At 58.7% G+C, this 57,671-nt stretch carries 45 protein-coding genes, 2 tRNA genes and 2 other RNA genes (2 of these 49 running past the window's edge); 17 read left to right on the plus strand and 32 right to left on the minus strand.

What is annotated here, in order from left to right; genetic code table 11:
• The 19 genes from trpE to rnpB all read right to left on the minus strand — a co-directional run.
• Positions 1–1,287, minus strand: the 5' portion of a protein-coding gene (gene trpE, locus J3U87_RS10790) for an anthranilate synthase component I (protein ID WP_237383048.1). Its footprint begins 186 nt before the window's first position; the window shows 1,287 of its 1,473 coding nt (coding positions 1–1,287); the start codon lies at positions 1,285–1,287; its stop codon lies off the left edge, out of view.
• 544 nt (positions 1,288–1,831) lie between these two features.
• Positions 1,832–2,464: a hypothetical protein gene (locus tag J3U87_RS10795; RefSeq protein WP_237383049.1), complete on the minus strand. Its 633-nt coding sequence runs from the start codon at positions 2,462–2,464 to the stop codon at positions 1,832–1,834.
• 60 nt (positions 2,465–2,524) lie between these two features.
• Positions 2,525–3,115: an exosortase/archaeosortase family protein gene (locus J3U87_RS10800; RefSeq protein WP_237383050.1), complete on the minus strand. Its 591-nt coding sequence runs from the start codon at positions 3,113–3,115 to the stop codon at positions 2,525–2,527.
• 43 nt (positions 3,116–3,158) lie between these two features.
• Positions 3,159–4,898, minus strand: a complete 1,740-nt coding sequence (gene sppA, locus J3U87_RS10805) for a signal peptide peptidase SppA (RefSeq protein ID WP_237383051.1) — start codon at positions 4,896–4,898, stop codon at positions 3,159–3,161.
• Positions 4,899–5,073: 175 nt separating this feature from the next.
• Positions 5,074–6,435 carry a methylenetetrahydrofolate--tRNA-(uracil(54)-C(5))-methyltransferase (FADH(2)-oxidizing) TrmFO gene (gene trmFO, locus J3U87_RS10810; RefSeq protein WP_237383052.1) on the minus strand — a complete coding sequence of 454 codons (1,362 nt, stop codon included), beginning with the start codon at positions 6,433–6,435 and terminating at the stop codon, positions 5,074–5,076.
• Positions 6,436–6,536: 101 nt separating this feature from the next.
• On the minus strand, positions 6,537–6,731 hold the full coding sequence (locus J3U87_RS10815; RefSeq protein ID WP_237383053.1) for a hypothetical protein: 195 nt from the start codon (positions 6,729–6,731) through the stop codon (positions 6,537–6,539).
• On the minus strand, positions 6,728–7,138 hold the full coding sequence (locus J3U87_RS10820) for a DUF6677 family protein (protein WP_237383054.1): 411 nt from the start codon (positions 7,136–7,138) through the stop codon (positions 6,728–6,730). The genes J3U87_RS10815 and J3U87_RS10820 overlap by 4 nt, the downstream gene beginning before the upstream one ends.
• A 100-nt stretch (positions 7,139–7,238) precedes the next feature.
• Complete coding sequence (gene rpsR, locus J3U87_RS35260) at positions 7,239–7,619, minus strand: 30S ribosomal protein S18 (protein WP_420038263.1); 381 nt, start codon at positions 7,617–7,619, stop codon at positions 7,239–7,241.
• 11 nt (positions 7,620–7,630) lie between these two features.
• On the minus strand, positions 7,631–8,011 hold the full coding sequence (gene rpsF, locus J3U87_RS10830) for a 30S ribosomal protein S6 (RefSeq protein WP_237383055.1): 381 nt from the start codon (positions 8,009–8,011) through the stop codon (positions 7,631–7,633).
• Positions 8,012–8,119: 108 nt separating this feature from the next.
• Positions 8,120–10,276, minus strand: a complete 2,157-nt coding sequence (locus J3U87_RS10835; RefSeq protein WP_420038264.1) for a sodium-translocating pyrophosphatase — start codon at positions 10,274–10,276, stop codon at positions 8,120–8,122.
• Positions 10,242–10,874, minus strand: coding sequence for an aminoacyl-tRNA hydrolase (gene pth / locus J3U87_RS10840; protein ID WP_237383057.1), 633 nt, complete (start codon positions 10,872–10,874; stop codon positions 10,242–10,244). The genes J3U87_RS10835 and pth overlap by 35 nt, the downstream gene beginning before the upstream one ends.
• 27 nt (positions 10,875–10,901) lie before the next feature.
• Positions 10,902–11,510, minus strand: a complete 609-nt coding sequence (locus J3U87_RS10845) for a 50S ribosomal protein L25 (protein ID WP_237383058.1) — start codon at positions 11,508–11,510, stop codon at positions 10,902–10,904.
• 109 nt (positions 11,511–11,619) lie between these two features.
• Positions 11,620–12,567 carry a ribose-phosphate pyrophosphokinase gene (locus J3U87_RS10850; RefSeq protein ID WP_237383059.1) on the minus strand — a complete coding sequence of 316 codons (948 nt, stop codon included), beginning with the start codon at positions 12,565–12,567 and terminating at the stop codon, positions 11,620–11,622.
• 119 nt (positions 12,568–12,686) lie between these two features.
• Positions 12,687–12,761: transfer RNA gene (locus J3U87_RS10855), tRNA-Gln, on the minus strand.
• A gap of 179 nt (positions 12,762–12,940) precedes the next feature.
• Positions 12,941–13,798 carry a 4-(cytidine 5'-diphospho)-2-C-methyl-D-erythritol kinase gene (gene ispE, locus J3U87_RS10860; RefSeq protein WP_237383060.1) on the minus strand — a complete coding sequence of 286 codons (858 nt, stop codon included), beginning with the start codon at positions 13,796–13,798 and terminating at the stop codon, positions 12,941–12,943.
• A 33-nt stretch (positions 13,799–13,831) separates the two neighbouring features.
• Complete coding sequence (locus J3U87_RS10865) at positions 13,832–14,368, minus strand: hypothetical protein (RefSeq protein ID WP_237383061.1); 537 nt, start codon at positions 14,366–14,368, stop codon at positions 13,832–13,834.
• Between the two features lie 246 nt (positions 14,369–14,614).
• Complete coding sequence (locus J3U87_RS10870) at positions 14,615–16,453, minus strand: tetratricopeptide repeat protein (RefSeq protein ID WP_237383062.1); 1,839 nt, start codon at positions 16,451–16,453, stop codon at positions 14,615–14,617.
• A 49-nt stretch (positions 16,454–16,502) separates the two neighbouring features.
• Complete coding sequence (locus J3U87_RS10875; RefSeq protein WP_237383063.1) at positions 16,503–17,576, minus strand: 3-dehydroquinate synthase; 1,074 nt, start codon at positions 17,574–17,576, stop codon at positions 16,503–16,505.
• Between the two features lie 204 nt (positions 17,577–17,780).
• Positions 17,781–18,173: RNase P RNA component class A (gene rnpB / locus J3U87_RS10880), an RNA gene on the minus strand.
• Between the two features lie 630 nt (positions 18,174–18,803).
• Between rnpB and J3U87_RS10885 the strand changes: the two genes are divergently transcribed.
• Entirely contained in the window at positions 18,804–21,743 is a 2,940-nt protein-coding gene (locus J3U87_RS10885) for a response regulator (protein WP_237383064.1), read from the plus strand.
• A 49-nt stretch (positions 21,744–21,792) separates the two neighbouring features.
• Here J3U87_RS10885 and J3U87_RS10890 read toward each other — a convergent pair whose 3' ends face one another.
• Positions 21,793–22,824 (minus strand): aldo/keto reductase, encoded by a 1,032-nt coding sequence (locus J3U87_RS10890; protein ID WP_237383065.1) that lies wholly within the window; start codon positions 22,822–22,824, stop codon positions 21,793–21,795.
• A gap of 308 nt (positions 22,825–23,132) precedes the next feature.
• On the opposite strand from J3U87_RS10890, the gene J3U87_RS10895 reads away from it, so the two are divergent.
• Genes J3U87_RS10895 through J3U87_RS10905 form a run of 3 tightly spaced genes read left to right on the plus strand, consistent with a single transcriptional unit; the run spans position 23,133 to position 27,449 of the window.
• Positions 23,133–23,858 carry an ABC transporter ATP-binding protein gene (locus tag J3U87_RS10895; RefSeq protein WP_237383066.1) on the plus strand — a complete coding sequence of 242 codons (726 nt, stop codon included), beginning with the start codon at positions 23,133–23,135 and terminating at the stop codon, positions 23,856–23,858.
• A gap of 8 nt (positions 23,859–23,866) precedes the next feature.
• Positions 23,867–26,230, plus strand: coding sequence for an ABC transporter permease (locus tag J3U87_RS10900; protein WP_237383067.1), 2,364 nt, complete (start codon positions 23,867–23,869; stop codon positions 26,228–26,230).
• Between the two features lie 25 nt (positions 26,231–26,255).
• Positions 26,256–27,449 carry an efflux RND transporter periplasmic adaptor subunit gene (locus J3U87_RS10905; protein ID WP_237383068.1) on the plus strand — a complete coding sequence of 398 codons (1,194 nt, stop codon included), beginning with the start codon at positions 26,256–26,258 and terminating at the stop codon, positions 27,447–27,449.
• A gap of 96 nt (positions 27,450–27,545) precedes the next feature.
• Here J3U87_RS10905 and J3U87_RS10910 read toward each other — a convergent pair whose 3' ends face one another.
• Positions 27,546–29,249, minus strand: a complete 1,704-nt coding sequence (locus J3U87_RS10910) for a S8 family peptidase (protein WP_237383069.1) — start codon at positions 29,247–29,249, stop codon at positions 27,546–27,548.
• Between the two features lie 838 nt (positions 29,250–30,087).
• Between J3U87_RS10910 and J3U87_RS10915 the strand changes: the two genes are divergently transcribed.
• From J3U87_RS10915 to selB, 3 genes are all read left to right on the plus strand, one after another.
• On the plus strand, positions 30,088–32,355 hold the full coding sequence (locus tag J3U87_RS10915; protein ID WP_237383070.1) for a TonB-dependent receptor plug domain-containing protein: 2,268 nt from the start codon (positions 30,088–30,090) through the stop codon (positions 32,353–32,355).
• Between the two features lie 147 nt (positions 32,356–32,502).
• Positions 32,503–33,246 carry a hypothetical protein gene (locus tag J3U87_RS10920; RefSeq protein WP_237383071.1) on the plus strand — a complete coding sequence of 248 codons (744 nt, stop codon included), beginning with the start codon at positions 32,503–32,505 and terminating at the stop codon, positions 33,244–33,246.
• A complete protein-coding gene (selB, locus tag J3U87_RS10925; RefSeq protein WP_237383072.1) occupies positions 33,243–35,117 on the plus strand; it encodes a selenocysteine-specific translation elongation factor in 1,875 nt (624 codons plus the stop codon). Before J3U87_RS10920 ends, selB begins: the two co-directional genes overlap by 4 nt.
• Before the next feature lie 725 nt (positions 35,118–35,842).
• On the opposite strand, the gene J3U87_RS10930 is transcribed toward selB, so the two are convergent.
• From J3U87_RS10930 to J3U87_RS10945, 4 genes are all read right to left on the minus strand, one after another.
• A complete protein-coding gene (locus J3U87_RS10930; protein WP_237383073.1) occupies positions 35,843–36,235 on the minus strand; it encodes a hypothetical protein in 393 nt (130 codons plus the stop codon).
• A 139-nt stretch (positions 36,236–36,374) separates the two neighbouring features.
• Positions 36,375–38,903, minus strand: a complete 2,529-nt coding sequence (locus J3U87_RS10935) for an esterase-like activity of phytase family protein (RefSeq protein ID WP_237383074.1) — start codon at positions 38,901–38,903, stop codon at positions 36,375–36,377.
• Positions 38,904–39,573: 670 nt separating this feature from the next.
• Entirely contained in the window at positions 39,574–40,221 is a 648-nt protein-coding gene (locus J3U87_RS10940; protein ID WP_237383075.1) for a class D sortase, read from the minus strand.
• Positions 40,222–40,231: 10 nt separating this feature from the next.
• The gene (locus J3U87_RS10945) at positions 40,232–42,373 is read right to left on the minus strand and encodes a VIT domain-containing protein (protein ID WP_237383076.1); all 2,142 of its coding nucleotides are present in this window, start codon (positions 42,371–42,373) and stop codon (positions 40,232–40,234) included.
• An 816-nt stretch (positions 42,374–43,189) separates the two neighbouring features.
• Here J3U87_RS10945 and J3U87_RS10950 point away from each other — a divergent pair.
• Positions 43,190–44,608 carry an IS1182 family transposase gene (locus tag J3U87_RS10950; RefSeq protein WP_237377403.1) on the plus strand — a complete coding sequence of 473 codons (1,419 nt, stop codon included), beginning with the start codon at positions 43,190–43,192 and terminating at the stop codon, positions 44,606–44,608.
• An 806-nt stretch (positions 44,609–45,414) separates the two neighbouring features.
• Here the strand turns inward: J3U87_RS10950 and J3U87_RS10955 are convergent.
• Both J3U87_RS10955 and J3U87_RS10960 read right to left on the minus strand, forming a co-directional pair.
• Entirely contained in the window at positions 45,415–45,822 is a 408-nt protein-coding gene (locus tag J3U87_RS10955) for a DUF2752 domain-containing protein (RefSeq protein ID WP_237383077.1), read from the minus strand.
• Positions 45,823–45,840: 18 nt separating this feature from the next.
• On the minus strand, positions 45,841–46,629 hold the full coding sequence (locus tag J3U87_RS10960; protein ID WP_237383078.1) for a YIP1 family protein: 789 nt from the start codon (positions 46,627–46,629) through the stop codon (positions 45,841–45,843).
• A 332-nt stretch (positions 46,630–46,961) separates the two neighbouring features.
• Between J3U87_RS10960 and J3U87_RS10965 the strand changes: the two genes are divergently transcribed.
• The 8 genes from J3U87_RS10965 (at position 46,962) to J3U87_RS11000 (ending at position 52,680) form a co-directional block, all read left to right on the plus strand.
• Positions 46,962–47,051, plus strand: a tRNA-Ser gene (locus tag J3U87_RS10965).
• Between the two features lie 48 nt (positions 47,052–47,099).
• Positions 47,100–47,195, plus strand: an RNA gene (gene ffs / locus J3U87_RS10970) — signal recognition particle sRNA small type.
• Positions 47,196–47,224: 29 nt separating this feature from the next.
• The gene (gene dnaX, locus J3U87_RS10975) at positions 47,225–48,379 is read left to right on the plus strand and encodes a DNA polymerase III subunit gamma/tau (protein WP_272932481.1); all 1,155 of its coding nucleotides are present in this window, start codon (positions 47,225–47,227) and stop codon (positions 48,377–48,379) included.
• A gap of 65 nt (positions 48,380–48,444) precedes the next feature.
• Positions 48,445–48,894, plus strand: coding sequence for a hypothetical protein (locus J3U87_RS10980; protein WP_237383080.1), 450 nt, complete (start codon positions 48,445–48,447; stop codon positions 48,892–48,894).
• Between the two features lie 158 nt (positions 48,895–49,052).
• Positions 49,053–49,373, plus strand: a complete 321-nt coding sequence (locus J3U87_RS10985) for a YbaB/EbfC family nucleoid-associated protein (RefSeq protein WP_237383081.1) — start codon at positions 49,053–49,055, stop codon at positions 49,371–49,373.
• 43 nt (positions 49,374–49,416) lie between these two features.
• Positions 49,417–50,016, plus strand: a complete 600-nt coding sequence (gene recR / locus J3U87_RS10990) for a recombination mediator RecR (protein WP_237383082.1) — start codon at positions 49,417–49,419, stop codon at positions 50,014–50,016.
• Between the two features lie 267 nt (positions 50,017–50,283).
• Positions 50,284–51,324 carry a 3'-5' exonuclease gene (locus J3U87_RS10995; protein WP_237383083.1) on the plus strand — a complete coding sequence of 347 codons (1,041 nt, stop codon included), beginning with the start codon at positions 50,284–50,286 and terminating at the stop codon, positions 51,322–51,324.
• 72 nt (positions 51,325–51,396) lie between these two features.
• Positions 51,397–52,680, plus strand: a complete 1,284-nt coding sequence (locus J3U87_RS11000) for an SMP-30/gluconolactonase/LRE family protein (protein WP_237383084.1) — start codon at positions 51,397–51,399, stop codon at positions 52,678–52,680.
• A 111-nt stretch (positions 52,681–52,791) separates the two neighbouring features.
• Here J3U87_RS11000 and J3U87_RS11005 read toward each other — a convergent pair whose 3' ends face one another.
• From J3U87_RS11005 to J3U87_RS11025, 5 genes are all read right to left on the minus strand, one after another.
• Entirely contained in the window at positions 52,792–52,974 is a 183-nt protein-coding gene (locus J3U87_RS11005) for a DUF1272 domain-containing protein (protein WP_237383085.1), read from the minus strand.
• 143 nt (positions 52,975–53,117) lie between these two features.
• Entirely contained in the window at positions 53,118–54,065 is a 948-nt protein-coding gene (locus J3U87_RS11010; protein WP_237383086.1) for a DUF4340 domain-containing protein, read from the minus strand.
• Positions 54,062–55,660, minus strand: coding sequence for a GldG family protein (locus tag J3U87_RS11015; protein WP_237383087.1), 1,599 nt, complete (start codon positions 55,658–55,660; stop codon positions 54,062–54,064). Before J3U87_RS11015 ends, J3U87_RS11010 begins: the two co-directional genes overlap by 4 nt.
• Before the next feature lie 34 nt (positions 55,661–55,694).
• The gene (locus J3U87_RS11020; protein ID WP_237383088.1) at positions 55,695–56,378 is read right to left on the minus strand and encodes an ABC transporter permease; all 684 of its coding nucleotides are present in this window, start codon (positions 56,376–56,378) and stop codon (positions 55,695–55,697) included.
• Complete coding sequence (locus tag J3U87_RS11025; RefSeq protein ID WP_237383089.1) at positions 56,360–57,352, minus strand: ABC transporter ATP-binding protein; 993 nt, start codon at positions 57,350–57,352, stop codon at positions 56,360–56,362. The genes J3U87_RS11020 and J3U87_RS11025 overlap by 19 nt, the downstream gene beginning before the upstream one ends.
• Before the next feature lie 229 nt (positions 57,353–57,581).
• Here J3U87_RS11025 and J3U87_RS11030 point away from each other — a divergent pair, with 229 nt between their 5' ends.
• Positions 57,582–57,671 carry the start of a sterol desaturase family protein gene (locus J3U87_RS11030; RefSeq protein ID WP_237383090.1) on the plus strand. It continues 684 nt past the right edge of the window, so the window shows 90 of its 774 coding nt (coding positions 1–90); its start codon is at positions 57,582–57,584; its stop codon lies off the right edge, out of view.

Here is a 57,671-nt window from a genome sequence, read left to right on the forward strand (position 1 = left end):
GCCGTTGAAATCCAGGAATCCGATCGCCCCGCCGTAGATGCCACGGGATTCGGGTTCCATTTCATTGATGATTTGCATGGCGCGAATTTTCGGCGCACCGGAAAGCGTACCGGCGGGGAAGACGGACATCATGGCGTCCACGGCGTGAAGTCCCGCCTTGAGGCGGGCCTGTACGATGGAAACGATGTGCATGACATGGGAGTAGCGTTCGATCTGCATGAACCGCGGTACCGAAACGCTGCCGGACTCGCTGATACGCCCCAGGTCGTTTCGTCCGAGATCGACGAGCATCACGTGTTCGGCGATCTCCTTCTGGTCGGCGAGCAGGTCTTTCTCCAAGGCCAAGTCGGATTCCAGATCGGAGCCGCGCGGCCTGGTACCCGCGATCGGTTTGGTGGTGAGCAATCCTTGATCGAGAGTCACCAGCGACTCCGGTGATCCACCGACGATGACCCGGCCTTCCTGTTTAAGGTAGAACATGTAGGGGCTGGGATTGATTTGCCGCAGCACGCGGTAGATGGCGAAGGGATCGGCCGGGAAGTCCCGTCGAATGGCACGCGACAACACCACCTGAAAGATGTCGCCCTCGAGGATGTAGCCCTTGGCGGTTTGGACCATGGCCCGGAAGGCCTCATCGGTGATGTTGGACTGCCACTTGGACCAATCGACACCTTCGGTGGTGACCGGCATGGCGTCGTTGGCCACGCTGAACACCTTGATTTTGGTCAGGGCCTCCTGAAGCTGGACGTGGGCCAGATTCCGGGCAGCTCTTTCGTCACCTGCCACGACCTGATGGCAGATGAGCGTCACCACGTGATTGAGATGATCGAAAATCAGCAGGAACTTGGGCATCATCAAGTAGATCCACGGCGCCGCATCCGGTTTGCGTGGACCGATATCCTCGATCAGCCGAATCGACTCGTAGCCGAAATGACCCACCAGGCCGCCGCGCGCATTGGGAATGTCCTGTTCGTCCACCATGACGATGCGCTCCATCAGGGTCTTGATCGCTGCCAGAGGCTCGTCGGTATCGGTGGCCACATCCACGATGCCGCACACTTTGAAGTGGGGTGCGGCGTAGGAAATCTTCAGCAAGGGATCCCAACCGATGAAACTGTAGCGACCACTGTGTTGGCCGTGTTCCACGCTTTCGAGAATGAATCCATCGGATTTTTCGTAGGCCAGTTTGAGGTAGAGGGAAACGGGCGTTTCGCAATCCATGCGGAACTTGGCGGAAACGCTCACCATCCGGCAATCGGCAGGCAATTGAACTTGTGTTTGACTCATGTTTGGGTAGCCCTATCCTGAAAATGAAAATTGTCGAGCAGGCGATCACAACAAGCGCAAAAGAAATTGGGGCCCATTCTAGCCAGTGCCCCTCGAGAAATGCAAACATTGCCCCCTCGCACGCCGGGTCTTCTGGCTCGGCGAACTCGCGGACCTCACCATGCCGGCTCGTTCAAACCACCTCGATACAGTCATTTACTTGTTCACAAGCAGATCGCGGGTGAGATCGGTAAAACACCGAACGTGAACCGCCCCGGGTATCGGGCCACCTAAGACACCGCCGGCGGGACCACACCGTCGTGAACATCCGCTGGCCGATACGACGAGCGAGGGATCGTCCGCATATCGGTCGAGGTTGCGGGCGCGCTCTCGAGAATCACACGGAACCCTCACGGAAATCTCGAAACAACCCGGGCCGCCCGCGCCTGCCTGTCCAGGAAAGCGCGCGACACCGAAGCCGTGTCATCGGCCTTCACTCGGCCGATCGGAGCCGCGAGCCGTCGCACGAGAAACGAAAGTACGGCACCGTTTCGGGACGCGAATGCTATTTGGCGGCTTGTCGCTTACCGCTCTTTTTGGGAGCCGGTTTGGGCTGGCGGGTGGACACCAAATGATCGACCAGGAGGGCCAAACCGAAAATGGGGAACCCGGCCCAATAGCGGAGAATGAAGGTATCGAACGCCGCGACGTTCTCCACGATGGTGTACCAGGTGGTCGGTTCCCAGAACATGCCCACCTGACCGGCCAGATCGGGTCCGATTTTCATTTGGTAGAGCTGGAGCGAGGCGTGAAAGCAGTGGTACATCCAAGTGAAGAGAAAACACCAGGCGGCCAGCCGAAAAAACGATTTCCAATTCTCGCGAGGGAGTAGGGCCAGCAGGGTGATGACCTCGACGACGCTCATGTTGAGAAGGTTGATGGGGAATTTGAGCTGGGCGGAACCGCCATGTTCGAGAACCACGTCCATCAACAATGCCGCGGACTCGGTGCTACCGGACTGAAATTGGATATCACCCAGAAACCAGGCCATCTTCAACGGCACGGAAACGAAGGGGCCCCAGAGATTGAGGCCACCGAAATACCAAAACGACAAAAATAGGGTCGACGCAAGCAATCCCCATGTGAACAAGCGCTTTATCAAAAGGGGAAGGTGTTGGTACAGTTGATCTCTATTCATGTTTTGACCCTAAGAAAAGGAAAATCCAGTTATTCAATCACATCCATGGGGCACGCACAATCACTTGGCCGGCAGTCCATCCGGTTCGGTTTCCACCAGCGGCGACTTGCTCACCTGATGCGCACAAAAGATAAAAATGCCGAGGGTCATGATGACGAGCGCGTAGTTCCAAAAGGTCTCGTGGAAAAACACGAAGGTCTCGCTGGAGTAGTTGGACCCGATGATGAAGAGGCTCACCAAACGCATTTGGTTGACCGTGTGGAACAGGGTCAAGCCGACGAGCATCCAGCCCATCTTGCGCCACCAGGGGATTTGAATGGCGATGAAGGCCATCAGAAACACGATCGACTCGTAGATGCCGTTGCAGTTGTTGCGGACTTCCATTCGAAAATACTTGGTGGCGGGATCCTTGGAACTGATGAGGTTCCCCTTCTGCTCGTTGGGAAACCCGATCACCCCGAGTACTTTGGCCGCCACATAGGTTTCGGCGACCGTAATCGGCAGGATCACGTGCTCGGCGACCTTCTCGTTGTAGACAAGTTTGAAAGAGACGATCAAACCGATGGTGAATATCAGAACAAATTTGATTTCCTGGCGATAATCCTTGAGAAACGCTTGAAATTTGCTCTGTTTTTCTTGCTGACTGATCATACAACCACACCTGGTGTTTTCATGTTTTTACTGATTTAACGATTTACTGAATATCCACTTGAAACGGCATGAGCGCGAGGGTCTGCCACTGCCCATCGGTCTTGCCGGCGAACAGGTCCCAAACGAGACGGACTTCCCGGGGCAGTATATCGCGAAATACTTGGGCGCGCGTTTGAACTCCTTGCCCCTGGAGAAAGCTCCAATAATCATCCTGCAAAGGATAATTGATGACCGCGTAGGAATCCAGCCCCGCTTTGTCGGCGGCGATCTCGACCGCGCGATCCAGGCCACCCAGGTGGTCGACCAACTGGCGTTCCTGAGCGTCGCGCCCCAACCACACGCGGCCACGGGCATTGGGCTCCAAAGTGTCGAACATCTGCTTGCGCGAGTCGGCGGCCTTTTGCACGAACGATTCGTAGGCCTGGCGGGTGCGGGTGCGGAACCCTTCGATCTCCGCTTCGGTCAGCGGCCGATGAGGATCGAAGAAATCGGCACTGTCGGCCGTTTTCAGAACCTCGACGTTGACCAGGATCTTTTCGTAGAGCTGTTGGAAATCCACGCGCATGGTGACGACGCCGATGGAACCCGTGATGGTCGTGGGCTGGGCCACGATTTCATCGCAGGCCATGGCCATGTAGTAGCCGCCACTGGCCGCGACGGTCCCCATCGAAGCGATGACGGGCTTCTTGAATTCGGTCCTCGTCCGTTGGATTTCGCGCCACATGACATCGCTGGCCAGGTGTGACCCGCCCGGAGAATCGACGCGAAGGACGATCGCCTTGACGTTGTCGTTCTCCCTGGCCGCCTCGAGCTGACGAATGAAATCGGCGGAAGCCACCACGTCATCGCCGAAAAAGCCCTTGCGCTGGCTGCCGGACTGGATGCTGCCGCGGGCATAGATGACCGCGATCGAGGGCCCACCCCCAAATCCGAGGACGCCGTTGGAGAGCGCGTAACTTCCGGCCGACACGAAATGCGGTCGGGCGTCGTCGTTCAATCCCAGTTTTTCCGCGAGGCCGGCCTCCACCTCGTCCTGGTATCTCAAGCCGTCGAGAAGACCCTCGGACACCCCCGTGGTGGGGTCGAAAATCCCGGTGTTGATCATTCCGCGCAGGTCTTCGACCTCGATACCGCGCCCGTCGTGAACCGCATCCAGGAAGGTCGATTCGAGTCCTTCGAGCAGGGCGGTCATCGCCACGCGGTTGGCCTCGCTCATCTCGGTGCGGCGATAGGCATCCGCGAAGGACTTGTACTCACCGAACGCTTCCACGTGCACTCGCACGCCGAACTTCTCGAGAAGTTCCGCATAGAAACTGGTGCGCGACATGAAGCCGTCCAGCAGCAGGACGCCTTCGGGAACCATGTAAATCTCGTCCGCGGCACTGGCCAGATAGTATTCGCGCTCCTGCCAGAGCTCGCCGAAAGCGACGATCCACTTGCCCTTTGCGCGAAACGCGGCGAGCACATCGCGCATTTCCTCGGCCTGGGCCCATCCCAAATTGGAAGGGCCGAGCTGGAGAAGAATGCCCTCTACTTTCGGATCCGAAGCGGCGCGCTCGATGCCGCGCACGAGCGCGTGAAAATGAACCGGCTGCTTTTCCATGAAAGCCTGAAAGGGCGACGGTGGCTCGTACTCGGGAATCAGGCCACCCACGTTCAAGCGAAGGACCGTATTGGCCTTGACCTTGACCGGCTTCTTGCCCGGAAAGGTAAGCAGCAGGATGCTGGCGCCACCGATCACCATCAGCAGAATCAAAAAGGTTCCGGCCAATAACAAGGGCATTATCGATTTGCTTTTCCTCGGCCGTGGCGCTGGGCGCGGCGGTCGGGGCTTGGGCGTTGCTGGCGTTTCTGGATGGCTCATCGACTCCCCCTACCTGCTGGCAATGTGGTGACGGAACGGTTCTCTCGCAGCTTGGGCCATCGGCTCCGAGGTAGGCCTTCCTCACCAAAAACGATCATCCGGCTTGCTTCACCGTTTCGTAATCCGGCATCTCGAACGGCTGTTGCTCCATTTCGGCGGCAAAAGTGTTCATATCTCGAACGGCGCGGCGGACGTATTCCAGTCTTCTTTCCTTCTTCTTCATACGACGATTATGAACCAAAGGCGCCATAATGCCGAAGTTGATATTCACCGGGTTCAGTTTGTCATGGCCTTCGAAGGAAACGTAGTGGGCCAGCGCACCCATGGCGGTAGTCGCCGGAAAAGGCACCATGGGCTTGCGCGCGAGGAAGCGACTCATCTGGATGGCGGCCATCAGTCCGGAGGCGGCCGATTCCACGTAACCCTCCACCCCGCTGATCTGGCCGGCCAGGAACAAATCGTGGCGCTTCCGAAACTGCAGGGTGGGTTTGAGGTGCTTGGAACTGTCCACGTAGGTATTGCGGTGGATCATGCCGTAACGAACGAATCGGGCCTTTTCCATGCCGGGCAGGGCGGATAGAATGCGCTTCTGCTCGCCCCATTTCAACTGGGTCTGAAAACCGACGAGGTTCCAATGTGAGCGGGCAAAATTGTCCTGGCGTAACTGAATGACGGCGTATGGTTGCCGACCCGTACGAGGATCGACAAGTCCCACTGGCTTCATCGGGCCAAATCGCAAGGTATCGACACCGCGATCGGCCATCACTTCAATCGGCAAACAGCCCTCGAAAAAGATCATTTTCTCGTGCTTTTTAGGCACTACGCGTTCGCCGGTGACGACACTCCGATGAAATTCGAGATATGCTTCTTCATCGAGAGGAATGTTCAGGTAATCCGCGCCACCGCCTTTGTTATAGCGAGACTGAAAAAAAACGACGTCCAAGTTGAGGGAGTCGTATTCGACGACGGGTGCGATGGCATCGTAGAAGTAAAGGGCGTCGTCGCCCACGAACCGGTAGAGATCCTTGGACAGGGCATCGGAACACAGGGGACCGGCGGCCAGGATGGTCGGTCCGTCGGGTATGGCCGCGACTTCTTCGCGCACGATTTCGATGAGCGGGTTTTCGTTCATCGCCTCGGTGATGACCTGGCTGAAGCGCTCGCGGTCCACGGCCAAGGCGCTCCCCGCAGGTACCGAACTCGCCCGCGCGGCGCGAATGACGAGCGAATCCCATCCGGCCATTTCCCGCTTGATGAGGCCGACCGGATGAAAGGGATCGTCCGATCGCAGGGAGTTGCTGCATACCAACTCGGCGAAGTCGGAGGTCTTGTGAACATCGGTGTCCACGTTCGGGCGCATCTCGAAAAGGCGAACGGCAATGCCACGGCGCGCCAATTGATGGGCCGCTTCCGTTCCAGCCAGCCCCGCTCCGATGATGGTTACTGGTTGAGACAACGTCAACTCCTGCTTCGGCGCCCGAAGCGGGCGACCGAAAGGGTCAAATGATCAGGGTCCGAGACTCGATACCAGTCGCATCGCGCGATGGGATCGGTCGCTCAAACGTCCACCGCGACGAGCTGGTCTTCCTCGACCCATGCCTCGAAAACGGCGACGCCACCCTCGAGGTCCTTGAAGGTGAGCCCCACTTTTTGGGCGTCGGCCGGATTGCGGCTCTGGATGCGAATGCGCTTCCCCGAGCGCTCGACGGCTTGAACCGTGACACCTTTGTAAACAACGATCTGTTGACTCATTTTCGCTTCACCGAAATGTCGAAGATATCCATGACCACCAGCCAATTGATCATGCCGGCGATCAGGAAATACGTCGTTCCGTAATCGTAGGACGCGTTGAGCGGGGATCCGCGATCCAACCCCAACTTCGCCAGGAAGTAGGGAATCCCCATGCCGGATTGGCAAATCGTGCCCAACATGCGGATCTTGCCTTCGGTCGTCAGCTCGTAGAGATCTCCACCCAGGAGAAACGCAAAAAAGTAGGCCGTATAGAGACAGACCGAAATGAGAACCGCCGATTTCTTGCGGTCGAGTAACCAATAACCAAGTCCGGGAACCAACCAGGCCAAAAAACAATTCTTCAGCGTTTGCGGGGCTAGTACCAGCGATGGATCGTAACGCGGCATCAATTCTTCACGCTCAGCCAAGAAAAGCTCCCTGAAACGTCGATAGGGGAATCAAGAAATGGCTCTCGATCCCCTAGCGCGCCGCCCGAGAACGCGGGTCACCCGCATTCCCGGCGCTGCATTAATCGGTAGTGTACGGCAAAAGGGCGATGTGACGCGCCCGCTTGATGGCGGTCGCCAACATGCGCTGGAACTTGGCGCTGGTGCCCGTTTGACGGCGAGGTGCGATCTTGCCGCGCTCCGGGGTAAAGCTGCGAAGCAATTCCACATCCTTAAAGTCGATGTAGTCGATCTTCTCGGCCTTGAACTTACAGAACTTGCGCTTCCGGTAGTAAAACTTGCGCTTGCCGCGACGGTCGGGGCGACCACCGCCGGGTCCACCGGGACGACCACCGCCTTGACGGCCCCCCTGAGGTGGGCGATCGTTGCGTTCTCCGCCGCGGGAATCGTGACGTTCACCGCCAGCGGCGGGTCTTGCCTCTCGGTTGGCAACTTCACTCATTAAACCTTCTCCTAGTTATCCGAAGATGCTTTTCTGGCCTTGCGCTTCTGACGCGCTTCTTGTTTGGCCTGGCGCTTTGCAGTGCCTTTTTGGATCAATTTCTTTTTGCGCTCGGTTTTGACCGTCAAAAACTTGATGATGGACTCATTCAAACGGTACTGGCGCTCCAACTCTTTAATGATGTCGCCGGGAGCTTCCATTTCAAAGATGGTGTAGATCCCATCGCGGAACTTCTTGATTTCGTAAGCGAGCTGGCGTCGTCCCCAGCGAATGGTGTTGTGTACAGTCCCACCGTTTTTGGTGATGACTTCCTCGAAATGACCGACCAACTGTTCGTAAGCTTCGGGAGCCACGGTCGGTGCCGAGATAAAAACAGACTCATAGGTGTTCATTAGACTGAAAATGCCTCCAGACGGAATTTAAAAGCTGTATTCCCGAGTGGTTACGGAGGAACACGGGCGCCGCTGGGCGCAGCGCCCATTTTGGCAAAGGCCTCCATTCTATCCCAAAAGGGGAGCGATGACAACCGCAACTACGGACATCAGCTTGATCAAAATGTTGAGTGACGGGCCCGCGGTGTCCTTGAACGGATCGCCCACGGTGTCGCCGATCACGGCAGCCTTGTGCTTTTCGGATCCCTTGCCGGCAATCTGCTCACCGGCCGAGTTTTTATCCTTGGGTTCTTCCTCGATCTGCTTCTTGGCGTTATCCCATGCACCGCCGGTATTGGACATGAAGATGGCCATCAAGACGCCGCACACGGTGGCGCCGGCCAGGAGTCCGCCCAACATCTGCGGGCTGCCCAGGAAGCCGACGAGCACGGGGGTCACGACGGCGATCAAACCGGGCAGAATCATCTGGCGAATGGCGGCCTGAGTCGAGATATCGACGCACTTGGCGTACTCGGCCTCGGCCTTGCCTTCCAGCAGGCCCTTGATCTCGCGGAACTGGCGGCGAACTTCCTCGATCATTTCGTTGGCAGCCAGGCCCACGGCCTTCATGGCCATGGCGGAGAACAGGAACGGCAGCATGCCGCCCAGGAACAGGCCGATGGTGACTTGGGGATTGGTGATATCCAGTTCGAGCTTGAAACCACCGCCGACTTTGGCTTCGACGGCAGCGCGGAAGGCCGCGAACAGGGACAGTGCGGTCAGAGCGGCCGAAGCGATGGCGAAACCCTTACCGATGGCGGCGGTGGTGTTACCGACGGCGTCGAGGTTGTCGGTGCGCTCGCGAACCTCGGGCGGCAGCTCACTCATTTCGGAGATACCGCCGGCGTTGTCGGCGATCGGGCCGTAGGCGTCGACGGCGAGCTGGATACCGGTGGTGGAGAGCATGCCGAAGGCGGCGATGGCGATGCCGTAGATCCCGGCCAGGTGGAAAGAGACCCCGATGGCGACCGCAATGTAGATCACGGGCAGCGCGGTAGAGCGCATGCCCACCCCGAGACCGGAGATGATGTTGGTCGCGGGCCCCATCTTGGAGCTGTCGACGATTTCGTTGACCGGGCTCTTGTTCTTGGCACAGTAGTACTCGGTGGTGAAGCCGACGGCGAGACCCGCGGCCAGACCGACCAGCGTGGCCAGGAACAGATCCATGGTCGTGACCGGATCTTCGAAGTTGGCGAACTGGAAGCCCTCGCCGACGAATTGTTGAATGATGAAGTAGGAAAGAATCGTCATCAGAACGGCGGCGGTCAGGGTGCCGATGTTGAGTGCCGTTTGCGGGTTACCGCCCTCGGAGGTGCGTACCAGGAAAGTACCGACGATCGAGACGACGATGCCCACCGCAGCGAGCGACATGGGCAGGAACACCGAATTCAGGGCCTGGGTGGCATCGGTCAGGTAGACCGAACCGATGACCATCGCGGCGATGATGCAGCCGACGTAGGATTCGAACAGGTCGGCGCCCATGCCGGCCACGTCACCCACGTTGTCACCCACGTTGTCGGCGATGGTGGCCGGGTTACGCGGATCGTCCTCGGGAATGTCGTTTTCGACCTTACCCACCAAATCGGCGCCGACATCGGCGGCCTTGGTGTAGATCCCACCGCCCACACGCGCGAACAGCGCGATGGAGGAAGCACCCATCGAGAATCCGGTCACCACGCGGACGACCTTGGACAGGCTCGCATCGGCGCCCAAAACGGCGAAACCTTCGGGCATAAACAGCAACAACAGGAAGCCGAGTCCCAAAATGCCGAGACCGACCACACACATACCCATGACGGTTCCGCCGCCGAACGCGATCCCCAGCGCCTTGTTGAGGCTGGTGCGCGCGGCATTGGAGGTACGCACGTTGGCGGCGGTGGCGATACGCATCCCGAAAAAGCCGGCAAAGCCGGAGCACAGGGCACCGACGATGAAGCTCAACGCGATGAGCGCGCTGGATTCGGAATCACTGGCGTTTTGCCAAGCGAGCAAGATGGCGACGACCAGAACGAAGGCGGACAATACTTTATATTCACGAGCGAGGAAAGCCATGGCACCTTCGCGAATGTGACCGGCAATCTTGGCCATCTTCTCGGTACCGACTTCCTCCTTGTTCACCTGCATCGCTTTGAACCAGGCGAACCCCAATGCGACCAAACCCGCAGCGGGGAACAAATACAGCAATGTACTACTATTCAATTTCTTCTCCTCCCAATCTGGGCTCATGTTTCCGGCTTCCCTCAATGCGAGAAACATCGGCGGCCTTCGGATTGAAGCGACTCATGACATCCTTGAGCTGCTCGCCGTCCAACCAGGCCGTCACGGCCTCCACGGCGATATCGAACACGTCTCCCACGACGGCCAACTCGTCCTCGGAAAAACGTTCGAGGACGTAATCGACCAAAGGCATCTGAGAAATCGCCGGGGTTTGGATACCGATACGGAGTCGAGCAATCTCGGAAGTCTGAAGCGTCTCGATGATGTGGCGCATACCCTTTTGGCCACCGGCCGATCCGGAAGGCCGAAGCCGAATCCTGCCCAGCGGCAATGCCACGTCATCGTATGCGATAAGTATAGCCTCGCGTTCGAGCGGAATGCGCCGCAAAAAAGAGGACACGGCTTGTCCGCTCAAATTCATGTAGGTCAGAGGCTTCATAAAAAAAATGACCTGTTGCCCTTTTTCGCAGGACCACAGGTCATATTCGACGGAACCGGCCTGAGGTTCGGCACCGAGGCGCGCCATCATCCGGTCAAGCCATAGAAACCCGGCATTGTGCCGGGTCCAGACATAGCTGTGGCCCGGATTGCCCAGGCCAACAATCAATCGACGTTCCATAAAGCGGCGAGAGCCTTACGCTTCAGCGGACTCTTCATCTTCTTCATCGATGTCGCCCTTGTTGTCGGGCGCGTGGACGACGGCGATGACGCGTCGTTCATCCAAGCGATACTCGACGCCCTCCAACTTGGGAAGATCGGCAACCCGAATGGCGTCGTCCATGCCAAGCTCGGAAACATCGAGCTTCAGGGCGCCTGGCAGGAACTTGGGCAGGCAGGCCACTTCGATATCGTGACGCACGATGTTCAGCACACCGCCCTCTTTCACGCCCGTGGGCGTGCCGGAAACGACGATTTCGATGGTCGCGGATACTTCCTTCTCCATGTCGATGCGAATAAAATCCACATGGATCATGCGACCGGTCACGGGATGACGGTCCACGTCCTTGATCATGACGTGACGGGTTTGCTCACTGTTCTCCAACCGCAGGTTGACAACCGAGTTCAAACCTTTTTCGGAATGAATGATATGGCCGAGCACTTTGGGCTCGACCGAAACGGGGCTGGGATCGACGTTCATGCCGTAAACGACGCTGGGAACCATGCCGCGTCTTCTGAGGCGCTTGGTTTCTTCTTTCCCCAGCATCTCTCGGGGGTAGACAACGATTTCAGGAATACTGGTCATTTTGGGATCTCCCTCACTTTTGCCTTATCTGTATATGGGTACCGTGAGCCGGTCACCGATCGCTATGTGGACTCGACTCAGCCGTTTCGGTCACCAGGGCCCGTCAGCGTCAGTCGAACAGAGTGCTGATCGAGCTTTCCTCGTGAATCCTAATGATCGCCTCGCCAAGCAGGCCGGCAATAGAGACCACTTCCAGTTTGCTTCGGTAAGGAAGATCTTCCCGCAAGGGGATGGAATCGGTGATAAAAACCTTTTTCAAAACCGATTTCTCTATACGCTCGGCAGCCGGATCCGAAAGAACGGGATGGGAACAGGCGGCGTAAACGCTGGTTGCGCCCGCGTCTACCAAGGCTTGGGCGGTTTGGGTCAACGTACCGGCCGTGTCGATGATGTCGTCGATAATGATGCAATCGCGCCCGCGAACTTCGCCGATAATGTGCATCACTTTGGATACATTGGCCTTTTCACGACGCTTGTCGACAATGGCCAGACTGGCATCCAGTCGCTTGGCCACCGCGCGTGCGCGCTCGACGCCGCCGGCATCCGGGGCCACCACGACAAAATTGCGCTCCAGTCGCTGGATGTGCTCCAGCAAGACGCGCGAGGCGTAGAGGTGATCCACGGGAATATCGAAAAAGCCTTGGATCTGATTGGCGTGCAGATCCATGGTTAATACGCGGCTGGCTCCGGCAGTCAACAACAGATCCGCCACCAGCTTTGCGGAGATGGGCACCCGCGGCTTGTCTTTGCGATCCTGGCGGGCGTAACCGAAATAAGGAATGACCGCGGTGACCCGCGAAGCGGAAGCGCGCTTGAACGCATCGAGCACGATCAGCAGCTCCATCAAACTGTCGTTGACGGGATTGCAAGTGCTCTGCACGATGAAAACATCGCCGCCGCGCACGTTCTCGCAAACTTGGCAAGAAACCTCGCCATCCTTGAAACGGCCCAGTTCCATCTCGCCGATCTCGACGTTCATGGAATCGCCGATTTTTTTAGCCAAGGCGGGGCTTGACGTCCCCGAAAACAACAAAAGCTCGCCAGCCTGGTGCTTCATGAAAACCATTCCTTCTCAAAAATGCCAAAAATCAACGTCGCCTGCTGTTCCCGGAATGTGAGGAAAAAGCGCAACAGTCTATCGGGATGGCCAGCATCAACGCACACCTAAAATAAAAATGGCTGGGGAGGAAGGATTCGAACCCTCGAATGGCTGGACCAAAACCAGCTGCCTTGCCGCTTGGCGACTCCCCAACTTTTTTTAATCAAAAAACCGTGTTTTAGACCCGATAGATCACCTTCGCGATCACACGACGCGTATAATGCCTGAAACAGTGCTAAGGCGTCAACACTTTATTCAAAAAAAGATTCATAAATTCCTCATGATTGAACCGAAGCTCCCACACCGGTTTTCGGCAAGTGACTGAAAACCCTTAGCGCCCAATGCCTGACTGGCGATCCGCGGGCTTCGGCCAGCGTCGAAACGGGACCGTTTTGAGATCAAAACGGGCGGCAATCGCCTCCTGTTCCCGGTCGAGTCGCGATCGATCGGTGAACCACACCAAGGTGGATCCGGAGCCGGTCATGAAAAGCGATTCCCCGGTTTCGCGGCAGGGCCAGGCTTCACGGATTTCGGCCAATCGGGGAAAGAGCCGGCAAGCGGGGGCGAAGAGGTCGTTCTCACCGATCGCCGGTACCGCATGGGGAGCCGCATTCTCGTGGGCTGGATCCGAGGGACCCGCCGCCAGCTCGCGAAACACCGGCCCGGTGGGCACACCAAAATCGGGAATCAGCAGAAATCCCCCGTCGAAAGGCAGCTCGTGCACGACAGGTCGCAGGCGTTCGCCCACGCCGCGGGCCTCGCACATGCCCCCTTCCAAAAAAAAGGGAACATCGGCGCCGAGGGTCAAGGCCATGGCCCGCAGATCCTCGTGACCGAAGGGGTATTGGTGGGCCTCGTTCAGAAGAGCCAGGGCGCCGGCGGCATCGGAAGAGCCACCACCCAAACCACCTCCGGCGGGAATTCGCTTGCGCAGCGAGAAGCGACCGCCGATCGGTCGACCCAGCCGGTCGCCGAACAGTCGCGCCGCTTTGAACACCAGGTTTTCTTCCACGGCCCCCAGCGCGGCACCGGCGATTTCCAGTTCCAGCTCACCGGATCCGGGCTCGTAGACCAGGGTGTCGTGCACATCGATTTCCTGAAACAGCGTCCACAACTCGTGATAACCGTCCGGTCGACGACCCAACACCTTGAGAAACAGATTGATCTTGGCGCGACACTCGCGTCTCATGAATGCTCCTTCCCTACCCTGCACGAAGCCCGGTCAGTCCAAATGCCAATAGAGCTCCAAATCTCCCAGGGGCTTGATCTCGAGCCGATCGCTCAGGCGCGCTTCCAAAATCCGTTTGGAGTAGCGGTTCTTGTACTTCATGCGTTTGACGCGCCAGCGAATGGTCCATTCCTGTTCGCGGTGGTTCAGGACGTACCATTTATCATCGCGAGAAAAATCCCAGGCCGGATGGCCCGGCCAGATGCCTTCCACGAGCAGCGCGAGCCACTGGTCGCGATGGAGCGAGGGTCCGTCGGGAAACAAACGCACGGCTTGCCCGGCGGGTCCCACGAAGGCCAGGTCGTCTTTCGGCAGGGTCAACACATCGCGCTCCGGTTCGGCCCAATAGGTGAACAGCGTACCGGACGGGGCTTTGCGACAATGAATGGAAAAGCGGCCGTCCTCCAGTTTGTGCAGGGCCAATTGCGCCGAAACGCGGCGTTCGGTCCCCTTGAACTCGAAATCGTAGGTGACCTGAAGCAGGGAAGGCAGGGGATCCGCGAACCACAACAGCGGTAAAAGGTAAAACATATGACTCCGAAACGGGGGGCGACGACCGGGCCGCGAAACACGCCAAGGGTCGCGCGTTTTCGCGACCCAAAGGGAAACGGCCGAACTCTCCCCTTCCTCGATTTCGACCGGCACGAGCGCCGGAAGAACCCATTCATGTTCTCACAGTTCCCGGTGCGCCAGCCCATACATAATAGAAGAAGGATCACCCGAGGCCGATCTTAACGAGCGCAAACCGTCTTCGCCGCCGTGCGTCCGCAGCCGGTCTCAGGGATCGAGCTTGTCCAACAGACGAAAGAAATGGCTTCCGGATATATCCATCGCCTTGCTCCAGCACGCAAACGCCTCTTCGTGTTTGCCCCGCGCCATCAGCACTTCCCCGAGGTGATCGAGCTTTTCGGCGTCGTCGGGCTCCAGTTCCAGAGCCTGACGCAGGGTCGCCTCCGCCTCTTCCAACAAGCCCATCTTGAATTGAATCCACCCCAGGCTGTCGAGGTACGAGGAGTTCTCGGGCTGCTCGGACAGGGCCGAGCGCACCAGCGCCTCCGCCCTCGGCAGTTGTTCGCCGGCATCACCGAGAAAGTAACCGAAATTGTTGCGAATGGATACGTCGTTGGGCTGTGTGACCATCAGCGACTCGTAGAGTTCGAAGGCCTTGGCAGGGCGCCCGCTGAGAATCCAGGTGTAGGCGACATTTTCCTTGAGGTAGTCCGGCAAATCGTACTCGGGATAGAAATCGTTCACCAACTGCATGGCACCGGCCCAGTCTTCGCGGGCCAGGAAGTGATCCATGCCGTTGCGCACCGCGATGGGCAGGGCTCCCAAACACTCGATATCCTCTTTCATGTTGCGCAGGTAGTTGTTGGTGGGGTCACTCGCGATGAGTGTCTGAAGCAAGGGATCGCCCTCTCCGGACAAGACCTGCGCCAATGCCGCCAACAGGAACCAACTGGGATTGGCCTCCACCTCCGTCTGGTGCTCGCGATAGAGCTCCATGACCTGGGCCCACTCCTTCAAAAGAAACGAGGCCTCGAGGGCGTGCTCCAGAAAGAGCGACTTCATGTGCTCCCGACTGGGATCGTCGAGGGCGGTCATGGCCCGGAGCGACACGAACGAATAATTGCCGAGCTCCATGTTGGCGTGGATGTGATAGCGGAAATAATCGTGGCTGCGTTCCTGCCACGGCAAGAACTCGAGGACCTGCAGGGCCACCTGGAAGCGCTCCACCCGCAGGAAGCGCAAGGCGACCTGGATCAGCAAGCGGGTGTTGGAGCCGAGCATCGAAAGTTCTTCGACGTTGTCCTCGGCAGGTTCGAGCAATGCCTCGAGAAAGGCGACATTCAAATCCACGGGCGGCTTGCCTGGCCAGGCCTCTTCCATGCGCAGGCGCTGAAAGCGTTGATAGTGACGAAGGGCCGTGCGCACCTGGTTGGTGTTCTCGAAACTCTGCCCGGCGTAATAGTAGGCCCAGGTATTGTTGGGATCGGTTTCACAAACCCACGCGAAGGCCCGCGACGCATCCATGAAACGCTGTTTACTCCAAAACCAACGACCCAGATCGAAATAGGCGTCCAACAGAATGTTGACGGCGTCTTCCATCGGCTCGAGCAGGGTGATCGCGCGTCGCAACAGAAGCTCAGGATCCTCCGCCTCGGTGAACTCGCTCCATCGCGCTTCGCTTACCAGAAGCGAACCCATCATGAGTGGAAAGCGGTAATCCGAAGGAAACCGATCCATGGCCGACTTGAGATCCGCGAGAAAAGAAGCCTGATCCGAGGTTTCCAAGGGACCGCCTTGTTCGAGGCGTTCGAGGCCCAAGATCAGGAGCTGGTGCACCGCCTCGGGACTGTCGGGTGCCATCCGCACGGCCTCTTCGGCAAAGGCGACGGCAATGTCCAAATCACCCAACTGACGCGCATATTCGGCCTTGAGCAACAGCCCCAAAACCTTTTCCCGAACTTCGTGAACGGCCACCTCGGGCCCCGCAAGCATCGGGGCAGCCACCAGCGGCGACGCCCAAGCCGAGCAAAAACCGCTCATCAGGCACAACGCCGCCCAGAACCGCAACAGCCCGAGTCCCGGGATATCGATCAACGCCTGCCTCATGAACACCGCCTCTCGCGTACCGCTCTGAACGTCCTCCGGCCGGATTCCTTTAGGACAAAAGCTCCACCAACTCGTCGTAGGCCGAAACCAGATGCTGCCGATCCACACCTTTGACGATTTCTATCTCACCAGGTGCGAAGGGCACGATCCAGGGGATCTGACCGGCCACTCCCTTTTTGTCGATCAGGGTGAGATCCAAAACGGCCTCGCGATCCCAGGCACGCGGGTCGAAACCGGGTAACCGCGTACGCACGGTTTCGGCCAGACCACGCCATTCGTGTCGACCGCCCAGGCGTCGACCCAACAGGACCGCGAACAGAAGGCCGATCCCGACCGCCTCTCCGTGAAGGAAACACTGATAGCGCGTATAACTTTCCAAAGCATGCCCCAACGTGTGCCCGAGATTGAGCAGACGTCGTTTGCCGCGCTCGAGCGGGTCCTCACGCACGATGCGCGCCTTGACCGCCACCCCTTCGGCCAGCACCGCCATGTGGTCCTGCCAGCGTTCCGGTTGCACCGGTAGATCCATCGCCTTTGCCAGTAGTTCGGGCCCGTCCAACATGCCGTGTTTGAGAAATTCCATGTAGCCGGCATGGATTTGACGGATGGGCAAGGTGCTCAATACCGAGCTGTCGATGATCACGGCCCGCGGCTCCCAAAAATGGCCGACGAGATTTTTTCCGTGGGGCAGGTTGACCGCGGTTTTGCCGCCGATCGAAGCGTCCTGCTGCGCCAAAAGCGTGGTGGGTACGTAGATCCAGTCCATCCCGCGCATGTAACAGGAGGCGACGAAGCCGCTCAGGTCACCGACGACACCGCCACCCAACACCAGAAGCAGGCTGTGGCGGTCGGCCTTGTGGTCGGCCAGCCATTCCATCAGCTTGCCGAAGGTCTCCAAGTTCTTGGTGGCTTCGCCATCGGGCATCAGGTACAGGTGACGATCCTGGAAGGCGGGCGGCAGCACCGCGCGCAGGGCCTGGCCGTGAAAATCCCAGATGTTGGCCTGGCTGACCGCGAACACGGTGCTGTACGCATCGAGTGGCGTTGCGGTCAACGCTTCCGCAAAGCAGGCATGACCGAAAGAGATGCAGGATTGGTTCACGTGAAACTGTTGAAGGATCAAAGCTGCCCCCCCTCAAGCGGATACGGCGACACCGATCGATCGGCCCGGGCGGACCGGGGCGCCACCCGGTTCTGGCTAATCATAGAACGAAAAGGATCGGGGGACCCCATCTTATCTTTCATAACGCGTCATGTCTGCCGATCGACGCCTGAGTGAAACCGGGCCGAAGAATCGAGCGCCGGCCAACTGGAATCGGGAGAGAAAGGTGCGGGACTTTCTATAAGCCGAATTCTGTAACTCGCGAACGAGCCGGTTGCCATTCATCTGGGACAGCAATTACTCACTGCCTCTAGCGACTTACCCGGAAACCGGGAGCGGGCCACTCCCTGAGACCGAAGTCTCGTGTCTCCCTATTTAGTCTTGCTCCGCATGGGGTTTACCCAGCCACGAATATCACTACCCGTGCTGGTGGTCTCTTACACCACCCTTTCACCCTTACCGCCCCGAATCGAAACCCGGGGGTTGGCGGTCTACTCTCTGTTGCACTTGCCGTCGGTTTCACCCGCCTGGCCGTTAACCAGCATGCTGCCCTGTGGAGTTCGGACTTTCCTCGATGGGGGCCGGAAAGGCCCACACCGCGACAACCCGAAAATCCCGCGTCGGCCAGGATACCAGATCCGAATCGCCAGGGCCAGCCGGCCCTCACAGAAATCGCATGGTTTCTCTCGGCACCGCGCGATGCCGCCTTCAAGGGTATCCATACATTAATTAAATGGATCGCGAACGGAACGCGACCCGAGGCAAACCGGACGGCCGCGTTTCCCCAAGAGGTGTCGAGACCGCGATTTTGATGACACGCCCCTCGCGAAACGGGCCCCAAGCCGCGTCGGCTAATGCGTTCGGGCGTCATTGCGCGGCGGGGATCACATACACGCCGGCCACGATCGTGTTAAGTTGGTCGTATTTGAGTATTGTGGCACCGTCGCGCGTTTCAATTAACTGACTCCAGCCCGAAAGGTATCCATTTTTACCGTGCTGCAATCCAATTTTTAAGAACCACCTAGTGCCTAGACTACACTGAGAATCACACCCGATAATATCGTTAGAAACTGACGGGCCCTCCGCCAACCATCAGGCCCGCAGAAATTCGTTCCCACTGTGAGCTGCGTTTTTCCAGCAAAACGGTTTATTCATTTCCGGGAACACAATAGAATTGAATGATCATTATTCAAAATGTCCTGCCCTGCCACCATGTGGCGGTTCTTATCTGCAACTCCGGAGATGCTTATGGTCAATCGAATTCTCCTGATCGATTCCAACGCCGCCTTTCATCAACAGGTCCAGCAAGCCTTGGCAGTCGTCGACGTGGAACTCCATTACACCCCCAAGGGCATGGAAGGCGTCGCCATGGCCGCCAACCTACAGCCGAACGCCATCATCCTCGCCGAGGAACTCGCCGACATGAACGGCTATATGGTTTGCCGGCGCCTTCGCGAAAACGCGACCACCCAATCGATCGGGTTGATATTCACTTCGGCAAAGCAGGATCAGCAGGCCTTCTTCGACAAACACCGCAGGCTGCGATTCGCCGCCAACCACTATTTCTCCAAACCGATAGGACCCTCGGAACTGTTGGACGCGATCGCCGACATCACCGGCTGGGATCTGGACGCGGCCCACAGCCAGGCCATCCAGACGATGCCGCTGGAATCGGTAATCATCGAAGAGCCCGCACCCGCTGGGGACTCCGACGAAATCCAGCAATTACGCGAGCAGTTGGATGGGCAGGCCCGCGAACTGGACTACCTGCGCAAAGAAGCCAAGGGGTTCAAACCCTTTCTGGAACAACACAAACGCCAGAAGAAAGAGCTCAAAGAAGCCCAGACGACGATCGAGGACCTGAAGTCCCAACTCTCGTCTCAGCAGAACGAACTGGATCGAACCCAGAGCGAGGACGATCCCCACGAATTGAAAACGCGCATCGGCCAACTGGAACAGGCCGCCGCCCGGCGCGAGAACGCACTCGAAGACGAGATCCGCGAACGCGAGAAATTGACCGCCCAATTGGAAGAGCAACGCGATCAGTTGGAAACGCGTCGCAAAGAACTGGACTCCGCGCGCGATCAAATCGTCAAGCTCGAAACGGAATTGAGTGCCACGGAGCATTCGCAGGGCGACCTGGGCGATAAGCTGGGAACGCTGCAAAGCTCGAAGAACCGGTTGCAGGAGGAATACGACCAGCTCCTCACCGACCATCACAAGACCAGCTCCGAGCTGGAGATCCTGCGCAAGAATCACGATGATCTGGAACGTCGCCACAGCGACGACGAGCAGTCGGCCGCAACCGTCAAAGCCGAACTTGAATCGGCCCAGGATCAGGTTCAATCCCTGAAAAGTAAATTGCAGGAAACGGAACACCGCGCCAACCAGGCCGAAACCGAACTGGAGAACCAAACCCAGGACTCGCGCCACGGCCAGGAAGAGATCAACCGCCTCCAGAACGAATTGAAGCGCCACGAAGACCTGCTGAACGAACGCAGCGATCAGATTCAAGGCCTGGAGAGCCAGCTCTCCAACTTGCGCCAGGAGGCGGAAGAGTCGAAGCACAAACTGGTGGAGACCGAACAAGCGGCCGGCGGCCATATGCAGGCAGCGGAAGAACTGCGCCAGACGCTGGAGGACACCCAATCCCAGCTCACCCAGACCAAAGGCGAAAACGAGCAACTACAGCAGTCGCTCGACGAAGCACAATCCAGCATGATGGAAAAAGACGGCAATGTGGAGACTCTGTTCCACAAGTGCCAGGAGTTGCAGGCCTCGTTGGATCGCATGAGCGAGGAGAAAGAGGCACTGGAAAAGGGCCTCGGTGATCGACTGGCCCAAACCCAGCGGGATCTGGGTAATCAAAGTGAAGCCTATCAGTCACTTCAGGAAAACTACGATGCGCTGATCAACTCTCTGGACGAAATCACCAAAGACCGCGACGACAAACATCGAGAACTCGAGCAAACCCGTCAGAAGCTGGACGACCTCCAGAGCACCACGGATTTCGAGCTTCAGGACCTGAGCGCGAAGCTGGACAACCTGCAAAGCGAACTCCAGCAATCCAACGAATCGAGAACCACTTCCGAAGCCTACCTGGACGCCGCACGTCAGGAAAACACGACCTACCAGGTCCAGATCGCGGAACTGGAGAAGGAACGCGACAAGCTGCGAAACGACCAGGAAGAGCGCGGCGAACAGCTCAGCCAGGCTCGCAAGGAAGCGGACGTGCTGCGCGACCAGTTGCACAACAGCGAAACGGCGCGCAAAAACGAAGGCGCAGTTCACGCCGAAGAGCTTCACAAACTGCGCAAACAGCTAGAAGACAATGAAATACAGCTAAATCACGCGCGTGGTGAACTCAGCAAGTCGATTGAGAAACACGAAGACGCGCTGGCCAACCTCAAAGAGGAACACCGCAATCGCGAAAGCGATCTCACCGACCGCCTTTCCCAGGTGGAATCCAATTTCTACAGCCAAAAGGAACTGGCCGAGTCACGCGCCAAGAAGCTCAAACAGGAAGCCGAGGAACACGCAATCGAAATCGGCAATCTCCAGTCCAACCACCGCGCCGAACTGAAACGCCTGAACGGGGAATTCGACAGCACCCGGGCGAAGCTCAAGGAAGATCAGGACCGCCAGGAAGACGCGTGGAAAAAGCAGCACGACCAAATGCTGCGCGAAAACCGGTCCCTACAGGATCGGGGCGAATCGCTGGAGAAGAAACTCGGCGAACGGGAATCGCAACTCAAAAAGCTGGAAGAGGCCTATCAAAACCAGGTGGCGAAACTGGAGCAGGACAACCGGGCGACCCAGGACCTGCTCGCGGGCGAACGTCAGGCACGCGAACAACTGGAGGGCGAAAAGGCCGAACTCCAGCACAGCTTGACTCGTCAATTTTCGGAACACGAAAAAGAGGTTGCCCACGTCAAGAAACAACTGCAGGACGAGCTGGCCGGAGAACGTCAGACCAGCTCGGAGCTTCGCGCCCAGATCGTCAATCTCGAACAGGAGATCGGCCGCCTGAAGGACGTGCACCTGCGCTGCGAGGAGCTGACTTCGGAGTTGGCGGGCGAACGGGAGACCGGCGACGCGCTACGCAGGCAGTTGGGCAATGCACGACGTGTTTTGGAAGCGGGTTTGAAGGAACTCGTGGTCCACAAGGAAGAGCTCGTCGAAAACTGAAACGAAACGAGACCTTCCCGGCCCTCACGGTGAAAACCTGCGGGCCGCCTCACACGCAGGGGTTGGGGTATTTTCGGTGCACTTTCAGGATGCCGCGCAGTTCGTGGGAACTCAGCTCGCCCTCGAAAGCGTCCAGGTTCTCGTTCAACTGATCGAGACTGGTGGCACCGATGATGGTGGAGGCCACGAAGCTGCGACTCCGACAGAACTGAAGCGCCAGGTGGGTCAACTTCTTCTCGCCGGCCACTTCCAGATAAGCCGCGATGGCCTCGTCCTTGTTGACCTTCTTCAAATAGCGCGCCCCGAAGAACGGAAACAATTGGAACCGCGTGCCCTTCGGTTTGGCTCCGCCCAGGTATTTGCCCGTCAACAGACCGAAGGCCAAGGGCGAGTAGGGCAGCAACTGCAGACCTTCGTGATGGCAGCTCTCGGCCAGGTGCAGATCGTAGGTGCGGTTCAACAGGTTGTAGGCGTTTTGAATCGTCACCGGCTTGGCGACGCCGAGAGCTTCGGCCGCGCGTGAGAACCGGGAGACACCGTAGGGTGTTTCGTTGCTGAGTCCGTAGTGGCGGATCTTGCCGGCCCGGACCAAGTCACCCAGGACCGCCACCGTCTCCTCGATCGGCGTGCCTTCGTAATACTCGTCGTGGTTGAAAAAGGCACCGCCGAACTTGGGCACGTACCGATCTGGCCAATGGAGCTGGTACAGATCGATGTAGTCGGTACGGAGCCGACGCAGGCTGTCCTCGACCGCGGCCTCGATATGGGCTCGATCCAGTCCGCCGCCATCGCGAATCCATTGCATGCCCGATCGACCGATCACCTTGGTGGCGACCACGAAACGACTGCGATCGCGACCGGCCAACCATTGGCCGATGATGGCTTCGGATCGCCCCTGTGTCTCCTCTCGGGCCGGTACGGGATACATCTCCGCGGAATCGAGAAAGGTCACCCCACGGTCGTGGGCCACATCCAGCAACCCGAAAGCTTCGGATTCGGTATTCTGCTGGCCGAACGTCATGGTACCCAGGCATACTTCGCTGACTTCCAGGTCGGAAGAACCCAAACGGTTGTACTTCACATTGCCTCCGTGGGCCGATTGAAATAGGGCGATGGAAACATTATAAAGAAGCTTCGACTTTCAGCCGGTCAAAAAAACCGGAGATTGCGCCCTCTCACATGGAAAAAGGGACTCGAAATGCGCGACTTCCAGAGGAGGGCCATCCTTTGAACCGAAACGCGGGGATTTCACGTAACCTTTTCAAAAATGACGGGCCTGTCGTCGGATTTTTTTCGCCTGTTGCGGTAGGATAGCCCATCCATCGACACATCTCCTCCCTTCAGTGACCAACAACCTTCTTCGATCGCGAATCTTTTGGAGTGTGCAAAGTGCAAGAATGCCAAGCTCCTCCCGCCACCGTGTTCCAAGTTCACCAACTCACCAAGACCTACGACATGGGTGAAGTTCAGGTCCAAGCCCTGCGCGGCGTGGACCTGGAGTTGTACGAAGGGGAATTGACCGTCCTTCTCGGCCCCTCAGGGAGCGGCAAATCGACCCTGCTCAACATCCTCGGTGGCCTGGACACACCCAGTTCCGGCAAGGTTCTGTACGGCGACTGGGATCTGACCCGCGCCGAGGAACACGAGCTCACCCAATACCGACGTCACAACGTGGGTTTCATTTTCCAGTTCTACAACCTGATTCCCAGTCTGACCAGTCGCGAGAACGTCTCGTTGGTCACCGAGCTGTCCAAACAACCCATGAAGCCCGAAGAAGCCCTGGCCCTGGTCCACCTCGAAGATCGCATGGACCACTTCCCCTCCCAGCTCTCCGGCGGTGAGCAACAACGGGTGGCCATCGCCCGGGCCATCGCCAAGCGACCGTCGATCATGCTTTGCGACGAACCGACCGGCGCCCTGGATATCAAGACCGGCATCGTCGTGTTGGAAGCGCTGGAACGCATCAATCGCGAATTGGGCACGACCACGGTGGTCATTACACACAACAAGGCCATTGCCGAAATGGCCGACCGCATTCTTCACATGGCCGACGGTCGAATGGTTCAACAGGAACGCAATACCCACAAGGCGAAACCCAATCAGTTGCACTGGTAGGTGCCGGTATGAAACCCCTGGATCGCAAGCTTTTTCGCGACATTTGGAAACTCAAGGGTCAGGTTCTGGCCATCGCCCTGGTTTTGGCGGCCGGCATCGCGATGTTCGTATTGTCCAACAGCAACTACGACTCCCTGGTGGTGACGCGCGCCAATTATTATCGCGGCAACCGGTTCGCAGACGTGTTCGCCAACTGCAAGCGGGCACCACTCAGCCTCCTGGAGAAAATCGAGTCCATCGAGGGGGTCGCCTGGGCCCAGGGCCGCATCATTCAGGAAGTGACGCTGGACGTAGCCGGCATGAAGGACCCGGCGACGGCCAGGATGGTCTCGCTCAAGATTCCCTATCGCCCCGGCCTGAACGATCCCTACCTACGCGCCGGGCGCTTTCCCGAACCGGAAGCGACAAACGAGGTACTGGCCAACGAAGCCTTCATGCTGGCCCACGGTTTCAGCCTCGGACAACAGGTGAAGGCCGTGATCAACGGTCGCTCCCAGACGCTGACCATCGTCGGCCAGGCCCTGTCGCCCGAGTTCATCTACGCCATCAAGCCCGGCAGCATGCTGCCCGACAACCTGCGTTACGGTATTTTCTGGATGAACGAACGGGCCCTCGAAGCGTCCATGAACATGGAAGGTGCCTTCAACGAGGTCTCGCTACGCCTCACCCGCGAAGCCCTACTGCCCGAAGTCCTGGACCGGCTCGACACCTTGCTGAAACCCTACGGCGGATTGCACGCCCACGGCCGCAAAGATCAAACCTCGCACTGGTTCCTGGAAAACGAACTCATGCAATTGCGCAGCATGGGCTTCTTCATCCCGCTCGTCTTTTTCCTGGTCGCCGTCTTTCTGCTCAACCTGGTGGTCGCCCGCCAGATTCGCGCCCAACGCGAGCAGATCGCCGTACTCAAGGCCTTCGGTTACAGCGACGGAGCCATCGGGCTGCACTACATGAAATTCGTCATGACCATCGTGGCGTTGGGCAACCTGCTGGGCATCGGATTCGGTGCCTATCTCGGTTCGGGCATGGTCGCCATGTACGCCGAGTTCTTCAAATTCCCCGAGCTGACCTACATTTTGAGCTCGAGAATCATCATCGGCGCCTTTTTCTTCAGCAGCCTGACGGCGCTGATCGGTACCTGGTCGATGATGCGGCGGGCCATGCGCCTTCCTCCCGCCGAAGCCATGCGCCCGGAGCCGCCGGCCACCTATCGCCCCAGCATCGCCGAGCGGCTCGGCTTCGGGCACCTGCTCCCCATACAGGTTCAGATGATCCTGCGCCACCTGGAGCGCAGTCCCCTACGCACCCTGCTCTCGGGACTGGGCATCGCCATGGCCACGGGGCTCCTGGTCCTGGGTCGCGGCAACATCGACTCGATCAACTACCTCATTCGCGCCCAGTTTCAATTCATCCAGCGCCAGGATGTGACCGTCACCTTCTACGAACCCCAGACCCAACGCTCCTTCAACGAGATCCACGGGCTGCCCGGCGTGATTCACGCAGAACCGACCCGGAGCGTGGCGGTCAAACTGGTGCTTGCCAACCACGAAAAGCGAACCGCGGTGATCGGCATGCCCAACATGCCGCTTTTGCAGCGCCCCTTGGATTCGAACCTGAAACCGATTCCCATCCCCAACGACGGATTGATGATCGACCGGTTCCTAGCCAAAAAGCTGGGAGTCGTGCCGGGCCAGACCCTGACGCTTGAAGTGCTCGAGGGCGAACGACCGACCCTGCAGGCACAGGTCGTCGGCCTGGTCGACGAATACCTGGGCACCAACGTCTACATGAACCTGGCGAGCCTCAACCGGTTGCTCCAGGAAGATCGCGTCATCACCGGAGCCTATATGTCGATCGATGCCCGCAGCAGGGATCCCCTGTTCGATCGTCTGAAAAACACGCCAAAGGTCGCCGGCATCACGATCACCGACGCCGCGGTGAACAGTTTCAAGGACACCGTCGCCAAAAACATCTTCATCATGAACTTCTTCAATATCCTGTTCTCGGGAATCATCGCATTCGGGGTGGTCTTCAACAGTGCCCAGATGTCGCTCAACGAGCGTAGCCGCGACCTCGCCACCCTGCGCGTGCTCGGATTCACCCGAGCGGAAATTTCCGCCATCCTGCTGGGCGAGCTGGCGATCATCACCCTGGTCGCCATTCCCGTCGGCTTCGTCCTGGGCACGGGCCTCGGCCAGGCCGCCATGGCGGGCATGCAGTCGGAGCAGTTCCGTTTTCCCTATGTCATCCAGCCGGCGACCTTCGGCCTGACCACCTTGACCGTCTGCCTCAGCGCCCTGATCTCGGGCCTCATGGTCCGCCGCAAGCTGGACCGCCTGGATCTGATGGCGGTCCTCAAAACACGAGAATGAATCGCACCACCTTCAGGAGCCCATCATGAAATGGAAGCAATGGTTCAATTGGAAATGGATTGTCGGCGTGTTGATCCTCGGCGGTTTGATCGCTTTGTCGTTGCGACCCCAACCGGTTCCGGTGGAGGCCGTCGCCATCGACGAAGGCCCGCTCGAAGTCTCGGTCGCCGAAGACGGCCGCACGCGTGTCAAAAACCGTTTCGCCATCTCGGCCCCGATTTCCGGCAAGCTGCTGCGCGTCGATTTGAAGCCGGGCGACCTGGTTCATGCCGGCGAAACACGTCTGGCGACCATCGTGCCCGAATCGCCGAATCTGCTGGATGCACGTGGGTTGGCCGAAGCACGAGCCCGTGTTTCCGCAGCCCAGGCCGAGCTGGCACGAGCCGAGGCGGAGCTTCCGCGCATTCAATCGGCGTTGCAGTTGGCCCGCAACCAACTCGATCGCCAACGACGCCTGATGAGCGGCGGACACACCACCGCCGAACTCCTCGAGACCCATGAAAACGAGGTGCGCCTGCGCGAGGCCGAGGCCAGGGCCCAGGACAAGGCGGTACATGTGGCCCGATACAACGTGGAACTGGCCGAGGCGGCCCTCATCATGGGCGAATCCGAGGACGCTTCGGGAGTGTTGGACATCACGGCACCCGTCAACGGAAAGGTGTTCCGCGTGTTTCAGGAAAGCGAAGGATTCGTCCAGGCGGGAACCTCCCTGCTGGAATTGGCGGATCCCCGCGATTTGGAGATCGTCGTCGACCTGCTCTCCAAGGACGCCGTCAAGGTCAGCCCCGGCGCCCGGGTCCAGCTCGAACACTGGGGCGGCGAGCGGCCCCTGGAGGGCCGGGTGCGCCTGGTGGAGCCGTCCGGGTTCACCAAGATTTCCGCTCTCGGAGTAGAGGAACAGCGCGTCAATACGGTCATCGATATCACCACCCCTCCGGAAACCTGGGAAAATCTGGGCGACGGTTTTCGGGTCAGCGTGCGAATCATTACCTGGGAAGCCGCCGAATTGTTGCTGGTCCCCACCGGTGCGCTCTTCTACAAGGACGACACCTGGTCCGTGTTCAAGATGGTGGAGGGCAGAGCCGAGATGGTCCCCGTGAAATTGGGTCGCCGAAATGGGCTCCACGCCGAACTGCAAGAGGGATTGCAACGCGGCGATCGAGTGATTCTCTATCCCAGCGATGAAATTCAGTCGGGCAGCCTGGTGGAAATTCTGTAAACGGACGCGCTCGGAATCGAAAAAGGCCGCCCGTCACGTGACAGGCGGCCTTCTCCGGGAATTCATCGGTTCGGCGTCATGCGCCGGAAACCGGGGTTAGGGGCGTTTCAACCAGAAGTCGTAGGCTCCGGCACCACTGTAGGATTCGACTCTCCAGTAGTAGTACCCGGCGCTCTGGTTGGAAAGCTGGATGTATTCGGAAGAAGAGGCGCTCGTGGAAGAGCCGGCCTCGATCCACCAGAAGTAGAACCAGCGATAGACACGCAGATCGAAGTCGGTGCCGCTGGCTCCTTCCAGCCAACCTTCGTGCGAACCGGCAGCGGACTGATAGTAGTTGCCGTTGGGCTGGACATCGGAGTCGCCGTTGCCGGAGAGGCTGCCCTGGAAGTGCTCGCAGTTGGAGCAAGGCGCGCCATCGCCGCCGTCACCACCGTCGCCACCGTCACCACCATCGCCGCCGTCGCCGCCGTCACCACCGTCGCCGCCGTCACCACCGTCGCCGCCGTCACCGCCGTCACCGCCGTCGCCACCATCGCCGCCGTCACCGCCGTCACCGCCGCCTTCACCGACGTACAACAGCAGATTGGGAGAGCCGCTGCCGGGATTCCCGACCACACCGCTCGTCGCGTTGTTCACGATGCCGTTGAAAACCTGGGACACGGAGGCGCCGGGGTTGTCGGCCAGATACAGTGCCGTGGCGCCGCAAACGTGCGGGGAAGCCATGGAAGTACCGCTGATCGTGTTGGTGGCCGAATTGGACGTATGCCATGCGGAAGTGATGCTGGAACCGGGCGCGAAGATGTCGACGCAGTTCCCGTAGTTGGAGAACGAGGAGCGCCCGTCGCTGCTGGTGGTGGAACCCACGGTCAGCGCCGCATCGAGGCGAGCGGGTGAGAAGTTACAGGCGTTGGCGTTGCTGTTGCCCGCGGCAACGGCGTAGACCACACCGGCGTTGATCGAGTTCTGGACTGCGCTGTCCAGAGAAGACGAAACGCCGCCGCCCAAGCTCATGTTGGCTACGGCGGGTGCGATGAAGTTGTTGGTGACCCAATCGACACCGCCGATGACGCCCGCGGTGGAACCGGAACCGTTGCAGTTGAGGACGCGCACGCCGTGCAGCGTCACGCTCGGGGCGATGCCGTAGCTGGAACCACCGACGGTACCGGCGACGTGGGTGCCGTGACCGTTGCAGTCGGAAGGATCGTTGTCGTTGTCCACGGCATCGTAGCCGTTGCCGACCCGGCCGCTGAACTCATTGTGCGAGGTACGGATGCCCGTGTCGATGATGTAGGCGTGCACGCCGGCACCGGTGTTGGGCGGCGTGTAGTCGTCGTCCAAGGGCAGGTTGCGCTGGTCGGAGCGATCCTGGCCCCAGGAACCCGGGGTAGCGTCGATCGAAACCCGTTTGTTGGCTTCGATCCATAGGATGTTGGGATTGTCCAACAGTTGTTTGATACTCGTCTTGGACAGCTTCGCCGCGAAACCGTTCAAGGCATCGAAATACACGTGCTGGACTTCGGTACCCGGCAGTGACGCTACCGATTCGATGGCATCCTGAGTGACATCGATGGCTCTCGAGTAGTCATCCTGGGGCTTCATCACGATGATGTACTCACCCGGAATTCGCTTCGGGTGGCTGAAATCGACCAGGTGGACCCCTTCAGAGTGCTGAAACTCGGGATTCACGGGTTTGACTTGCTGCGTAATGGGTCCACGCTGCGCAAAGGCAGCGGTAACGAAGAACAATGCCAGCGTTCCCAGCGCTACGATCCGGGAAGACAGTTTAGTCCCTGAACACATATTTCCTCCAAAAAGAAATATCGAAATTGGAAATTCATCAGAAAAAGGACAGGGTAAACGAGATGAAGGGACACGCGATCGCAGGCGGACCTTCGATCGAGCGCGCAGCCCGATCCTTGGTCACCAACGGTTCAATGGTGACTTTCACCAAAATGGATTCGTGTTTTCAGGTCGTTTGGCTACTTTATGTCAGATCACGACAAAAGAATCAACCCAATATCTCTTTTTTGTAAAAACCGTGAAAATAATCATCTCAACTAACTCACTCCTAATTTTTTAACTAATAGCCGTAAATTGACGTAAGTAAATTATTTACAAAAATTGTTCAACTGTTGAACAACGCCATTCCTTTGTAAATCTTTGGTATCGAAACCGAGCGCACCCGAGGCCCGCTTCCCCGCAATCCCGACTGGGATTCCACCCGGAGCGGTTGGCGGAGGGTCCGAAAATCCATGCCATGGGCCTCTTGGTCGGACGCTTTTCGACCGCCTTCCGCCATGTTCGACGTACGGATACCACTCGTGTATCCGTCATCGGGTAGCCATTGCTCGTGCGGGAAGTATGGAATGAGAAGATTATCCGGTTTCGTTTCTTTAAATAAAGACAGGTCCCTCAAAGCACGAGATCGAACCAAAGAAAGTTTTCATCCATTTTTTTAAACTTTGAAAAAAACAACCGATATCCCGATATAAGGGCACCCGCTAAAAAGCACCACTTGTGGTTCCACCTCCCGGTTTCGACCGTCAGGCGGGGTCCACCTCACTACTTTCAAGGAGCAGGGCTCGGATACACGAAGCAACATCCCAAGGAACAACAACGTCGTGAAAAGGAGACTGAAATGGACCCCCGAACCAAATTCAACATCCTTCCCTTGTTGCTGGCCTTGAGCTTCTCCCCACTCTACGGCCTGGAAGATGCCGACGACCTTTTGAGCATGAGCTTGAACGAATTACTGAATATCGAAGTCGTCACCGCCACGAAAATCGCCGAGAAGTCGGACAACGCGCCGGCCACCGTTCACGTCATTTCCGAGTCGACCATTCGCACCCGCGGCTATCGGAACCTGAAGGATGTGTTGGAAGACATTCCCGAGGTGGAGATCCAAAGCAATGCCGTCGCTGAATTCAACAACTACTACACGTTCCGCGGTATCTCCGGCAACGATCGCTTCATCGTCCTGTTGAACGGTTTTCGTTTCAATTCTCCGACGGGCAGCCCGCACGTCATCGAGAACAACTATCCGTTGGTCAACGTGAAGCGGGTCGAGGTGATCCTGGGACCGGCGTCGGCGCTTTACGGGGCCGACGCCTTTGGCGGCATCGTCAACATCATCACCAAGGACGGCGACAAGAGCCAAGGCGGTTCGGCGGACCTGGGAGCCGGCCGGTTCGGCACCCGGGAAGCTTCGTTGAGCTACAGCCGCAACTTCGGCCAGGTGTATGCCTCGGTCACGGCCTACGGCTATGAATCGGACGAGCCGACGCTTCCCGATTTCTATCCCGACGAATATGCCTGGTACAACAACCAGTATCGCAACGAGGGCCTGGTCCTGGTCTCGCCGTTCATTCCCGTCGAACAGGAATTGGACGCCGAACAACAGGGTCGCCCCTACGAAACGCCCAACGAAGCGCAGTACATCAACATTGCGGTACAAACCGGGAATTTTTCGTTCGGTTATGCGACCAACACGGAGTCCCACAGCTCCTCGACCGGCATGCGTCCGGAATTCAACCTGTTCGTCGAAGACGCCATCTTCGAGATCGAAGTGGAATCGATGTACATCAAGCACACCCATCGCGCCGACAACGACCGCTGGTTTCTGGACAGCTCCTTGTGGAAGGGTACCTACGAACTGACCCCGGCCAGCAAGTTCCTCAACACCTTTACCGTGTACCGCGACGGGTTCAAGTACGCGGACGCCCAGACCGTCAAGGCCGAGCAGCAACTCACCTACCTGTTCGAAAACAATTCGACCTTCATCGCCGGCCTGTCCTACGAGGACATTTCGGCACTGCCCAAATCCGGAGATCTGCCCTTCGCCTTCAATCCGAATGTACCCGCCGCCTCGCAGGACCTGTTCTACATCGGCACCAATACCACGGATCAAAACGGCAACGACCTGACGGTTTCCCAGCAGTTCTTCGACGTGTCCTACCGCAACCTGGGCGCCTACATGCAATACGTCTTCAAGGCGAGCGAAAAGGCCCACATCACGCTGGGTGCCCGCTTCGACGACAACACGCGTTACGGCTCCACCTTCAATCCGCGCGCGGGCCTGGTCTACAGCCCCACGGACAAGGTGAAGCTCAAGCTGCTCTACGGCTCCGGGTTCTTGGCCCCTTCACCCTATGTGGCCCTGCAACACTACGGCTCCTTCATCACCGTCGACGAAGGCGGCAACGCCACCAACGATCCCGAGGAAACCGCCGGCCTGTTCGGCCCCTTCTGGCACCTTCCCAACCCGGACCTGGAACCGGAGGAACTGGACACCTACGAGGCCAGCCTGAGCTGGTACGCCAACGACCATCTCGGCATCTTCCTCAACGGTTACCACAACACGGTTTCCAACCGGGTGGTGAATTCGGCGCAATTCGGTCGCGAGTTCCAAGGAATTCCCGTGGACTTCGCCGAGGTGCCCATCAACGCGGGTGAATCCACCTCCTACGGCGGAACCCTGCGCCTCAACCTGCTGTATCCCATCGGCCAGGTCAACTTGAACGCCTATTTGGCCTATTCCCTGTCGGATGGGGACATCGACGACACACCGCTGACCTACAGTGCCGAAGATACCGTTCGATTCGGTGCGGAAATCAGCTATCGCGATTTCAGCGTGGCGCCACGGATCTTGTGGCGCTCGGAATCGCGTCATTTCCTCGTCGACGACAACGGCTCGAACTTCGAAAACGACAGTTATTCCGTCACCCACCTGTTCGTGCGGTACGACGACCTGCTGCACCGCGGAAACACCCGGCTCGGTGCCTACCTGCGCGTTCAGAACCTCTTCGACAAACGCTATGCCAACGTACCCTTCGCCCAATTCGAAGCGTTCACGGCCACACCGCAAGATCCACGTCATGTGGGCGGCGGCATCAGCATCACCTTCTGACCCCCCGCCGAGCGTGGCCAAACCGGGTGAGGTGTGAGCCTCACCCCGTCCCGGACCCTGGCCCAGGCGCGCGCTCCCATGGTATGATCCCCTCGCTTTAGGTTGCTGATATTGCACATGATCATTCTTGGTATGGGGGAGCGCGCCATGCGATCGATGCGGCTGATCCTTTTCTTGTTATGTCCCGCCGTTTGGGCCCAGATCGGCGATGCCAGTTTCACGATCAAAACCGGGTATGCCGATGCCTATCTGTTTCGCGGTCACAACGTGCATGACGACGACGTGTACCAGGGAGAGTTCGGCCTGGGCATCGCCCGCTGGTCCTACAACCTGAACTGGACCGAAGCGGCGGACGAAACCCTCGGCGGGTTCGAGCGGGAAGCGGCACACAACATCAGTTTCACCAGTGTGCTGCGCAACATGGTCACCACGGTCGGGTATCAGTATCTGGACTACGAGGGCGGTCTGCTGGACACCCAGGAAATCTACATGCGGTTCACTCAGCCCGGTAAGTGGAATCCCACCTACGGCATCGCCGTCGACGTCGACGCCTACAAGGGTTACTACGCCGACTTCGCCCTGAGCCGGCCCTACATCCTGACCCGCCGGAGCCAGGTGATTTTCACCATCAAGACCGCGCTGGCCCTGGACCTCGACCAGAAGCGCAACCGCGAGAACGACCGCATCACGGAAGCGGGATTCTATTCGGATGACGGCCTGGTCCACAGTCAGGCCAGCCTGACCTACTTCTGGCAAATCCACAAGCGTTTCAAGTTCGAACTCGGCGGTCGCTACCACTACGCCCACGATGATCTGCTCTACGACGAAGAAGCGGGCATCGACAAGGATACCTTCGTCGGGTTCGCCTCGTTCCGCTTCACCTTCCCGTGACCGCGTCGGTTCTGATCGCCACGGCCGGTCACGTCGACCACGGCAAGAGCTCGCTGGTCCAAACGTTGACCGGCATCGATCCGGATCGCTGGGCCGAGGAAAAGAACCGCGGCATCACGATCGACCTGGGCTACGCCCATCTGAACCACGCGGGACGAACCTATTCGTTCGTCGATGTACCGGGCCACGAGAAATTCATTCACAACATGCTGTCGGGCATCGGAAGTATCGATGCGGTGCTGCTCGTCATCGCGGCCGACGAATCGATCATGCCGCAGACGGAAGAGCACGCCACGGCGCTGCACTACCTGGGCGTGACCCAGGTACACGTGATCATCAGCAAGGTCGACCTTGTGGATGCGGAAATGTTGAGCCTGCTCCACCTGGAACTCGACGAGTGGCTTGCCAGGTTCGGTTGGGAGAAAGCCAGGCGCGTCCCCTTTTCGACCCGGCAACCGGAAACCAGGTCTTCGGTGTGCGAACTGCTGACCGAGCTGACCGAGCGCCGCGCCGAATCGCGCGGGCCCGCCCGTCTCTCCATCGATCGGGTGTTTGCCGCAACGGGCTCGGGAACCGTGGTCACGGGCACGGTGGAGCGCGGCTCGTTGAAACGCGAGACCTGGGTTCTCCTGGAACCGGACGATCGCAAGGCGCGCATCCGCCAGATCCAGATCCACGGTTCGGAAACACATGAGGCCGGTCCCCACACCCGAGCGGCATTGAATCTGACCGGAATTCACTACAAATCCATCAAACGCGGCCACCTCGTCTTTTCGGACTGTGCGCCGCCGTCGAGCCGGCGCATCTGGGTCCGACTCACGCGGTTCGATCCGGACTGGGCCCCCTCTCCCAAACACCACTTCCACCTCCACCACCTCGCCGCTCACTTGAAAGGGCGCCTGCTGTGGTGCGAAGGCGACTGGGCGGCGCTGGAAACGAGGGAACCCTACCCCTTCTGGGCATTGGACCGCGGCCTGATTCGCGACGGTTCCCCGCTCCAACTCGTCGCCGGTTTCGAGGTGATTCACCCCAACCCGGCCAGCCTGAAACGACGCAAGGCCGTGGCTTGGCTCAGCGCCCTCCCCCAACCGCTCGACCTGCACTCCTGGCAGCAGGCGTACCTGGAGAGTTACCGCGATCCCATTTCCTTGAACGAGATCACCGCGATCGGCGGCATGCCGCCCACCCTCGCGGAAGGTGTGGTTCTGATCGGCGAAGATTTGGTCATTTCGGCCGTCGCGGCGCGCCAAGCCCTGGACCGGTTGATCGCAGCCGTCACCTCCGGTCACCAGGCGGCGCCCTACAAACCCTGGCTGCCGGTGCCGGAAATCAAAGCGGGCCTGCCCACGCACACCCACGCCGAGATCATGTGGCGTTACACCCTCGAGCGAGCGATTACCGACGAGGTGTTGGAGATTTCCACCAATCGCTTGCGGCGCAAGGATTACCGCCCGATCTGGAAACCGCGGGACCTGGAGCTCTTGCGGCGCTTCATGACGCCCTTCGACCGCCAGGGAGGTTGGCTCGACGCGCGCGAGTGGGGGCCCGAGCGCAAGGGGCTGGCGGCCATGGAACAGTGGCTGACCAGCGAGCGCTGCTTCATCAATTTGAGCCCGGACCTATTGGTTCATTTCAAACGGCTCAATGCGATCGCGGCCCATCTGGTCGCCAGCCACGGCCGGGAAGGCTTTTCGATTCAGGACCTGAAAACCGAGCTGGGCCTGTCGCGCAAGCACGCCATTCCCCTGTTGGAATGGCTGGATCACGCCAAAATCACCCGTCGCGAGGGCGACCGCCGCCATCTAGTCAGTCGTGAAATCGAGCCGCTCGTTTGCGACCTGACTCTGCCGGAACCGTTTGCGGATCTCTAGCCGCCAACCACCAAGCGCCGGCCGGATGAACTTGCCGAAGTGATTCAGCCGAGGCGTTCCCGCATGCTGTGAGGGTCGGTATTGCAGTAGGTTGGCCGGCCCGGCCGACTTTTCGAAGCGATCCAGGCAACGGGTGATCGAAATACCAATGAGCGAAGCCACTCGCTCCGTATCACGTCCATGTCGAAGTACGTTGCCTCCAGAGTTCCCGCATGCCGAGAGAGACGTCGTCGCAGTAGGTTGGCCGGCCCGGCCGACTTTTCGAAGCGACGTATGCAACGGTATTCGGTTACGCCAAAGAGCGAAGCCGATTACTTCCCTCGCCGCGCGCCAACGAAGCTGCAAAGTCCACAGTCCCCATATCGTGAGAAGGGCGTCAGGCCTGTAGGTTGAGCAGGGCCGGTCTGGAAGCTTGCCTTACCGGCCCTGCTCAACCAATCGAAGCAACCTAGCATGGATAGAAATCGATCATCGAGAGATCTGTAGGCCCTACTTATTCGCTTCGCTCTTTTACCACTCGATCTTACGAATCAGGGATTGCTTCGAAAAGTCGGCCGGGCCGGCCAACCTACAGTCTCTACGCCCCTTACGCGCATACGGGCTCTCCGGATATGCTCGCTTAGCGTTGTATTTTTCCCGAGATCAAACTGGGTGCCCGCCCCGTCTGTTCCTGGCGTAAATCAAACCAAGAATCGTCCGCGACGCATACAGGGCACGATCGATGATCACTCCGAACGTCCCTCGGGGGGCGAGCCCTTGTCGCCTTCATAGAGTTTGACCAGGGCCAGAATGCAGGCCGGAACGCCCAGGTACGACGGCAGGGTGAGCCAGTGGATCAGGCCTTGGAAGATCACCAGCGAAAAAAGTCCGGACAGGATGAACACGACGGCCGGAACGACGGAAAGGCCTCCGATGATGCCGGCGCGGCCCGTTCGCCGCTTGTGAAGAAACGCGAAAAACAGCATGATCGCGGTCAGGATCCCCCACCCAAGCACCCACTGCACGATCAAGTAACCCAGCTCGGCCGCTGCCGAGATGCCGCCATGGGCAAGAGCGGGAAGGCCGAACAGCGACATGCTCGCCAACAGGATCATTCGTCTCGGACGATTCGTCTTCATACGGCCTCCTCGGGTCCCTGTACCCCTTATCGGCGGCCATCGCGATCACCCGAGTCACCCACGAAAGGACAAAACCGGGAAACGCTTCACGGCAAGCGTATGCAAAGCGTTTCCCGATAGTTGGGCTAATTGGCAATGGTTATCGTAACGATTCTGGTAACGGTTCTTCCGTTTTGGTCTGCACGCCACGGGAAACATCCAGGGGCTCGGCCAGACGAATCAAGACGAATTCGTTGTCGTCGGGCTCCCCACTACCGGTGTGGCGACCGACACTGAACGGATAGTTATTGTCGTTCAGCACACCCAGCATCCAGGGGCTGAAGAACACCACGCTCTCGATCGTGACGAAGGGGAAGGCGAAGGTTTCGCCCAATCCCACGTCGGTAGCCGGGCCGTTGTCGGTGATGCCACCCACGTCGGTGACGTTCAGCAGGTCCACCACTTCCTTCTTGATCAGGGCGTTGCCGGCACCTTCCGCCGGGAATTGGACCTGGTAGATCACCTTGTGGCCATTCAGGTCACCTTGGCTGCCGTCGCGTTCGATCACCAACCCGTACTGCGGGTCGTACATGATGAATTCACCGATGGCCGTACCGCGTGGATCCAACTCGTAGATGTAGCGCTCGTTGCCGTAGGATTTGGTCGCCAGGTCGAAGCGGTGAATCAGGAGCCGTTTTCCGCCCTGATCGGTCAACGGCTTTTCCAGCAACGGATAAAGGGTCGAACCGTCCGGAGACAAGGCCATGCCCTCGAAACCGCCACTGAAGGCCACGCGCGTCGGATCGGTGGCGTCGTTGACGCGGTAGGGCCAGTACATCCCGGCCAGCCAGGGCGTGTTGGCGCCGTTCTGATCCTGCAGGTTGGTGCCGTCATCGGAACCGGCGAGATCGGAATTGTCGTATTTGGGAAAATCTCCGAACAGGTACACGGTGCGAATCGAAGGGAAGGATACTTGAACTTCCAACAAGGTGCGAAAATCGAAGGATTGGATGTCGGCCCGCTCGGTCAGGCTGTTGTCGACGACCACACCGGCCACGGCGCGTGCGAAGGGCACCGCCTCGATGGTACGCAGCGCGAAGACGTTGCCCTTGCCATCGCGGTCGGTACGCGGGTTGGTCTTGGTTTCGATGTTGAACCGCACGCGACGGGCGTTCCGCCAGCGCAACTCGGCTTCGGGATGCGACACGCCGGGCCCGAAGCGGTAGTAGCAGACGTAGTAATCGACGAAATCGAAGACCTGCTGAAGGGTCGGCACGATGTAGATTCGGCTTTCGTCACCGAAGAAACCGACACTGGCCGGCGCCAGTTCGGCGTCGTTGAGCTGGTCGGGACCGCGAAACAGTTTGTCGGCCACGTAATTCTGCTGGAGCTCGGTGGAAGTGATGTCCTTGAGCATCACCTCATCGGCGGATTCGTACGGTTGCCCGTCGATGCGGCGCGCCTTGGCCGAAGAGAGGTAGGGGTCGTGACCCAATACGGGAATGCCGTCCGCGGTCACGCCGCAATCCAATTCCAGGGTGGTCATCAAGTTGTCCAGGGCGACTTCCATCGCCGGAATCGTGTTTTCGGGACGCTGGTTGCGACCGCCGCGGTGACCTTGCGCGTCGAATTTGGCGATGTCGATCAAACCGCGATCATCCAGGAAGTCGCCGGCCGTTCCGTCCCCGTCGGCATCGAATTCACGCACCGCTTCGAGCAACAGGTCGGGTCGGTCGGAAATGATGCCGTCGACGCCCAGCGCCATCAGTTCGAGCATGCGGGGCTTGTCATTGACCGTCCAACAAACGACGGGATACCCGGCGCTCTGAATCGACTGCACATCGAAAATTTCCGAATCGGCCTGGGTCAGGCCGGATCCCGAAGGCGGCTGGTTGCGGTTGCCCACATTGGTCTGCTCGTCGTGATCCACGAACATCACGTGCCAGGGCGAGAACACGGGCTCCTTTTCGTTGCCGTGCATGCGGGCGTGGTGGCGAACCGCGTTCATGATGCGCACGGCGGAAGCCTCTTCGCGATGGGGGTTGAGCGGCGCACGCAGATCGGTGCCCGGATTGTCCAGATCGGGAAGGGCGATCGGTGCCTCCAACAGGCGACCCCGTGCATCGGTGTGCAGCAGGAACGGCCCGAACTCGTCGCCAAACCAATAGGTTCCGTCGGCAGCGCGTTGAAACGATTCGATGTCGAAATCGGCACCCGTCAGAAAACGCGCTTCGGTGAAATGGTGGGTGATGGTAAACGGAATGTGACCATCGGGATCCGCGAGATTGAAGTACGACAGCACTTCGATGTCACCCTCGCCGCCCCGCGCGGTTTTGAAATTGGGGCGGATGCGATAAACCCGCAACAGGTAGTCGGGCGAATTCACCATGACGCCGAACCCGTTGTCGGACATGGCCGAATAGGTGCCGTCCCCATTGCTCAGGACGGACGAAAAGCCTTGAACCGGTTGGCCGATGGAGAACGGTGCTTTACGGCCGTTGAATTCGGTGCCACCGAGGTGGGCTCCCGAATCGGGTCCCGCGGCGAACGAATCGGCCGGAAGAACGGCACGACCGCGGAGTAGGGTTTGGGCACATGCGGGAAGCAACGCTGCGGAAAGAACCAGGACAGCGACGAGACGTGTCAGATGGGCATGGGGCGACCGGTTGTTGGGTCTCAGATCATTCATGGAAAGAATCCTCCTCGAGTCGATCGAAAAGTACGGGAGTGGCGCAACCCTAAATGGGTCCCGTTGGCGACGCCGCCGGAAGCCCCTGGAACGCACCGCTCCCGCACGAAATCACTCCGCAATGGCGGAGTACGAAAATAAACTACTACTCGCAAAAATCACCATACGATCCGAGCTAAATTGTGAATACTCATGTTAATTTTTAATGAGCTAACCCCATGATTCACACAGGATTAACAGAATCTACCGAGACCTCGCGCATTATTGAATCCCAGCCAACGAAAATACATCCGCCCCTCTCACGAATTCGAAACCGAACAAAACTTCGCCTCTCTGTTTGCCAAATGGCGATCTCGATCCCCAACGGTAAATAAAAAAATGCCGGAAATACCCTGGTTGGGTATTTCCGGCAAGGAGGGAGGTGGAGTCACGTTGCCAATCGGTAGGTCATCGCATTTTCGCCCAAGGTGGCGGATGCGAAAAAGAGCCGGGGCTCCCGAGGAGCCGAGAACCCCGGTACGAAGGAGGGGGCTTCACGCGGGTCGCGATTCGAGGTTCGCGGTAAGGGTTTGGAAGCGACATGCGAACGATCGATTCAAAAAAAGGCCGGGGGCTCGAAAGGGAGGGAACAAGCCCCCGGCGAAGGGAGAGATGAAACGAGCGAACGAGGTCAGAGAGAAACCAGGGCGGGGGCGGGCAATTGAGGGGTCAACCAGACGAGGAGCCGATCCGGAGCGGGTCCCGCATACCGAAGGGGATAGCAGGTCACCAGGACGACAGCCTCGCGATCCGGTGCCGCCATCAGGTGATCGGCCAGGACCTCCGCCGGGACGATTTCGATCTGGCTCACCCGGTAGGCCTGTTCATGATCGAGGTTTTGCATTTCCACGAGATCGCCGGGAGAGAGGTTGCCCAATCCGGCGAAATGGGCGTCGCGGTGGCCCTGAATGATCTTGAGCCCGCGTTGGGTGGGCAGGGCGCCGGCTATCGACCAGCAGGGAAAGCGGCGAAGGTTGGCCAAGGTGCCGTCCAGTAGGACCAAGGTGTCCAGATCGGCCTTGGCCGAGCGAATCCAACCCACCGGGTCGCCGGAAACCAGCATGGTCGGGTTGCGGTCGGCGCTCTTCCAGATCTCACCGGCGCGCCATTGCTGCCAGGAGCGGATCCCCATGTGGTACAACGGTCGGGCGATCACCAAAAGGCCGGCCAGGAGCAAACCGAGTACGAAGAGTCGGCTGGAGAGAAGCGAGCCGGCGTACCGGATCGAGCGAGGCACGAGGGGTGGCGCGGGGTTCGGGCGAAAGACGATTTTCTTCATGACATCCCCCTCAAACTCGGGGTCGTTGATCGCGGTGGCGCGAGGAGATTTCCAGGTGCACGGCCAAGGCGAGGCCGATCAGCAGCAGACCCAGTCCCAGCCAGGCGAAATCCTGAGTCGCGGTGGGCGCGAACCCGGCACCCGATCCGGCCTTGGCCAGTGCCGGCACCGCGACCTTCTCTACATCCTCATGCGCTGCCTTGGTGATGCGCTCTTCCACCGCGACTCGCGAAGTGAAGGCCGTCACCAATTGGTAGCGCAGCGCCGCGTCCACGATGCGACCTCGAAAGGCTTCCTTGTCGAAGGTATCCGCGTGCAGGTACTCACCCATCAAGGCATCGACCTTGGCCTTGCCGAAGACTTTCTCGATACCGGCGTATTGCGTCGTGACGGAGCGGTCGATTTCATAGGAGAAGCTGACCCATTCCCCGTTGTACCAGCCACTTACCTCCAACTGCCCGTCAAGGGGACGACCGGAGCGGTAGAGCAATCGGATCGGACGCCCCATGAACAGGTCCGGCACCACTTCGGGATACATTTCGGCGGCTTCCACGGGCGATCCGTCGCGCTTGGTGAAGGTCACTTCCACATCGGTCAGAACCGGCGCATTGACGGTCTCGAAGAAATCGTGCATCACCTCGCCGATATCTTCACCGTTGCGCAGAAAGTTCGCGACGCCGTAGCCCGTTTGACTCAGTTTGCGGAGCAGGAACTCGTTGGGTGCGGTGCCGATGCCGAACGAGAAGATGCGTGCCTGGTCCAATTTCTCGTTCACCAGGCGAAAGAGGGTGTTTTCGTTACCCACGTCGCCGTCGGTCAGTAACACGACCACCCGCATGAAACCTTCCTGTTTGGGCATATCGAGCACGTAGCCCAAGGCCTGCTGCATATGGGTTCCGCCATCCGCGGTCAAATAATCCACGTAGTTGTAGGCGTCCCGGAGATTCTCCAGGGAAGCCTCGGAGAAATCGGCACGAAAAGGAGAATAGTCGCCGGAGAAACGGACAATGTTGAAGCGGTCCTCGGGATTCAGCATGCCCATACAGGCCTTGAGCCCCGCTTTGGCCTGATCCATGGACAGGCCCTGCATCGAACCGCTCGTATCCACCAGGAACACCACCTCGCGCGGTACCGCTTGGACGTCCACGCCGTCCGCGGTGGGCGGATACACGGTCAACATGCCGTGAATGCCATCGGGCCGCTGCGACTGAATGAAGCTGATTTCGGGCACGTCCAACTCATCGAGGGGGATCTTGAGCGTGAAATCGCGATTGGGAAGATCGTCGCCCAAGGAGAGTTCCACGTCGAAGGCCTGTTCGCCCACATGACTGACAAAAATGTCGTGGGTGGTGGAGATGACTTCCATGGCCGGAATGCCCCGAATCGCCGCGGTCAGTTGGATGAAGTGCTCGTTGCGCGCCTCGTCCACGATCGGAGGCGCGGCGGGTGAGACGAGAGCCTCGAAAACCGGTTCCTGATTGGTCAGGGAGCCCGCGCTTTCCAGGGACGGCGCCTCGACCTCGACGATTGGCACCGCCGCGACCTCGCCCGAGCGGTCGAAGTAGCGCGGGCCGAAAACGGTGGGGAACGTCACTTCGTACGTGCCGGTCTGCAATTCCAGGGGCTCTATATAATTAAAGGTAATGCTCACTTCGTCGCCGGGACCGAAGTTGGCCACGGACGTCGTGAAGAGGTTGGTGCGGTCCTGTTCCAACAGGGCCGTTCGGCGCCCCTGGCTGCGCGCCTCCTCATAGGTCTTCCTGGCTTGTTGTTTTTCACGGACTACGCTGCGGACGATGCGATCGTCCAAACGAAGCTGCATGTTGGTCACGGTGGCCTTGGCGGGCAGGGGGAACGCGTAGACGGCTTCGAGAAACACGTCCGTATCGTTGTAAAAGGTTTGGGTGACGCGCGCCTGAACCACGTCGCCGGTTATTTCCAGGTGAACACTGGTCTCTTTCAGGGGAAGCACCAGCCGTCTTCCATTTGAATCGACACCGTTCAATACGCCGGCCGAACCGGTGTCGTCATACCCGGTTGCGCCGGTGGCGAGCGCCGCGCCGCTCGACAGGATGAAACACACAAAAGGCAAAAGAACCAGGACTCGAAAACAGGACACCCAACATTTGGACTGTGCCATGGAACCATTCATCGCTACCTCCCCTTCACGTGACTTCGGCGGCCGATCGACCCGGCCAGTGTTGAATAAAGTAAGCGGGAGCGGTGAACGCGGATTGAATCCGGAAAGAATTGCACATGAAATCGATGTGAACGGCTCCGCGGGCTTCGTGAAGTGTGTGGCGGCTGAGTCGTTTACACGGCCCGGCAGGGTTCGGAAGTCGGAGGATTTTTTTCTACCACCGAGTCCAGGGAGATCACCGAGAGAGGAGCAAGCGGAACTCAGGCGATCGTCGGACCTATCAAAGAACAGTGGACGATCAGGCACGGTCTGCCTATTTCAGGTTTTTCAGGAAACCATATCTCGAGCGAGTTATTTTGGTTATTCTCACTTCCACGTTCCAGAATCAAACCCCTGCCCTGCATGTGAAGCGCTCGCTTTCTCTGGACTCTCCGCGACCTCTCTTGAAACGAATCCGTCTGGAGTGCCCTAAAGTCGAGAGATTCGTCGTGCCCGGTAGGTTCAGCGGGCGGTAAGCCCTCGCCAAAGTGATCCACGCGAGGAGTTCCCGCATGCTTTAAGAGTCGGCGCGGCAGTAGGTTGGCCGGCCCGGCCGACACTTCGAAGCGATCAAGGCTTCGAAAAATCGACTCGTAAAAGAGCGAAGCAGATAAGTCGGGCCTTCGATCTCTCGATGGCGCAAAATATTTCTGCCAAGCCGCTTCGATTGGTTGAGCAAGCTGAGGCTGTGTGAAAACTCATAACATGTATATTTATCAGTATTTTACGTTTATTTTTGCGCAATTTTGTGCTATAAGTCTTTTAAAACAAGTGAGGTATCCGTGTTTTATGAGATACATTTCAGGCACTCCTCGTGATCAAACCCAGATGTTTCCTCCCCTCATGGACGACTTTGTTGCTGAGGAGAATCCGGTTCGGTTTATTGATGCTTTTGTCGACTCGCTCGACATGGAAGAACTTAAATTCGTACGTTCCGAACCTAAAAAAACCGGGCGCCCTGGCTACGATCCCAAGGACCTGATCAAGCTCTATATCTACGGATATCTCAACAAGATACGTTCCAGTCGAGGCCTCGAAAAGGAAACCCATCGGAACGTAGAGCTGATGTGGCTGATGCGTGGTCTGAAACCCGACTTCAAAACGATTGCCGATTTTCGCAAGAACAACAAAAAGGGGATCGCTGGGGTATTTCGCCAGTTCACCCTACTCTGCAAAAAGAACCAATTGTTCGGCTGTGAATTGCTCGGTATTGACGGCAGCAAGTTCAAAGCAGTCAACAGCCAGGCACGGAACTTCAATGCCTCGCGTTTGGCGAAGGTGATAAGCCAGATCGAAGAACGCATCGAAGACTACCTGGAAAAGCTGACCAAGCAGGACGAGAAAGAGGCAAAGGTTCAAAAGGCGACCAAGAAAGAGCTGAGAGAAAAAATCCGCAAGTTGACGGAGCAAAAGGAGGAATTGAAGGAGGCCGAAACTCGGTTGAAGGAGAGCCAAGATAGTCAGGTATCTCTTACAGATGAGGACGCCCGTGCAATGAGGGGAAGGCATGGGAAGACAGTGGGTTACAACGTGCAAATCGGAGTGGATCACAAGCACAAGCTGGTGGCGGCGGTGGATGTCAACCAAGCGCGAAACGATAAAGACCAGTTGAGTGGGATCAGCCTAAAATCAAAGGAAAATCTGGGGATCGAAAAGTGCGAGGTTGTAGCGGACAAAGGATATTACAGCCATCAGGAAATGGCGAAGTGTTTGGATGAAGGGATTACACCGAGGGTGCCTCCCTGTAGAACCCGGCAGCAGACATCGGGTCGATTCACGAAAGAGGCATTCGTTTACGACAGGGACGCGAACACCTACACGTGCCCGAACGGAGAGGTGTTGGAGCCCTTGAAAAAGAAGAGCTCAGAACAAGCGAAAACCATCTATAAAACGAAGGCTTGCAAAGGATGCCCGCTCAGAGATCAATGCACCACCGCAAAAAGCGGTCGACAGATCGAGAGAAGCGCATATGAAGATCAAATCGAGGAGTTAGAGCGGGAGAGCAAGAAAAAGGGCTTCCTGCAAAAGGCCCGAAAAGGGCTGGTGGAACATCCGTTTGGGGTGCTAAAGGCGAGCTTCCAGTATGGGAGTTTCTTAACGAAAGGAATGGAGAACGTGAGGACAGAAATGAACTTGGCGGCCCTGGCCTACAACATGAAGAGGTTCTTCAACATCATGGGACAAGAAAGACTGATGGAAGCTCTGTAAGAATAATACCGCGACTGAGTTGTAAGTTGTTTTAACCAAGCTAATTAAAAGATCAGGTGCTACCTCACCAGAAAAAGGAGACAGAAACCATCACCCCAAAGCCAACAAGATAAGGATTAAGTTGCGGAACGGCCGGAACGGCCGGTGAAGAAAAAGAACCGGTGCAGGCCGAAACGAGGGAATTCAGGGTTTTCACACAGCCTCAAGCTGCTCAACCTACAGATTTTGCGTCACTTACGAGCATGTGAGCTCCTCGGATCGGCTCGCTTCGCGTTATTTCTTTCTCGAAATCAAGCTGGGCGTCCGCCCCATTTGTTCGTGGCTCTTATGTAACAAACTCTGTAAAGCTCGAAGGTAAAGCTAAAAACCTAAAATGGCCACTGCTCGATGATTTCGTCAAAAAATGTCGGCCCAGCGGGCATACCGCCCGTGACCAACTTACAGCGACGACGCCCCTTATCGACATGCGGGCACTGCTTGGGCGGATCGCTTCGAAGACGACGCCCCTCATTAAATTGCGGGAACCGCGAGCGTAGGTGGCTTCGAATGGTACATCCGGCGGATGTACCTACCTGGCACGACGCCCCTTATCGACATGCGGGCACTCCTCGAGCGAGTCACTTCGAAATGTCGGCCCAGCGGGCATACCGCCCGTGACCAACCTACCGCGTCGACACCTTTCTCGTGAGTGCGGGAACTCCCGAGTGATTGGTTTCTGGTCTGAAACCCAGGCCCCCGGCCTGAACAACGACTCGGAGGTTAGAAAAACGGTGAGCAAGATTCCGCTCGGAATGCTCCTGCGCAGCTCACACGCCGGCCCATATTAAATAGAACCAGTTCAGGAGGATGAGCGTCAGGACAGCGACCAGCAACACCCTGCGCCCGGGCTCGTCCCACGTCAACACCACCAGGCGCTTATGGTGATAGGCGACGATATCGGTCGCGCTCCAGACACCGGCCAGGACCACACCGAGAAAGGCCAACGGGTTGAGCGCCAAGGCATCCCCCATGCGGGCGTCCCGCAGGGCGTGAAACAACCGCGTCGTGCCGCAGGACGGGCAAGGCAGGTCCGTGATCGTTCGAAACGGGCAGCCGAGGGGGTACCCCGCCAACATCAACGGCACGGCCCACCAGGCGAGCAAGACCAGAAAGACGGCCAGGTATCCGTAGGGCCAATCGAAACGCCCACGGGGTTGCACGCGCAAGCGCAACACGAAGCACCTCGGATCGAATCAACCCGCGCCGAGGGCGCCGATGCTCGCGACCATCATGATCGTAAACGCCATCACACACAGGCAAATGAGTACCCACGGCAGGAGAACGGCCAGCGCGGCCCGAAGCGGACTGGATTCCGCTTCGTTGGTGTAGTAGATCCCCATGGCCAAGAGCACGAAACTGTAGAGGCCCAACGGAAGGTAATAGAGGATGACCAGAAAGGAAAACAGCGGATTCAGGATCATCAGGGCCTGTACCGGAATCAACATGAACAGGTACGGGGTATAGGAGTAGAACAACACCCGCGCAAACACGCCGAACGATCTCGAAAAGGCCCCCGTCAACTTGGCGAACACGAAGTACAGGAGCAGGTTGAAGGCGATACCGAGCACGGTTTGAATCGGAATCATCAATATCATCACGATCGTCATGATCGGGCCCAGGTCGTCCTGGGTGCTCATTATTTCACTGAAGGGGTTGTCGGAGCCCATCTGCTCGAAAATCTGGCCCCACTGCTCCCACACGGTATTGCCGGTCAGGGTATTCACGATATGGCCGATCAACCCCACACCGACCAGCACCACGAACGCGAAGATGAAAGACGGCGCGAAGGAACGATCGTCGCGCAGGCCCCGGAAAAAATCGGCGGGCGAGAACAAGACCGATTTGATGGTCACCATCAACCCGGAAACCACGTTCCCCGAATAGAAGGGATCCTCGATTGGCGGTTCCGGATAGCCCGACTGCTGACGTCGGTTGGGTGGCGGCTCGTACATCTGCGATTCAGGCGGCTGATAGGGTTCCATGTGTACACCTCACGTGGAAGAATGAGCGCGATCGAGGGCGAAGGGAACGGGGACGCAAGGTTCACGAAAAACTCGTGAATCGGCCCAGGGCTCGAGGGACTTCATAGGGAATGGCGGAAAACGCACTCGAACGAGGCCCGGTTCGGCGAGGGCCCGCAAAGGCCCGAAACAGGGACCAGCCCCCATGCCCCGCCCGATCATATCAAGTAATGACCGCAGTCACCTAGCGCTTAAAAAACAGGTTTTTCGTCTTAACTTTTTCTTCTCAAGGGAGTTTCATTTTTTTATTTGCACCCCCCAGGACCTTGTGCTATCTTTGCCGGGTTTGACACGGAGAGGTGTCCGAGTGGTTGAAGGAGCACGCCTGGAAAGCGTGTGTGGCGGTAACGTCACCGAGGGTTCGAATCCCTCCCTCTCCGCCAGCATCCAACACGGCTGGCGACAATTTAGGGACCTTTGATAAGGTTGAAGAATCAGGCATCGGTGGCGGAAGCTTGTGAACCGTGTCAGGCCTTGACGGGAGCAGCACTAAGCGAGTCCTTTCGGGCACCGGTGTCTGACTGTTCAACCTTATTTTTATTTCGGGATTTCTTTCATGGCGTCACAAGTCACAGCTTTAGCCTGGCGTCCTCAAACTTTTGATGACTTGGTTGGGCAGGAAGTTGTCGCTCAAACGCTCAAGAATGCGATCACTTCCGACCGGCTTCACCACGCCTACCTTTTTGCCGGTCTTCGCGGTTCCGGAAAGACTTCCACCGCCCGTATTTTCGCCAAAGCACTGAACTGCGCCGAAGGCCCGACCGTCACCCCTTGCCTCAAGTGCGCTTCGTGCAACGAGATCAAAGAGGGTAACTCGCTCGATGTGGTGGAGATCGACGCCGCCTCCAACAACAGCGTCGACAACATTCGCGAGCTACGCGAATTGGTTCGCTACAACGCCGCCCGCGATCGCTACAAGATCTACATCATCGACGAAGTCCACATGCTCTCCACCAGCGCCTTCAACGCGCTCCTGAAAACGTTGGAAGAGCCGCCGCCCAACGTGGTCTTCATCATGGCCACCACCGAGCTCCACAAGATCCCGGCCACCATTCTCTCCCGGTGCCAACAGTTCGATTTTCGCCAGATCCCCCTGTTCAAGATCGAAAAGCGCCTGCGTCTGATCGCGGACAAACAAGAACTGGATATCGACGATGAATCGCTGACCCTGGTCGCCCAAGCGTCCGGCGGCTCGATGCGCGACTCGCTCTCGATCTTCGACCAGGTCATCGCGGCCTCCGGCGAGAAGATCACGGGCCTCGACGTGCGCTCGATTCTCGGCGTCGTCGAAGATACCATCCTGATCGATCTGCTGTCCGGCGTGGTCAAGGAATCGGCCGAGCAAGTGTTCGGGCGAATCAACGAACTGGTGCACTACGGTCACGACCTGAAACAGGTCTACGACACCTTCACCGGGTTCATCCGCGATTCGATCGTCTTGAAGAGTGTGAACGACACCAGCGAAATCCTGGAGCGCCGCTACGGTCACGGCGAAGCCCACAATCAGGTCTTGGAAGACCTGACCGTTCCCGACCTGGTCCGCATGCTGGACATCATGCTCCAGCACGAACCGGTGTTCCGCCAGGCGGCCACACCGCGCTACGCCTTCGAGCTGGTGTTTTTGAAGCTTTTGGAACAACGCCGCCTGGTTCCCCTGGAGAAGCTGCTCGCGAATCTCAAAGAATTCGCCGGCGCCGAAAAAAAAAACTGAGTGAACCGGCCCCCGCCAAAGGCAGACCTCGCGAATCCACGACGAAAACGGCCGCCAAGCCATCCGTGGTCAAGCCCCCTCCCACGCCGGCACCGCCTCCCAAGGAAGTCAAGCCGACCGCCGTCGGGCCGATCGACGATACCGCGCTCAAGGGTTTCCTGGACTTCATCCGGCGCGAAAACCACATCGCCCTGGCCGCGCTGCTGGGCAACGCCTTTTTCCTCAAGCAGGACGGCCAGAGCCTGACCTTCTTCTTCGATGCCTCCCGGGCCAACCTCATCCCCATGGTGCGCAGCGGCCAAAACGGCAAGGTCATCGAAGACGCCGCCAAAAAGTTCTTTCGCGGCAACGTGGACCTAAACTTCAGCATCGGTCGCGATCCCAACATTCGCGCCGCCAAGGACCGCGAGAAAAGAGCCCTCGAAGACGTTCAGGCCAATCCCATCGTCAAGTACCTCATGGAGCAATTCAACGGAACCATCATCAACTGCAAGATCCTCGAAGACGGGGACTGATTCGCGGCAGGCCGCCCCCGAGTGCAGGCGGCACCCGATATAATCAAGGTACCGGTATGGACCCGGTATGGACCCGGTAAGGTTCAGGCGAAATCGGACGATGTCGGATCGATCCGATCGCCATGGCCATCGCGAGAAATCACCAAGGAGACACCACCATGTTCGATATGAATCAAATCCAGCAACTCATGGGTCAGGCCCAACAAGCCCAACAACAGATGAAAGAACGCCTCGCCAAGATGGCGATTCAGGGTTCGGCCGGCGGAAGCGCGGTCCAGGTCGTGGTCAACGGCAACAAGGAAGTCACCAAGATCACCATCAACCCGACCGCCATGGAAGACCCCGAATACCTGGCCGACATGATCCTGGCCGCGCTGAACAGCGCCTACGCCGAAGTCGACAACCAGGTCAAGGACTCGCTTTCGGGCATGCTCGGCGGTATCGACATGAGTCAAATCGCCAACCTGTTCCGTCAGTGAACGCCGGCGAAAGGTCCAAAGACAAAGGAGCGCCCGCACCTCTATGATCAAAGCAACCGCACTCGAGCAGGTGGTTCGCCTGCTCGGCGAAATGCCGGGAATCGGAAGCAAGACCGCGCAGCGTCTGGCCTACTACGTCCTTTCCCGCGAAACGGCCTATGCCCACCAACTGGGAGACGCGCTGCGCGAATTGAAAGACAGCCTCCAATGGTGCCGCACCTGTTACAACATCAGCGCCGCGGAGATGTGCGAGATCTGTCGCCAAGACGAGCGCGATCACCGGCTGATCTGTGTCGTGGAAGATGCCGCCAACCTTGCCAACATCGAGCGTTCGGGCGGCTTCAAGGGTTACTACCACGTACTCCAGGGCGTGTTGTCTCCGGTGAACGGCATCGGCCCGGACGACCTGCGCATCCAGGAATTGCTGGCCCGGCTGGAAGACGACCAGGTGACCGAAATCATCTTGGCGACCAACCCCACGGTGGAAGGCGAGGCGACCGCCATGTACCTCTCGGACATTCTGGCCGATCGCGAGGTATCGGTATCGCGCATCGGGGTCGGTGTGCCCATCGGCGGCAGCCTGGATTACTGCGACGAGATCACCATGGCCAAGGCGTTCGAGAATCGCCGGCGGCTCCATTGATGCGATCGGCATGGTTCGCGGGCCGCATTCCGGCGTGCCCCAAACCACAACTGCCCAAAAAGCGTGCTGGTGGTTGGCGCGACAGCGGGTTTTCTTGGTATGCTTGCACTTTCGAGCTCGGAGAACGCAACCCAGCAGATCTCGACATCCTCGGCCTTGGTCATCCCAATGGCGCCCGAGCTCGGGGGCCGTGGTCCCCAACGGGTCCCGCCAGTCCCCTTTTTCTGCAAAAGTCCCCTACTCTCAACAGAATGGAACAGGAATCACATGGCTACTGAAGCGCCCATCGACCTCGACAAACTCGTCGTTTTCGACCTAGAAACCACCGGCCTCGAAGCAGATTGCAAAATCGTACAAATCGCCATGATTCGCGGCGAGCGCATCTATCAGACCCTGGTCAATCCAGAAATGCCGATCCCGGCGGAATCCACCGAGATCCATCGCATTACCGATGCCGATGTCGTCGATGCCCCCAAATTCGCCGATATCGTCGACGATGTCCTGACGTTCATGGAGGACAGCGTTCTTTCGGGATTCAACATCCGCAAGTTCGATGTGCCGGTCCTGCGCCGCGAGATCGCGGCCACCGGGAAAAAGTTCCCGCCGTTGCCGATTCTCGACCTGTTCGAACTCAACCAGAAAATGAACCCGCGCACCCTGGCCTGGTTCTTCGAGCACTACACCGGAGAGCCCATGGACAGCGAAGAGGCACACGACGCGGTCTACGATTGTGCCTGTACCCGCAAGGGCTTGCTGGGCATGTTCAAAAAGCACGCGGACCTTCCCACGAACCTGGAAACGCTGACCATGCTGGCCGAGCCCGAACGCCTGCCGGTCGGCGCCAGCGGCTGGCTGGCCTGGACGGCCAACCAGAGCGAGCCCACCCTGACCCGCGGCAAGTATCGCGGCTGGGCACTCTCGGAAGTGTCGCGCAAGGAGCCCTCCTACCTGGAATGGTTGTGCAACATCGACGCGGATTCGGCCACGAAGAACACCGTGCATTTGTTCAAGACCAACAAGGAAGCCTACCTGGCCCTGCTCAAGGAAGAGCACCCCTTGCGGTTGGAACCCAAATACCTGGACCTGCTGCACGCCATGGAACAGAAAAGGTCGAATCGGTTCGAAGAATGTATTCAATTGGCAGAGAGTTCCAAGGATGCGTCGTTGATGTTTCTAGCCGCAGCATGGGCGGTCCAGGAGAAACGTCCGGAAGCGGAAGCCTTGGCCAAAGCCTACCTGGCGGAAAAAGATGAAAATGTCAAAGTCGACCGTCGCCACAACTTCCTGAAGAAGAGATTGGGTCTATGATCTCCGCAAGCGGCCTGTCGCCACGGGTCGCTTGCCCATGACAGGGCCGGCGGGACGACGCTGGAGAACGCCATGTTCCTCGTCATCGCAATATTGTCGCTATCGACGATCTCGGATCTTCCCCCATCGGCCCCAGGCGCATATCGCCAACACTATGAGGCAGGCATCAAGGCCTGCCGTGCAGGCCAACGCGCCGATTTCCTGAAACACACGCTCAAGGCCCATTTGCTCAACCCGAACCATTTCGGCAGTCGTTACAATCTGGCCGTGGCCTACGCCGTCAACGACCTGCCGGCCAAAGCCGTGAGCATTTTGCGCTCGATCGCGGCAACGGGGTTCCACATGGACCCGACGAAAGAGCCGAGCTTCGCATCCCTCATCGACCGCGAGGATTTCATCGCCGTTCGGGCCGCGTTCGAACGCAACGGTCACCCCATTCACCACGCCACCACGGCGATCACCCTACCGCAAAAAGACCTGTATCCGGAAGGCATCGCCTACGACGACCGCGACGGCCATTTCTACATCAGCAGCGTCTTTCACCGGAAGGTCGTCAAATGCCGACCTGACGGGTCGGCCACCGACTGGATCACGCCGGGCCGGGACGGTCTCTGGAGCGCCATGGGCTTGGCGATCGATAGATCGCGAGACCTTCTGTGGGTGGCCAGCAGCGCGGTGGATCAGACCGCCAATCTGGCCAAGCGCGACAAGGGCAAGTCCGGTTTGTTCGCCTTTTCGTTGAAGGATGCCACGTTGGAGCGCAAGGCGATCCTGTCCAGGCGCGGTAGGTCCTACAACCTTGGCGATCTGACGCTTGCCGAGGACGGCACGGTCTACTGCGGCGACGGAGCCGGCAACACCTTGTACGTCCTGAAACCCGGGGCATCCAAGCTCGAGTCATTGGTCCGTTCGGCCCATTTTCGTTCGATTCAGGGACTCGCACTCTCCGCCGACGGGACTCGATTGTACGTGGCCGACTACAGCCACGGGTTGTTCGCGGTGGATCTGGCGCGCCGAAGCGTGCAACCGCTGGCACACCCCCAATCCTACCTGTCGGTCGGATGCGATGGACTGGTGCGTCACGGCAATCGTTTGATCGGCATTCAAAACGGCATCCGGCCTCACCGAGTGGTCGCGTGGACCTTGGGTACGGACGGAACGAGCCTGGCCCGCCAAACGGTATTGGAAGCCAACAACCCCGAGTTCGACGAACCGACCCTGGGCACGATGGTCGGCACGGACTACTATTTCGTGGCGACCAGCCAATGGGGCAAGTACGGAAAAGACCACAAGCCCTTACCGCTCGAGGATCTTGCCGAAATTCAAATCATGCGGATCCCGCTGAAGGACCCTTGATCTTCAGGAAATGCCCGTAGGCCGACCGGTTCGCCTTTCGGAGGGCCTGTCCCGATAGTCCCCGACTCTCGAGGCGTACGGGAACGCCTTGCATGCCCCACCTCGACTAGTTCATCCGCCGGCGGTGCCGCGCTTGGGACGGGCCACCAACTCGCCGCTACAGTTGGGACAAACGTGGTCCATCTTTTCGGTGCAGGGCGGGCAAAACGTGCATTCGTAGCTGCAAATGAATGCGTCATCCGCTTTTCCCAAGTCCACTTTGCACTTCTCACAATGGGGTTTCATGGAGAGCATGATCGATCCTCCTCGTCTTTCAACGCGACAAACGGGTTCTCTTTCATTCCACCCGAGCATTGGCCCCAAAACAAGATCCATTTCCACATAACCGAATGGAGCCATTTGCATCACGATCCTTCCGCCGCGTCAGGGACCGGAGATCAAGGGTTCAGGGTCACCGATGCGCGCGGCATCTCCAGGATGACCGAATTGAATTTAAAAAGCACGGGTTCGCCGGGGCGCTTGCCCCAAACCCCCTCCTCCGTGGACGCCAACAAAAGGACAAACTCGGCGCCCGCCGCCCACATCGTCAGCTTGCCATCCCAATCCATGCGACGATGGTCGGGGTCGTAGATCACATCACCCGACCGGAAAAATGCGAGAGACGGCAGCACCTTTTCATAAAAGGCCTCCGATAGCGTTCCATTCTCGGGGTTCCTCAATTGCCAGGAGCCATCGGCCGACTTCTCGGCATGAAACGGTTGGCCGGTACCTTCCCAACGCAATCGGGTGATCAGTCTGGGCTTCATGCGCCACAGGGTCCGACTGGCCCAAGCCGGACGCGAGGTCAAGGGAATCCAATCCACCTCGACCCGCCAAATATCGGGACTGTCGTCCAATCGAACGAACGCCTCGCGGTAATCCTCACCCTTTCCGCCCACTTGAATCTCTGCGAGCAATTCTCCGGAAGCCTTGAAATAAGAGACCTTCGCGTTCCGGGCTCCAAACCCGAAGAAGGCCGCATCGGCGGGATAACGACCTACCGGAACGCTTCCGAAAGTTCGTCCGGGACCCTCGGCCAACGCCTTCGCAAACACCTGTTCGGCCGGGTAACCACCCCATTCCGGCAGAGTCCATTGGGTACCCACGCGCCGCAGGTCGATTCGGTCGTCTCCGGTCTCCAACGTCATGCGAACCACGTCATCGGTGGAAAACCCGGGGAACAATGGTCGGGCCGCGTCCGCAGTCGGGGAACTTGCCTCGGCCGGCTTCGGCGCGGGAGGTGCCGTTCGGTTTTCGGGGGTCGGTTCGTCGGGCCCCGCACAGCCCATGAGCATGGCGATCAGCGGACCGAACACCCACGACACCGCGCGCCAACGCCGGATCATCGCGCATCCGCCTCGTCGTTTGCGGCCCGATAGGCATCAACCGATCGGGAGCGACGCATCATCCCGCGCAAAAGCACGAAACCAAGGACGATGGCCGGCGCGTACAGCACGCTCTGCCAGCGCAGGGACGCGCGCCGATCGGCATCCATCGTGCGGATCGGACGAAACGCCTGTTCGCGCCGATCGATTCCGGCAAGCAAATGATTCTTGGTCATGTAATTGGCGGTTTGGGACAACCACACCAGGGTCGACCCCTGACGCACCTGTGTCAACATGTGCTCGCTGGACCATACCAACACGCGGTTGAAGGGGCCTTCGGAAAGGTGAGCGGTCTCGCTCGAATAGCCCTCGGGTGGGCCGGCAAAAAAGGACCGGGGCCGGCCACTGATCTCGTAACCGATCGGGAAGGTGCTGAATTCGGTGGGGCCGGGCAGGTTGGCGGGATCGAGAACGAAGGGTTCCTTTTGCAGCCAGGCCTGATCGGAGGTCTGGCCGATCACCCTGCTCGCCAGGTCCACCTCGCCGGTGAGTGTCAGGGAACAGGGCCAGGGTACGACGAGCGAAGAAAGGTCCCGATGGGCCGCGAATTCCCGGCCCAGGCCGCCCAGTTCCGCCAGAAGCTCGGGAAAGAGGTAGTAATCCTTCAGGACCGGAGGACGGGTCGCCGTGTATTTCACCTTGGTACACCGGTAATCGGAAACCAAATCGCGGCCCACGCGCAGGCCCCAATGGGCCAGGTAACGGTCGGCAAGGACCTCGCCGCGCGGACTGGCGCTGGCGAAGACCGGGTCCACATCGACACCGGAGACGAGCAGTGTCACCGGGAACCCCTGCATCATGTACTGATCGAGTTGATACAGGTGCGTCTCTTCGAAATAGTGAAGCCCCCAGGCAAATACGGCTGAGACGCCCTCCAGCTCCAGGGGTTGACCGGACACGATCGGCACGAAACGCACGTCGTACAGCATCGCCAATTCGGCGCAAGCGCGTTTCATGTTGCCCTCGGGCGTGAATAGGTGCGTGCCCTGCCCATAGGAAAACGCCGGTCCCACCAGGGCCACCGTCAGGTGCTCCGGCTGCAGTAGTCGGAGAATGGCCCCGGAAATGTCGTACTCCAGGTTCTCGATCGCACCCATACTGGGAAATTTCTCGGTGCGGCCCTCATAGGTCAGGGTCATCCCGAACCAGATCTCGCGCATCTCCACGCGATCGTTGTCGGTGAGATTCACGTTGGTCTTGGCGATTCCCTGTCGCTTCAGTTCGGCCACAAGCGCGTCGTCGCCGTCGGGATCGACTTCGATCACGCGCACCCGATCGCCGCCATGGGCCGCGTACTGGTCCACCATGGCGCGAATATGCTCGGCCACGGCGCGCAGCCTGGGCGGCAGCGACCCGCTCAACAGCAAACGGATCTCCAGGGGAGACTCGAGCTGATCGACCAGATCCAGGCTGGTTTGGTTCAGGGTATACAGGCGATCTTCCGTCAAGTCCCAGCGCCACGAGACCCGTTGCAGTCCCCAACCGACGGCGATCAGCACCGCGGCGAGCGCCAGGGCCTGGGCAAACGTGGAAATCAAAGATCGAGATGGCAACATGAACGCCTCGAATTCGGAAGAAAGGATTCGCGCATCAATGGCGCTTGTGGGCGACCACACCCTGGTTCAAAAAAAGAAAAAAGAGCATGACGGCCAGGTAGAAAAAGAGATCGCGGATATCGATCAAGCCGCGGGCGACCGATTGAAACCGGTCGTGCAGGTTCAGGGCGGGAATCCGCCACAACATGACGACGGCCAGGGCGATCACGCTGGTGATGAAGGCGGTCGGCTGACGCTTGGTGAAGGCGCCGCAGAACAAGGCGACGGCCAGGCAGCTCCCGGCCAACAACAGGGCCCCCAGGTAACCGCCGAGCACCGGTCCCCAATCCAGATCGCCCATTTGACTGACGAGAAACGGAAACGGCGCGGTCGCTGCAAGGCAGCCCACCAAAATCGCGAAACAACCGAAGAATTTACCCAACACGAGATGCCCCGCAGACAGCGGAAAACTGAGCAGGCGTTCGAGATTGCCCGAGCGATTTTCTTCGGCATAGGCCCGCATCGACAGTGCCGGAACGAAGACCATCAACAAAATCGGCAATTGTTGGAAAAAGGCCTGCAGGCTGGTGTGCCCGGAGAGGAAGAGGTTGGTAGGTCCCGGGTTCCAGAACAACAGGATGGCCGGCATCAAGACAAAAACCAGACCCAGCAGACAAAAAACCGCACTGTTGAGCAGGTGGCTCATTTCCTTTCGAGCAATCAACCAGACGAGGCGCATGCTGTTCCATCTCCCGCGGTCAAACCGGCAAAAATGCTTTCAATCGTAGGCGGCGTCAAGACACACTCCCCTACCCGCCACCCGTGCTCGCGCAAGCTCTCGGCCAGATCGGCCAAGGTCTCCTCGGTCCAGTTGCCCTCCACGGTGAACGGCACGAAGGGATTGGCGCCCGATCGTTCGGGATCTTGCGTCAGGCAGGTGGCGCGATGGCCCAGGGACTCCAGCCGGCCCAGTACCGCATCGGGCTCTTGGGCTACGCCGATTCGGGCGACGGTGCAACCTCGGGCGAGCAAGGCTTGGGGTCGATCGTCGAACACCAGGCTACCTTCACACAGGACCAGAACCCGTGAACACATGTCGGGAACCTGATGAAGAATGTGGGTGCTGAGCAAGACCGTTCGATGCCCACCCAGGTTTTTGATCACCTGCTGAATGTAGTGGATTTGATTGGGATCGAGCCCCGTCGTCGGCTCATCGAGGATCAACAGGTCGGGGTCGTGGATCATGGCCACCGCCAGGCCGACGCGCTGGCGAAACCCTTTGGAAAGCACGGCCACCGATCGCTTCAGGTGGGGTCCCAGGTCACAGAGATCGACCATCCGGCGAATGGCTGATTTCAACCCTGGGCCCGAAAGCCCCTGCACCCGCGCCGCGAAACGCAGGGTCTCGAAAACGGTCAGGTCGTCGTAAAGCGGGTTGTGTTCGGGCAGATAGCCGAGACGGCGGCGAACCGCACGGCCATCGCGCCGGGGGCACATGCCCATGACGCGAATCTCGCCTTGGTCCGGTGCCAGGTACCCGGTGATCAACCGTTTGGTGGTGGTTTTTCCGGCACCGTTGGGTCCCAAGAACGCGGCGATCTCGCCCTTTTCCAGCCGAAAGGACACATCCTTGACCGCGTAGCTCTCCCGTCCATTCTCGGTCAGGCGCGATCCATTGAGGAATCGTTTGGAAACATGGCTCAGCTCAATCATGAGGACAACGCATCCGCAACTAATGAATTCAACGGGTGGCGGTCGCGCGCAGAGGCCGCCGGCCCGACTCCGAAAAGCACTTATTGTACAGCAAAGAAGGCCCTTGGACGACCCGCCCGCGGTGCGATTCGCCACAATCGCACGAATCGCGGATCACATTTCGGTCACAATCGAACCGGAAACTTTCTTCAAGGCGTGCACACGCCGCGAGCATCGAAGGGAGGTCCCCATGAGTCCGGCAATCGGCATGGCAACCGTGGTATTCACGATTCTGATCGGCTGCGAAGCCTGGTGGAGTCGCAAACGAGCCCTGAACCTG

It is taken from the genome of Sulfidibacter corallicola (assembly GCF_017498545.1).
GTDB classification, from domain to species: Bacteria; Acidobacteriota; Holophagae; order Acanthopleuribacterales; family Acanthopleuribacteraceae; genus Sulfidibacter; species Sulfidibacter corallicola.

What these genes read in the sequence shown, in the direction of transcription:
- J3U87_RS10930 (WP_237383073.1), bottom strand. Translation starts at nt 36,235, where the DNA reads ATGAAGACGAATCGTCCGAGACGAATGATCCTGTTGGCGAGCATGTCG.
- J3U87_RS10900 (WP_237383067.1), top strand. Translation starts at nt 23,867, where the DNA reads ATGAAACCCCTGGATCGCAAGCTTTTTCGCGACATTTGGAAACTCAAG.
- J3U87_RS10885 (WP_237383064.1), top strand. Translation starts at nt 18,804, where the DNA reads ATGGTCAATCGAATTCTCCTGATCGATTCCAACGCCGCCTTTCATCAA.
- J3U87_RS10845 (WP_237383058.1), bottom strand. Translation starts at nt 11,510, where the DNA reads ATGACCAGTATTCCTGAAATCGTTGTCTACCCCCGAGAGATGCTGGGG.
- J3U87_RS10870 (WP_237383062.1), bottom strand. Translation starts at nt 16,453, where the DNA reads ATGAGGCAGGCGTTGATCGATATCCCGGGACTCGGGCTGTTGCGGTTC.
- J3U87_RS10945 (WP_237383076.1), bottom strand. Translation starts at nt 42,373, where the DNA reads ATGAATGGTTCCATGGCACAGTCCAAATGTTGGGTGTCCTGTTTTCGA.
- ispE (WP_237383060.1), bottom strand. Translation starts at nt 13,798, where the DNA reads ATGAGACGCGAGTGTCGCGCCAAGATCAATCTGTTTCTCAAGGTGTTG.
- sppA (WP_237383051.1), bottom strand. Translation starts at nt 4,898, where the DNA reads ATGCCCTTGTTATTGGCCGGAACCTTTTTGATTCTGCTGATGGTGATC.
- rpsR (WP_420038263.1), bottom strand. Translation starts at nt 7,619, where the DNA reads ATGAGTGAAGTTGCCAACCGAGAGGCAAGACCCGCCGCTGGCGGTGAA.
- J3U87_RS10910 (WP_237383069.1), bottom strand. Translation starts at nt 29,249, where the DNA reads ATGTGTTCAGGGACTAAACTGTCTTCCCGGATCGTAGCGCTGGGAACG.
- J3U87_RS11010 (WP_237383086.1), bottom strand. Translation starts at nt 54,065, where the DNA reads ATGATCCGGCGTTGGCGCGCGGTGTCGTGGGTGTTCGGTCCGCTGATC.
- J3U87_RS10920 (WP_237383071.1), top strand. Translation starts at nt 32,503, where the DNA reads ATGCGATCGATGCGGCTGATCCTTTTCTTGTTATGTCCCGCCGTTTGG.
- J3U87_RS11020 (WP_237383088.1), bottom strand. Translation starts at nt 56,378, where the DNA reads ATGCGCCTCGTCTGGTTGATTGCTCGAAAGGAAATGAGCCACCTGCTC.
- J3U87_RS10950 (WP_237377403.1), top strand. Translation starts at nt 43,190, where the DNA reads ATGAGATACATTTCAGGCACTCCTCGTGATCAAACCCAGATGTTTCCT.
- J3U87_RS10815 (WP_237383053.1), bottom strand. Translation starts at nt 6,731, where the DNA reads ATGAGTCAACAGATCGTTGTTTACAAAGGTGTCACGGTTCAAGCCGTC.
- J3U87_RS10800 (WP_237383050.1), bottom strand. Translation starts at nt 3,115, where the DNA reads ATGATCAGTCAGCAAGAAAAACAGAGCAAATTTCAAGCGTTTCTCAAG.
- J3U87_RS10915 (WP_237383070.1), top strand. Translation starts at nt 30,088, where the DNA reads ATGGACCCCCGAACCAAATTCAACATCCTTCCCTTGTTGCTGGCCTTG.
- J3U87_RS10935 (WP_237383074.1), bottom strand. Translation starts at nt 38,903, where the DNA reads ATGAATGATCTGAGACCCAACAACCGGTCGCCCCATGCCCATCTGACA.
- J3U87_RS11015 (WP_237383087.1), bottom strand. Translation starts at nt 55,660, where the DNA reads ATGTTGCCATCTCGATCTTTGATTTCCACGTTTGCCCAGGCCCTGGCG.
- J3U87_RS10905 (WP_237383068.1), top strand. Translation starts at nt 26,256, where the DNA reads ATGAAATGGAAGCAATGGTTCAATTGGAAATGGATTGTCGGCGTGTTG.
- J3U87_RS10940 (WP_237383075.1), bottom strand. Translation starts at nt 40,221, where the DNA reads ATGAAGAAAATCGTCTTTCGCCCGAACCCCGCGCCACCCCTCGTGCCT.
- J3U87_RS10995 (WP_237383083.1), top strand. Translation starts at nt 50,284, where the DNA reads ATGGCTACTGAAGCGCCCATCGACCTCGACAAACTCGTCGTTTTCGAC.
- J3U87_RS11000 (WP_237383084.1), top strand. Translation starts at nt 51,397, where the DNA reads ATGTTCCTCGTCATCGCAATATTGTCGCTATCGACGATCTCGGATCTT.
- recR (WP_237383082.1), top strand. Translation starts at nt 49,417, where the DNA reads ATGATCAAAGCAACCGCACTCGAGCAGGTGGTTCGCCTGCTCGGCGAA.
- J3U87_RS10795 (WP_237383049.1), bottom strand. Translation starts at nt 2,464, where the DNA reads ATGAATAGAGATCAACTGTACCAACACCTTCCCCTTTTGATAAAGCGC.
- J3U87_RS10865 (WP_237383061.1), bottom strand. Translation starts at nt 14,368, where the DNA reads ATGTTTTACCTTTTACCGCTGTTGTGGTTCGCGGATCCCCTGCCTTCC.
- J3U87_RS11025 (WP_237383089.1), bottom strand. Translation starts at nt 57,352, where the DNA reads ATGATTGAGCTGAGCCATGTTTCCAAACGATTCCTCAATGGATCGCGC.
- J3U87_RS10960 (WP_237383078.1), bottom strand. Translation starts at nt 46,629, where the DNA reads ATGGAACCCTATCAGCCGCCTGAATCGCAGATGTACGAGCCGCCACCC.
- J3U87_RS10850 (WP_237383059.1), bottom strand. Translation starts at nt 12,567, where the DNA reads ATGAAGCACCAGGCTGGCGAGCTTTTGTTGTTTTCGGGGACGTCAAGC.
- J3U87_RS10835 (WP_420038264.1), bottom strand. Translation starts at nt 10,276, where the DNA reads ATGAGCCCAGATTGGGAGGAGAAGAAATTGAATAGTAGTACATTGCTG.
- rpsF (WP_237383055.1), bottom strand. Translation starts at nt 8,011, where the DNA reads ATGAACACCTATGAGTCTGTTTTTATCTCGGCACCGACCGTGGCTCCC.
- J3U87_RS11005 (WP_237383085.1), bottom strand. Translation starts at nt 52,974, where the DNA reads ATGCTCTCCATGAAACCCCATTGTGAGAAGTGCAAAGTGGACTTGGGA.
- J3U87_RS10985 (WP_237383081.1), top strand. Translation starts at nt 49,053, where the DNA reads ATGTTCGATATGAATCAAATCCAGCAACTCATGGGTCAGGCCCAACAA.
- dnaX (WP_272932481.1), top strand. Translation starts at nt 47,225, where the DNA reads ATGGCGTCACAAGTCACAGCTTTAGCCTGGCGTCCTCAAACTTTTGAT.